The 57671-nt window shown below is 62.7% G+C and carries 52 protein-coding genes (1 of these 52 running past the window's edge); 22 read left to right on the top strand and 30 right to left on the bottom strand.

Annotated elements, in window-relative coordinates; translation table 11 throughout:
• Positions 1 to 715, top strand: partial view of an ATP-dependent chaperone ClpB gene (gene clpB / locus JST30_17080; protein MBS1716043.1) — the 3' end only. 1898 nt of this gene lie to the left of the window's left edge; 715 of the gene's 2613 nt are visible here — the last part of the coding sequence; its start codon lies off the left edge, out of view; it ends in the stop codon at positions 713 to 715.
• On the opposite strand, the gene JST30_17075 is transcribed toward clpB, so the two are convergent.
• Complete coding sequence (locus tag JST30_17075) at positions 712 to 2193, bottom strand: DUF4173 domain-containing protein (protein MBS1716042.1); 1482 nt, start codon at positions 2191 to 2193, stop codon at positions 712 to 714. The two genes, clpB and JST30_17075, sit on opposite strands and share 4 nt — an antisense overlap.
• A gap of 126 nt (positions 2194 to 2319) precedes the next feature.
• Between JST30_17075 and JST30_17070 the strand changes: the two genes are divergently transcribed.
• Both JST30_17070 and JST30_17065 read left to right on the top strand, forming a co-directional pair.
• Positions 2320 to 3345 (top strand): hypothetical protein, encoded by a 1026-nt coding sequence (locus tag JST30_17070; GenBank protein MBS1716041.1) that lies wholly within the window; start codon positions 2320 to 2322, stop codon positions 3343 to 3345.
• 418 nt (positions 3346 to 3763) lie between these two features.
• A complete protein-coding gene (locus JST30_17065; protein ID MBS1716040.1) occupies positions 3764 to 5971 on the top strand; it encodes a hypothetical protein in 2208 nt (735 codons plus the stop codon).
• Here the strand turns inward: JST30_17065 and JST30_17060 are convergent.
• Both JST30_17060 and JST30_17055 read right to left on the bottom strand, forming a co-directional pair.
• A complete protein-coding gene (locus JST30_17060; GenBank protein ID MBS1716039.1) occupies positions 5968 to 6663 on the bottom strand; it encodes a hypothetical protein in 696 nt (231 codons plus the stop codon). The genes JST30_17065 and JST30_17060 overlap by 4 nt on opposite strands.
• Before the next feature lie 123 nt (positions 6664 to 6786).
• On the bottom strand, positions 6787 to 7320 hold the full coding sequence (locus tag JST30_17055; protein ID MBS1716038.1) for a transposase: 534 nt from the start codon (positions 7318 to 7320) through the stop codon (positions 6787 to 6789).
• Here JST30_17055 and JST30_17050 point away from each other — a divergent pair.
• The gene (locus JST30_17050; GenBank protein MBS1716037.1) at positions 7289 to 7726 is read left to right on the top strand and encodes a hypothetical protein; all 438 of its coding nucleotides are present in this window, start codon (positions 7289 to 7291) and stop codon (positions 7724 to 7726) included. The two genes, JST30_17055 and JST30_17050, sit on opposite strands and share 32 nt — an antisense overlap.
• On the opposite strand, the gene JST30_17045 is transcribed toward JST30_17050, so the two are convergent.
• Positions 7723 to 8337: a hypothetical protein gene (locus JST30_17045; GenBank protein ID MBS1716036.1), complete on the bottom strand. Its 615-nt coding sequence runs from the start codon at positions 8335 to 8337 to the stop codon at positions 7723 to 7725. The genes JST30_17050 and JST30_17045 overlap by 4 nt on opposite strands.
• A 529-nt stretch (positions 8338 to 8866) precedes the next feature.
• Here JST30_17045 and JST30_17040 point away from each other — a divergent pair.
• A complete protein-coding gene (locus JST30_17040; GenBank protein MBS1716035.1) occupies positions 8867 to 9481 on the top strand; it encodes a PEP-CTERM sorting domain-containing protein in 615 nt (204 codons plus the stop codon).
• Positions 9482 to 9536: 55 nt separating this feature from the next.
• Here the strand turns inward: JST30_17040 and JST30_17035 are convergent, their stop codons facing one another.
• Both JST30_17035 and JST30_17030 read right to left on the bottom strand, forming a co-directional pair.
• On the bottom strand, positions 9537 to 10112 hold the full coding sequence (locus JST30_17035) for an ankyrin repeat domain-containing protein (GenBank protein MBS1716034.1): 576 nt from the start codon (positions 10110 to 10112) through the stop codon (positions 9537 to 9539).
• A gap of 218 nt (positions 10113 to 10330) precedes the next feature.
• A complete protein-coding gene (locus JST30_17030) occupies positions 10331 to 10849 on the bottom strand; it encodes a hypothetical protein (GenBank protein ID MBS1716033.1) in 519 nt (172 codons plus the stop codon).
• Between the two features lie 76 nt (positions 10850 to 10925).
• Between JST30_17030 and JST30_17025 the strand changes: the two genes are divergently transcribed.
• Positions 10926 to 11501, top strand: coding sequence for a hypothetical protein (locus JST30_17025; protein MBS1716032.1), 576 nt, complete (start codon positions 10926 to 10928; stop codon positions 11499 to 11501).
• Between the two features lie 44 nt (positions 11502 to 11545).
• On the top strand, positions 11546 to 12292 hold the full coding sequence (locus JST30_17020) for a TerC family protein (GenBank protein MBS1716031.1): 747 nt from the start codon (positions 11546 to 11548) through the stop codon (positions 12290 to 12292).
• Between the two features lie 37 nt (positions 12293 to 12329).
• Here the strand turns inward: JST30_17020 and JST30_17015 are convergent, their stop codons facing one another.
• Complete coding sequence (locus JST30_17015) at positions 12330 to 13235, bottom strand: hypothetical protein (protein MBS1716030.1); 906 nt, start codon at positions 13233 to 13235, stop codon at positions 12330 to 12332.
• Positions 13236 to 13325: 90 nt separating this feature from the next.
• Positions 13326 to 15224, bottom strand: a complete 1899-nt coding sequence (gene dnaK / locus JST30_17010) for a molecular chaperone DnaK (protein MBS1716029.1) — start codon at positions 15222 to 15224, stop codon at positions 13326 to 13328.
• Positions 15225 to 15392: 168 nt separating this feature from the next.
• Between dnaK and JST30_17005 the strand changes: the two genes are divergently transcribed.
• Complete coding sequence (locus JST30_17005; protein MBS1716028.1) at positions 15393 to 15887, top strand: zinc ribbon domain-containing protein; 495 nt, start codon at positions 15393 to 15395, stop codon at positions 15885 to 15887.
• Positions 15888 to 15938: 51 nt separating this feature from the next.
• Here the strand turns inward: JST30_17005 and JST30_17000 are convergent, their stop codons facing one another.
• Positions 15939 to 16745, bottom strand: coding sequence for a prepilin-type N-terminal cleavage/methylation domain-containing protein (locus JST30_17000; protein ID MBS1716027.1), 807 nt, complete (start codon positions 16743 to 16745; stop codon positions 15939 to 15941).
• A 177-nt stretch (positions 16746 to 16922) separates the two neighbouring features.
• Here JST30_17000 and JST30_16995 point away from each other — a divergent pair, with 177 nt between their 5' ends.
• The gene (locus tag JST30_16995) at positions 16923 to 17555 is read left to right on the top strand and encodes a hypothetical protein (GenBank protein MBS1716026.1); all 633 of its coding nucleotides are present in this window, start codon (positions 16923 to 16925) and stop codon (positions 17553 to 17555) included.
• Positions 17556 to 17558: 3 nt separating this feature from the next.
• Here JST30_16995 and JST30_16990 read toward each other — a convergent pair whose 3' ends face one another.
• Positions 17559 to 18530 (bottom strand): carbohydrate-binding family 9-like protein, encoded by a 972-nt coding sequence (locus JST30_16990; GenBank protein ID MBS1716025.1) that lies wholly within the window; start codon positions 18528 to 18530, stop codon positions 17559 to 17561.
• A gap of 26 nt (positions 18531 to 18556) precedes the next feature.
• Here JST30_16990 and JST30_16985 point away from each other — a divergent pair, with 26 nt between their 5' ends.
• The 3 genes from JST30_16985 to JST30_16975 are packed head-to-tail and all read left to right on the top strand — an operon-like array spanning position 18557 to position 20672.
• Positions 18557 to 18874, top strand: coding sequence for a VOC family protein (locus JST30_16985; protein MBS1716024.1), 318 nt, complete (start codon positions 18557 to 18559; stop codon positions 18872 to 18874).
• Positions 18874 to 19602, top strand: coding sequence for a polysaccharide deacetylase family protein (locus JST30_16980; protein MBS1716023.1), 729 nt, complete (start codon positions 18874 to 18876; stop codon positions 19600 to 19602). The genes JST30_16985 and JST30_16980 overlap by 1 nt, the downstream gene beginning before the upstream one ends.
• Positions 19557 to 20672, top strand: a complete 1116-nt coding sequence (locus JST30_16975) for a glycosyltransferase family 4 protein (protein ID MBS1716022.1) — start codon at positions 19557 to 19559, stop codon at positions 20670 to 20672. Before JST30_16980 ends, JST30_16975 begins: the two co-directional genes overlap by 46 nt.
• Before the next feature lie 7 nt (positions 20673 to 20679).
• Here JST30_16975 and JST30_16970 read toward each other — a convergent pair whose 3' ends face one another.
• Positions 20680 to 21078 carry a hypothetical protein gene (locus JST30_16970; GenBank protein MBS1716021.1) on the bottom strand — a complete coding sequence of 133 codons (399 nt, stop codon included), beginning with the start codon at positions 21076 to 21078 and terminating at the stop codon, positions 20680 to 20682.
• 111 nt (positions 21079 to 21189) lie between these two features.
• On the opposite strand from JST30_16970, the gene JST30_16965 reads away from it, so the two are divergent.
• The 3 genes from JST30_16965 to JST30_16955 all read left to right on the top strand — a co-directional run bounded on the left by JST30_16965 (position 21190) and on the right by JST30_16955 (position 27410).
• A complete protein-coding gene (locus JST30_16965; GenBank protein ID MBS1716020.1) occupies positions 21190 to 23712 on the top strand; it encodes a hypothetical protein in 2523 nt (840 codons plus the stop codon).
• 84 nt (positions 23713 to 23796) lie between these two features.
• On the top strand, positions 23797 to 26742 hold the full coding sequence (locus tag JST30_16960) for a leucine--tRNA ligase (protein ID MBS1716019.1): 2946 nt from the start codon (positions 23797 to 23799) through the stop codon (positions 26740 to 26742).
• A gap of 38 nt (positions 26743 to 26780) precedes the next feature.
• Complete coding sequence (locus tag JST30_16955; GenBank protein ID MBS1716018.1) at positions 26781 to 27410, top strand: tetratricopeptide repeat protein; 630 nt, start codon at positions 26781 to 26783, stop codon at positions 27408 to 27410.
• Here the strand turns inward: JST30_16955 and rsmG are convergent, their stop codons facing one another.
• The 6 genes from rsmG to JST30_16925 all read right to left on the bottom strand — a co-directional run bounded on the left by rsmG (position 27411) and on the right by JST30_16925 (position 32534).
• A complete protein-coding gene (gene rsmG, locus JST30_16950; protein ID MBS1716017.1) occupies positions 27411 to 28088 on the bottom strand; it encodes a 16S rRNA (guanine(527)-N(7))-methyltransferase RsmG in 678 nt (225 codons plus the stop codon).
• Positions 28088 to 28960 (bottom strand): tetratricopeptide repeat protein, encoded by an 873-nt coding sequence (locus tag JST30_16945; protein MBS1716016.1) that lies wholly within the window; start codon positions 28958 to 28960, stop codon positions 28088 to 28090. Before JST30_16945 ends, rsmG begins: the two co-directional genes overlap by 1 nt.
• Before the next feature lie 10 nt (positions 28961 to 28970).
• Positions 28971 to 30815, bottom strand: coding sequence for a hypothetical protein (locus JST30_16940; GenBank protein MBS1716015.1), 1845 nt, complete (start codon positions 30813 to 30815; stop codon positions 28971 to 28973).
• 35 nt (positions 30816 to 30850) lie between these two features.
• Positions 30851 to 31207, bottom strand: a complete 357-nt coding sequence (locus JST30_16935) for a VOC family protein (protein MBS1716014.1) — start codon at positions 31205 to 31207, stop codon at positions 30851 to 30853.
• 26 nt (positions 31208 to 31233) lie between these two features.
• Positions 31234 to 31668 carry a helix-turn-helix domain-containing protein gene (locus tag JST30_16930; protein ID MBS1716013.1) on the bottom strand — a complete coding sequence of 145 codons (435 nt, stop codon included), beginning with the start codon at positions 31666 to 31668 and terminating at the stop codon, positions 31234 to 31236.
• A gap of 68 nt (positions 31669 to 31736) precedes the next feature.
• Positions 31737 to 32534 carry a PEP-CTERM sorting domain-containing protein gene (locus tag JST30_16925; GenBank protein ID MBS1716012.1) on the bottom strand — a complete coding sequence of 266 codons (798 nt, stop codon included), beginning with the start codon at positions 32532 to 32534 and terminating at the stop codon, positions 31737 to 31739.
• Positions 32535 to 32716: 182 nt separating this feature from the next.
• Between JST30_16925 and JST30_16920 the strand changes: the two genes are divergently transcribed.
• Both JST30_16920 and groL read left to right on the top strand, forming a co-directional pair.
• A complete protein-coding gene (locus JST30_16920) occupies positions 32717 to 33061 on the top strand; it encodes a co-chaperone GroES (protein ID MBS1716011.1) in 345 nt (114 codons plus the stop codon).
• A gap of 9 nt (positions 33062 to 33070) precedes the next feature.
• Entirely contained in the window at positions 33071 to 34702 is a 1632-nt protein-coding gene (groL, locus tag JST30_16915) for a chaperonin GroEL (protein ID MBS1716010.1), read from the top strand.
• 72 nt (positions 34703 to 34774) lie between these two features.
• Here the strand turns inward: groL and JST30_16910 are convergent, their stop codons facing one another.
• Entirely contained in the window at positions 34775 to 35371 is a 597-nt protein-coding gene (locus tag JST30_16910; GenBank protein ID MBS1716009.1) for a hypothetical protein, read from the bottom strand.
• 52 nt (positions 35372 to 35423) lie between these two features.
• On the opposite strand from JST30_16910, the gene JST30_16905 reads away from it, so the two are divergent.
• From JST30_16905 to JST30_16895, 3 genes are all read left to right on the top strand, one after another.
• Positions 35424 to 35927, top strand: a complete 504-nt coding sequence (locus tag JST30_16905; protein ID MBS1716008.1) for a hypothetical protein — start codon at positions 35424 to 35426, stop codon at positions 35925 to 35927.
• A 231-nt stretch (positions 35928 to 36158) separates the two neighbouring features.
• A complete protein-coding gene (locus JST30_16900; protein ID MBS1716007.1) occupies positions 36159 to 37301 on the top strand; it encodes a hypothetical protein in 1143 nt (380 codons plus the stop codon).
• Positions 37294 to 39447, top strand: a complete 2154-nt coding sequence (locus JST30_16895) for a hypothetical protein (GenBank protein MBS1716006.1) — start codon at positions 37294 to 37296, stop codon at positions 39445 to 39447. Before JST30_16900 ends, JST30_16895 begins: the two co-directional genes overlap by 8 nt.
• 29 nt (positions 39448 to 39476) lie before the next feature.
• Here the strand turns inward: JST30_16895 and JST30_16890 are convergent, their stop codons facing one another.
• From JST30_16890 to JST30_16875, 4 genes are all read right to left on the bottom strand, one after another.
• Entirely contained in the window at positions 39477 to 40253 is a 777-nt protein-coding gene (locus JST30_16890) for a hypothetical protein (GenBank protein MBS1716005.1), read from the bottom strand.
• Between the two features lie 79 nt (positions 40254 to 40332).
• Positions 40333 to 41835, bottom strand: coding sequence for a PH domain-containing protein (locus tag JST30_16885; GenBank protein MBS1716004.1), 1503 nt, complete (start codon positions 41833 to 41835; stop codon positions 40333 to 40335).
• A gap of 3 nt (positions 41836 to 41838) precedes the next feature.
• Positions 41839 to 42345, bottom strand: coding sequence for a PH domain-containing protein (locus tag JST30_16880; protein MBS1716003.1), 507 nt, complete (start codon positions 42343 to 42345; stop codon positions 41839 to 41841).
• A gap of 36 nt (positions 42346 to 42381) precedes the next feature.
• The gene (locus JST30_16875) at positions 42382 to 43563 is read right to left on the bottom strand and encodes a right-handed parallel beta-helix repeat-containing protein (protein ID MBS1716002.1); all 1182 of its coding nucleotides are present in this window, start codon (positions 43561 to 43563) and stop codon (positions 42382 to 42384) included.
• Between the two features lie 70 nt (positions 43564 to 43633).
• Between JST30_16875 and JST30_16870 the strand changes: the two genes are divergently transcribed.
• Positions 43634 to 44641 carry a DUF3500 domain-containing protein gene (locus JST30_16870; GenBank protein ID MBS1716001.1) on the top strand — a complete coding sequence of 336 codons (1008 nt, stop codon included), beginning with the start codon at positions 43634 to 43636 and terminating at the stop codon, positions 44639 to 44641.
• A 38-nt stretch (positions 44642 to 44679) separates the two neighbouring features.
• Here JST30_16870 and JST30_16865 read toward each other — a convergent pair whose 3' ends face one another.
• The 7 genes from JST30_16865 to JST30_16835 all read right to left on the bottom strand — a co-directional run bounded on the left by JST30_16865 (position 44680) and on the right by JST30_16835 (position 52285).
• On the bottom strand, positions 44680 to 46314 hold the full coding sequence (locus tag JST30_16865) for a hypothetical protein (protein ID MBS1716000.1): 1635 nt from the start codon (positions 46312 to 46314) through the stop codon (positions 44680 to 44682).
• A gap of 81 nt (positions 46315 to 46395) precedes the next feature.
• Positions 46396 to 46860 carry a hypothetical protein gene (locus JST30_16860; GenBank protein MBS1715999.1) on the bottom strand — a complete coding sequence of 155 codons (465 nt, stop codon included), beginning with the start codon at positions 46858 to 46860 and terminating at the stop codon, positions 46396 to 46398.
• Between the two features lie 2 nt (positions 46861 to 46862).
• The gene (locus JST30_16855; GenBank protein ID MBS1715998.1) at positions 46863 to 47087 is read right to left on the bottom strand and encodes a hypothetical protein; all 225 of its coding nucleotides are present in this window, start codon (positions 47085 to 47087) and stop codon (positions 46863 to 46865) included.
• 54 nt (positions 47088 to 47141) lie between these two features.
• Entirely contained in the window at positions 47142 to 48074 is a 933-nt protein-coding gene (locus JST30_16850; GenBank protein MBS1715997.1) for a hypothetical protein, read from the bottom strand.
• A gap of 48 nt (positions 48075 to 48122) precedes the next feature.
• Complete coding sequence (locus JST30_16845; protein ID MBS1715996.1) at positions 48123 to 48572, bottom strand: hypothetical protein; 450 nt, start codon at positions 48570 to 48572, stop codon at positions 48123 to 48125.
• A gap of 122 nt (positions 48573 to 48694) precedes the next feature.
• The gene (locus JST30_16840) at positions 48695 to 49297 is read right to left on the bottom strand and encodes a hypothetical protein (GenBank protein MBS1715995.1); all 603 of its coding nucleotides are present in this window, start codon (positions 49295 to 49297) and stop codon (positions 48695 to 48697) included.
• 120 nt (positions 49298 to 49417) lie between these two features.
• Complete coding sequence (locus JST30_16835; GenBank protein ID MBS1715994.1) at positions 49418 to 52285, bottom strand: hypothetical protein; 2868 nt, start codon at positions 52283 to 52285, stop codon at positions 49418 to 49420.
• 332 nt (positions 52286 to 52617) lie between these two features.
• Between JST30_16835 and JST30_16830 the strand changes: the two genes are divergently transcribed.
• Positions 52618 to 53157: a helix-turn-helix transcriptional regulator gene (locus JST30_16830; GenBank protein MBS1715993.1), complete on the top strand. Its 540-nt coding sequence runs from the start codon at positions 52618 to 52620 to the stop codon at positions 53155 to 53157.
• 92 nt (positions 53158 to 53249) lie between these two features.
• Here JST30_16830 and rpoC read toward each other — a convergent pair.
• The coding region (gene rpoC / locus JST30_16825; GenBank protein ID MBS1715992.1) for a DNA-directed RNA polymerase subunit beta' at positions 53250 to 57671 on the bottom strand (4422 nt) is incomplete at its 5' end.

Here is a 57671-nt window from a genome sequence, read left to right as displayed (position 1 = left end):
GGTCCGCATCGACATGAGCGAGTACGGCGAGAAGCACGCCGTCGCCCGTTTGATCGGTGCGCCCCCGGGGTATGTCGGTTACGAAGAAGGAGGGCAACTCACCGAAGCCGTCCGTCGTCGGCCGTATTCGGTCGTTCTCCTAGACGAGGTCGAAAAGGCGCACCCCGAGATCTTCAACGTCCTGCTCCAAGTCTTGGACGACGGTCGGCTCACCGACGGTCAGGGCCGGACGGTGGACTTCAAGAACACGGTGGTGATCATGACGAGCAACATCGGCTCGCACCACTACGGCGAAGGGTTTTTAAGCGGCGACGAGTTCGACGCCGTCCGTGCGCGAGTGATGGAGGAGCTCCGGGCGCATTTCCGGCCGGAGTTCATCAACCGTTTGGACGACATCGTGGTCTTCCGGTCCTTGGGCGTGAACGAGATCCGGAAGATCGTCCGGATCCAGGTCGCCGCCTTAGCCGGCCGCTTGGCCGACAGGCAAGTGCAGCTCGAATTGACGGACGAGGCGCTCACGCACCTCGCGACGGCCGGGTACGACCCGGTTTACGGAGCGCGGCCGTTGAAGCGCGCGATCCAGAAAGAGGTCATGAACCCGCTCGCCGTCCGATTACTGTCGGGAGAAGTCCGGGACGGCCAGCGCGTCGTCGTCGACTTTAAGGACGGGGGGTTCGTCTTCCAAGCCGAGTCCCCGGCGCCTGCGGTCGGTTAACGGTCGAGCCGGCTCAAGGTTCCGTCCCGGGCCGGATCGACGATGTCCTGGTGGTCCGCGACGGCGGCGACCGTGCTGGTCCGGCTCAGGTTCGCGCCCCGCCAGTCCGTGCGACCGCTGTCCGCGGTGTTCCGGAGCCAGACCGCGACCTGGTGCCTTCTGTCCCCGGTCAGACGAGGAAGCGTCCGGACAAGTGTAGGCCCAGCATCGGCGCCGAGCGTCATCAGGTAGTCCGTATCGACCTGTTCCGGCGACTTGGCGAGACGGTAGTTCGTTTCGGCGATGAACACGCCGGGCCGTAAGACGTTCAACCCGATCCCGATCACGAGCGCGGCCGCAACGGAAGTAAGGACGGGACGCCCTTCCTTTCCCGTGACCGACTTCAGCGTCACGGCGATGATGACCACGGCAAGCCACACCATGAAGGCGCTCGGATAAAGCCGTAACTCGGACAAGCCCGCGTACGACACGTAGAGCCCCATGCGCAAGAACGCCGACGCCATGACGACACCGAGTTGGACGACCATCGCCAGCGACAGCCATCGGGACAGGGGTCTCCCGCTCGAGACGCGGTCGGCCAGGGCCAAGAGCGGGACGGAAAGGGCGACAACCGTCACCAACTGGAAGAACCCTTCCCTAGCGTATTCGCTGTAGCTGAGGCCGGCGTGCGTCCCCACCGTCCCTCTGCCGCCGAACAGGTGCCCAAACTGGACGATGACAAAGCCCGCGAACAGGAGGTTCAAGGCTCCAAGGACCACCGAGGCCTCGGTCGAGTACTTCGACCAGTCCTGGTCCGAGGGTTTGATCGTGCAGTCCGCGACGGGCTCGCCAAGGACGGCCCTCCGGACGACGCCGGCACCGATGACGAAGAACGTCACGAACAGGCCGAAGTGCATGGCTCCGGTGATGCCGTCAAATGAAAACGGCCGAGCGACGTAACTCCGGAACACCGCGTCGGCCGACGCGAACAGTCCACCGAACACGAGGATCAACGGCACCGCGACGAGAAGGCCCCTGACATAAGGGGCAGCCTGCTTGGTGTTCACCTTCCGGGCCATTTCCGTCCAACCCAGTTCCGAGAAGAAGAGGACGAACGCGTCGACCACGTAGCCGAGCCACGTCGTCATGACCCCGACGGAAGCGTCCAGGACGTTCATGTCCCGGATCCGCCGTCCCCAAGAATGGGTGGTCAAGAGGGCCAGACACGTGCCAAGACCCAACACGTTGACGACGGACATCCCCCAGGAATCGTTGACGGCGAAGCCTGCGCCGAAGACCAGTGCGGCCAAGGAGAGCGCGACCGCCGACACCGTCGGGACGCCTCCGGACGTGACGGCCGTCAGCAGGCTCGCTCCGACAAGGAACACGGTCCAAAGGAGCACGTTCAGACCCCAAGGCGCGTCGTAGAAGAGCGTTTCGCCCACGAGTCCCAAGAACACGGCGACGGTCAAGGTCCTCCAGGCGACGGCTCTGGCCATGCTCCAGGAAACACCCGGCCCTCGTCCCCGCGTTCCCGAGGCCCTCCAGGCGCTTCAAAGATTCTGACAAAGGACGCCACCTCGCGCCCTGCGATAACGTAAGATGTACCAGGAGGCAAATCGAGGGTGTCTTGGAAACAACGCCAGACCCTGGGCGAGGAGTTCGTAGCGGACGTTTACGACCTCCTGAAGATCGACGACACGTATCTGCTCGACACGGGCGACGGATTCGTTTATTGGGGCGGTGACTTCGCGACGACGGTCCGGACGGACATGGGGGTGTTCCGGCAATCGTACAGCGTCTACCGCGTCACGGCCGAGACGGACTTTCTCAAAGGCCGGGGCCACTTGAAAGAACTGGCGGTCGCGCTGGAACACGAAATGGACCAGTGCACGTTCAGCGGGCCCGTCTACGACCAACCGTCCGACACGTTCCGCCTCTTCTGCGGCGTCTATGCGACGAACGACCAAGAGTGGCTGAAGCGCACGTTCGCGTCGGCGGTCGCGCTGCAAATGTCGCAGGCGCACGAAATGGCCCGTCGGCTCAGTGCGCTGTTCCACGCCACGCTCGCGACCTCGGCCCATCCGCACGTCGGTTTCCGCGTCGAACCCGATCCGTTGATCGCCGATCCCGGCCGGGGCACTCTCACAAGCGGCGATCCGCAGTCCGTCTGGACGACCGACCCCAGTTGGCAACAAGCCGGTTGGGTGATGGAACGGGAGGCGCGGCGCTTCGAACTGCTGCCAGGCTCAGGGTTGCGCGCCGAGTTCGATTGGGTCTGCGGCGGTCAAGACTCCATGGTCCTTGAGATCCGGACAGACGAGCCTCACCCGGTCCTCGGTCACGGTCTCCACGTGACCCTGAGCGTTCCCATGCACCTGTCCGTCGATGCGATCGGGCACCTCGTCCTTGACCTCAACACGTACGAGAAGACCGAGTATAAGCGCTGCCATACGCTCGGCTCGTGGTGCGGCCATCAAGGCAAGCTCGCCTTCCGCGAGTTCGTCCCGAACGGCCTCTATGCACCGGAATACCTCGAGGAGGTGTGCGTGAACATGTGCACCCGCGCGATCTGGACGAACGAGTGGTTCTGGGACATGAAGTGCAAGGCTCAACAGGCGGCCCAGTCCGCGGCGCAAGCGCAATCCTGAGCCCTGTCCTTCGGCGGCTCGGTGCGGCCCGACCGCCGGGCGGCCCGACCATTGATCTTTCACACGTCACGGTGGGGCCACCCGTCGACAAAGTGGTGCTCCAGAAAGGGAAAATCGTGCTCTAGAAGACGAAAGTCGTGGTCCAGAAGACGAAAGTCGTGGTCCAGAAGACGAAAGTCGTGGTCCAGAAGACGAAAGTCGTGGTCCAGAAGACGAAAGTCGTGCTCCAGAAGACGAAAGTCGCCTCTCAAATCGCGCCGCTCAGGTTCAACCTGAAGGCGGGCCGCCGGAGGAAGCTTTTGTCGGTGAAATCCTGGCGGTCGACACGGACTATCCGGACGACCCCAAATACCCGACGTTCGTGCACTGCTTCCCTGATTGCGGGATCATCAGTTTCAGGCGTAGTGCGGGCGTCCGCATGAGGGTCGAGAACCTGACCCTGAAAGGCAACCCCCACAACACGCGTATCGTCGACGACGTCGCAGTCGACGACACAAGGCGTTTCGCTTCGTTCGGCATCGTCTTCGTGTCAAGCCAGTTCGTGGGCCACATCGTCGAACGGCTTTACCTGAACTTCGTCGATACCGCGGTAGGGTTGCTCAAGGGCTCGGGCGACAACGGGGAACAGACCCGCCTCTCCCGAATCTACGGCACGGAATGTCGCCGGGGCTACTACTCGAACGCGCCACAGGCCTTCGAACAGGAACTGGACGGCTGGAACATGGCGCTCGACGAGACCGGCGTCTATCTTCAGTTCGATAGAATGGGAGACCGTGGCGTCGGGCTGAATGCCTATAACCTGCACGGCACGTTCAAGAACGTTCCGATCGATCAGATCGTCGGCCGAGGGACCTTGATCAAGCTACGGCGGGGGACGGGGGCGCTGCAGATCGTCGGCGGCAGGATCGAGCACCTGGGACGGCTCTTCGACTATGACTGCTTGAACGGCCAGAGCTTCAACAACAACATGGACGTGATCGTCCGTGGCATGGAGTTCACGGTCGCCACCGGCGACGACCGGGTACTGGTCAAGGGCTTCGACAACAACGACGATGGGCCGACGACCGAGGCGAGCGGGACGCAGTACGGCCTCTTTGTCGACACCTGCACCTTCGCGACCGGGCCGACATACGGGGCTTCCGGCGCGGGAAACCTCGTCTTCGAATCGCTGCCGGGCGACCGGCTGCGGTGCGTCTTCGAAAAGTGCAGGTTCCTAGCGGTGGGCGCGCTCGTTCGACAGAGTTTCGATTGCGAGTTCGTGCGCTGCTACAAGAGCGACTTCATCGCGGCTTACACGAACGACAGCTACATGCGTCAGTTCTCGATGGAGCCGAGCGTGCCGGGCAATAGGATGCAGTCGCTCCGCAACGCCTGGCAGGACACGCCGTGGATCCAGACCGGGCCGCGGGTGAACATCTTGCGGAACGCCGACTTCGTGGGTCTCGACTATGGTCCCTCGGCGTTGAACCTCGGTGGCTACGGCGTGACCATGCCCTCACCTTGGGTGCTAGAGCAGGCCGACGACAAGCTCTTCGGGTTCGCCAAGTGGGGCGCTTACGCGGGCGCTTCAAACCTTCCGGACCTCTCGCCCAGTCCCGAGGCGTTCTTCATGGCCCTTCTCGACGACACGAAGCTCTGGCAGCCGTTTGACGAGGACGGATTCCAGATCGACCTGTCTGCGCCCGGTCTGAAGCTCGTGACCTACCAGTGCCTTTGCCGGGTCAGCGGTACGGTCAAGTTCTCGCTCGTTCGGGAGGTGGACGGGACGATCGACACTTCGACGGTCTTCGACCAGATCGTCCTGACGAGCGTGAACTCCTTCTCTGAGACGACGCTCATGACGCTGCGTGCGCAGGTCGAAGCCGTCGAGGTTCTTTCGGATCCGGGCGACCCGCACCCATATTTGGCCCTTCTGATCGAGGCAGACGAAGGGGCGGCGCAGTGGCAGGTGTTTTGGCAACAGGCGTGGGGAAGCACGCCGACCATCGCAGGAGACCCCCCAGTCGTCACTGGCTACATCGCCGAAGACGGGCTCAGGAACACGGGGTTCGTCAGGACTGACACGAACACAGCGGTCAGAGGCGACTTCGCCTGGGGCGTGAACAGCCTTTCGATAAAGGCGGTCGGGAGGTTGCAGATACCGAACCTGAATCCGGATCAGACAGCCGACCAGGAGGTCAACGTCGGTTGGAAGAACCCCTACGACGAAAATGGCGATTACGACTTAGCTGACGGAGAGTTGTGTTGGGACGAGGTCCAGCAAGGTGTGGTTTGCCGGATGGCCAACGGTTGGTACATGCTTCATCAGCCCGAACGCGTGCTTCCAAGCTTAGGGGCCTCGCCGCACACATGGGCGGTGGGCGATGAGAAGAACATCATTTGTACGGCCACATCGCTGCCTTACACGATCAACCTTCCTACGTCACTGACGGACATCGTGCCGGGAACCGTCGTACGGGTCTTCTGGAAGCCTAGTTCGAACACGATCGGCACCGTGACGGTGGACTTCGGTGGAACGAACGACGTGCTCCTAACGCAACACCAAGGAGCTGAGTTCGTTTTCTACAACGATAGCGGCACCGGAAGGTGGCTGGTCACACAGGCGAACGTCGGGACGAGGAGCTAGCGTCCGTCTCCATGTTTTCGCCGGTGTAGGATCACGGTGGAAAATCCTAGCAGTGCCAGAACCGCCGTATGCGGTTCTGGCACTGCGTAGATCCTTGTCACTTTGTAGCTCTCTGGATAGCCGGGCGGGTCGAAGTCAGTGGTGAAGCTGAGGTATCTGACCGCGGACCAGTCCAAGTGGCCAGTGAACCCGCTCAGCTTGAACCTAATGCCTCCAGGGCGCCAAAGCCAACCTCCATTGGATCCGCTCGTACCGTCCGCATTGATCGCCCGAACGGACCAAATGCTCGCGAACCGTCCGTCCGGGTTTTCGACCTTCAGGTCGACCCAGATCTCCGTCTCCTTGGAAAAGTCCATGTCCAGGGGGTGGTTCCCCAGCCCCCAGTCCAATCTGAGCCGTGTCGACATCCCACCAGTGCCCGGCGGAATGGTCGTCTTCATCTGGCCGCCGCCTACCGACAGCGTGATGGGTGTGTCCCGAGGGTTCGCCACAACGTCGAGCATCGTCTGCCTGTTCCCCCAAGCCGTGTGCGCTTTGTCCAGGCCGTCGACGAAATGGAAGTCGACCCCGTGCGTGATCGTGGTCGTATAGTCCCCGCCCGTCAGGTCGTCGATCATGATGAAGGCGTCCGACTCGGAGACGGCAACGACGCATAGTACTGCTACTAGTGATCCTCTCACCAAAAAATGCATACCCTGAGTATACGACGGGTGGCAAGACTCAGGGTGACCTCCTCCTGGGTGGCACGCTTGTGGGCTACGCAGGGAGACGGCACGCCCGGTGGAATCTCGGCCCACAGGCGTGTGCGCGAGCGCTTATAGCGTCGGGAAGTCCACCTGGAAGTCACAGTCGTCGCCCCGATAGGCCGCCGCGCTGGAGAACTCCCAGTCCCAAGGGTGCGCGCAAAGACCCGCGACGACGGGGTTGTCGTGGATGTAGCCGATGCTCTTCCGGCACGCCTTCGACGAGTGCATGTTCCGGTCGTAGCCGCCGCCGGGCTGCCAGAAGCGCGGTCTGCGGCCGTCGTGGAGCTGCTGAAGGCGAGGGTCGGCGAGCTCCCTCATCGTCGCCAGGCCGAACTTGGCTACGGGTTGCTTCACGGCTTGCCTGATCCCCGCCATCGAATCCTCCAGCCCGGTCGGGAAGAGGAGCAGGTGGACGTGGTCGGGCATGAGCACGTACGCCCAGACCTGGAAGGCGTGCTCCTTCCGGGCGGCGTCGAGGGCGGAGAGGAAGGCGCGGCAGACGGTCTCGTCTTCAAGCAGGCGCTTGCGGCGGTAGGTCGAAAAGGTGAGCTCGTGCGCGTGGCCGGGATCGTTGAAGACGCGCCTCCTCGCCCGTTCCGCCATCCGGGCTTTCTACCCCTTAGGCGCTTCGCACACGCCTGTGGTCGGGCCACCCGCCGTCATGGGTTTCGTCGACCCTGTTTGGTACAACGTCGTCCAGCCCGAGCGTTTCGAGGTGCAGAACGACGACTTCACTTGGATCGGCGGCAACGCAAGGAACATCCTCTGCACCGACTTCGACGAGCTCACGATCACGCTTTCGACCGATGTGACGAAAGTTCCTCGCGGATCCTCCGTCCGGGTGTTCAACTTCGACGGGGACACGATCCTCGTCAAGGTAGGCGGCTCGAACCTGTCTGTGATCGACGCGGCGGACCGGTACTCGGAGTTCCTGTTCTACGTCGACGAGTCTGACGATCCGCATTGGGTCGTTCTTGCAGACAACCAACCTTCTGGGCGACTCCCTTAAGGGCGCGAGGCGCTGCCCGTCCTCCTCCTGAGAAGTACGGGAAGCAGCGCCCCAAGGCATGCGAGGGAAGGCTCGGGCACTGCATAAATGTGGGTCACGGAGTACACTTGCGGATTCGTACTGTGGTTCATGTTTTCCGTGAACTCTATGCTTCGTACACGTGACCAGTCGATTTGCCTTGAGAACGAGTCGATGTCGAACCGAATGCCCCCGGGCCGGAGGAGCCAGCCGTCGTTGCTCGTGTCAACTCCGTTCACATCGGTGATAAGCATCGACCACTGATCGGCAAAGTGCTGAGGGGGATCAGTGTACAGGTCGACGAGGACGCTCGTCTCGCGGCTGAGATCGATGAGGACGTTGCCGCTGACCCCTAGGCCCAGCCTCATGTCGTATGTCAGCAGATCGGACGTCGTGCTGAGCTTCTGCTCATGGTCGCGAACGTCAAGCGTCAGTGTCGCGTTCTCAGGGTTTCCGATACCTCCGATGAACCACCCCCTCTTGCCGAAGACGGAGTGGTCGGTGTCCAGACCGGTCTGTCCCTTACTGTAGCCGTGAGTGGCGTCTACGGTGAAGGATCCCACCGTGAAGTCCTCGATGTTGACGTAGGCCAAGGCATGGCCACACGCTGCGGCCGCCGCGCAAGCCGCCGCTCCTCTCGATAAGCGAAACATGGGTCAAGTAAACGACGGTCCCCCGAAGAACCGTTACCGGGGCCGCTACGGCCGATTCAGCGCCGCTTCACCTGGAGATGTTCCTTGGTGCTGCCTCCAGACTCCAAAGTTCTCGCGCTGGCGACGAGAAGCCAACCTCGTCTGGAGGCTTGACGGACTGCTCCGGCGGTAACCTTCCCCCTGCTTGGCCAAGTGTCGGCACGACCAGAACCGGGGTGGCCCGGATGCCGGCGTTGTCTTCACGACGATGTGCCTAGACTTCGAGTGGGTACGGACGAAGCCTCCAGACTAAGTTCGGCGGCGTGCGGCATGAGGTGGTTTCCGGAGTCTGGAGGCAGCCAACTTGGTCATGCCACCCGCAAGGGCACTTGGAAAACGGCGGGCCGTGTCCGAACGTTTCCCCTTTTTTGCGTGTACATTAGAGGCGGCGCCAAACGCCAGGAGAGAAAACATGTTAACTCGAACAGCAATGCTGTCTGCCCTCGTGCTGGCGACCGTGTCCGCTCACGCCGTCATCAATCCTATCGGGCCGTTCGTCGGTTCGATGAACGACGACTTTGAGAGCTACCAGGACTACAACTCGACGGGCGGCCTCGGTTCGCTCGCCGTCATGGGCGGCGGCGCCACATTCGCCAGCAACGGCGGCGCCCAAGTCTGGATCTACGACGTCAACGTGGCGACATGGGGCCTCGGCGGCTATGGCTCTGCGCTGACCACATCGGGCGACCAAGGACTCGGACTTTACAACAATGGGAGCCCGATCGACGTCAACCTGAACTTCACGACCGCCGTGAAGAGGTTCGGAGGCTATATGGCGTCCGACTCCAACCTGAACGGCATCACGACCGTGGACTTCTACGACGCGGCCGGCGCCTTGATGGGGAGCGACACGTTCGGCACTGGCAGCAACGCGATGGTGTGGTTCGGTTGGGAGTCGACCGGAAACGGGATCGCGAGCATCAAGTTCGGCAACAACCTCGCGCCGGTCATGGACGACATTCAGGCCGACGTCGTGCCAGAACCCGCCACGCTTCTCGCCTTCGGTCTCGGCGCTCTTGCGCTCAGGCGAAGACGACGGTCCTGAACCAGGTTCGGCCCCTGCTTTCGGTGTGAAACCAGGGGCCGTTCCCTTCCGAGAGTCAGCCGCCGTCCTTCTTGACGAACGGGTTCGGCTTCAACTCCACCTTCTTGACGCTCTGGAGGTACTCCACCATCCGGTCGGCGTCCTTCCCTGCGAGTTGCGCGTGGAAGTGCAGCGAAAAGCCGTGCGGGCCGCGCGAATCGATCAACTTGGGCTCCAGAGTCAGCATCGCCTTGACGACGTCGAGCTGCCCCATCATCGTCGCGCAGAAGACGTCCATCCTTGCCCCGCGCGAAAGGAGGAACCTGACGATGTCGTGCCGTCCCATGTGGCACGCGCCGCCCAGACCTGACTCCCAGTCTCCAGACCCCCAGTCCATAAAGGCGTTGACGAGGCTCGCGTCCCGATCGAGGAGCTTCTTGGTCATGTCCAGGTCCGAGTGCGCGTAGATCACGAAGTCGGTCACAAGGGTCCTGTTCGTCTGAGGCGATTTCCAGGACGGTTTGAAGCCCGGTTCGGGATAGTCGCGGGTGAACTCCGCCTCTTTGGCCCGCTCTTGGGCCAAGACGCTAGGAGCGACGAGTGCCGTCGCCGAAGCGGCGAGCATGTTCCGGCGTGACATTTGACCGTCCACGTTCGAAGTCTACGCCAGGCCCTCTTGGGGAGTTCCTGGTGTCGCTGTCGGCACTCCGGCTCCCGGATCACGGTCTCACCGGATCTCGACCCTCCAAAGGTGCTCGTCGCCTTGCGGTCCCGCCCCTTGAACTTTCCTCGTCCCCCTCATTCTGTTCGGCCCGAAAACGGACGGGCCCGCCAAGAGGCGGGCCGTCGTGTCTCTGAGATGAAGGAGTCTTACTGGGGGTCGACGTCCCAGTTGAGCTTGTCGATACTGACCTTCCAGTTCGGGATCGTGACCGGCCCGATGTTGGAGACCCAATAGCGGAGCCTCATCTGTCCTGTCCCCGGCTTCGCGAACCGCCAGCACGTCGGGATGTTCAACTGAGTCGTCTGGTCGGTCGTGGAGACGGGCCGGACGTCGAGCGTGACCCATTGACCGGACTGCCACTCGAACATTTCGACGTATTGGACGAGACCGGCCGCGTTGGCTTTGGTCTCCAGGTCGAGCAGCAGGACGCTCGGCGTGTCAGTGCTGCACAAGGCGTCGAACTGGAGGTCGAGGGGAGCATCGTAGAACGACAGCTTCGGTCCCATCTGCACGACGAGACGGTCGTCGTCGCTGGAGACCAGACTGTTCACGTTCCCCGAAACCAGCTTGCCGCGGGTCACGGTGATCGTGTTCGGAAAGACGATGAAAGCGGCCGCGAACGCGGCGACGGCGAGAACGAGCAACAAGGAAGCGAGTCTTTTCATGGGTTCTTCTTTGGAATCCTCGCCTGCGGAACGCGTCCCGTGCCCGCAAGGTTCCTTGGCCCTGTAAACTGTCGCGATGCCCATGGGACCGTGGGAGGTCTCCGTTCCGGGCCTCAAAGTGACGGCGTTCGGAGCTTTCGGCGTGTTCGCGTCGAACCCGTCCCTCGAGCTGGCGCGGGCGGTCTTCGCGGACGTCGAGGAGATCGAAGTCTCCTACCGTGCGGTCGACGCCTGGATCTTGGACCAACGGGACACGGATTGGACCGCCCTGTTGGCGCTCGGCGTCGATGCGAAGGCCTCGGTGCCGCGGATCGAAACGTTGGGACGGAACGTCGTGGGTGCTGCCGCCGACGTCACCGGAACCGTCGCGACCGCTTCCGTGATCGATCCGGACGGACCGCGGACGGTCAGCGCGACGTTGTGGAACCCTGAGTGCTTCCGTGATCCCGAGGGCTGGACCGACGGAGACGACGCCGGAACCTACCTCTGCAACTACCTTCTCTACCGGTCGTTACGGGCGTTCCCCGACCGCAAGACCGGATTCCTCCATGTGCCTCCGTTCGACACTTTGAGCATCGAAGAGCAGTCGGAGACCCTTGTCCGACTGGTCGCCGTCCTGGCGCCGACGCTCTCGGTCCGGTCCCGCGACTAGGGCCGGCTTGTCACCCGTGCGCCCTCCGGGTCACACTTGCCGCTATGCCTTCTTTAGCCGATCCTCAGGTTTGGATCAGCCTGCTCACGTTGACGGTCTTAGAGATCGTCCTCGGCGTGGACAACGTCGTGTTCATCTCGATCATGGCGGGCAAATTAAAGGCCGAGGAGCGGAAGAAAGCCTGGAACGCGGGGCTTATGCTCGCGCTGGTCGCGCGGCTCGTCCTCCTTGGGGGCTTGTCGTTGATCCTGAAGCTCGAACAGGGGCTCTTCCCCATCGCAGGGCGGACGATCACGGGGCGCGACCTTGTCCTCCTCGCGGGCGGACTGTTCCTGATCTGGAAGGCGGTCAAGGAGATCCATGGAAAGCTGGAAGGCGAGGAGCACGGCGTCGACAAAGCCGTGTCCGCTTTCGGGGCGGTGGTCGTCCAGCTTGCCATCCTGAACCTGGTGTTCTCGTTGGACTCCGTTTTGACCGCGATCGGTATGACCAAGGTGTATGGCGTCATGGTCGCGGCGATCGTGCTGTCCACAGCGTTCATGCTCGGCTTCGCACGGCCCGTCGGCGAGTTCGTCGAGAAGCATCCGACGGTCAAGATGCTGGGACTGGCGTTCCTCATCCTGATCGGTGTCAACCTTGTCGCCGAAGGGACGCACTTCGAAATCCCGAAGGGCTACACGTACTTTGCGATGGCGTTCTCCGTCGGGGTCGAAATGCTGAACCTCAAGATGAAGAAGGCGGCAAAGCCCGTCGTGCTTCGGGAACCACACTTGAGCGAAAGCGAAACCTGATCCGGCCGACCGCGACGGACGTGCGCTTTCGCGCCTCTCAGTACAGGCGTTTGAGGAAGCCGTTCACGCACCAGGTCGCGTTGTAGCCGAAGAAGTCGCAGTAGTTCGCATCGACCTTGTACCGTCCGTCCTGCACTTTGAGGAACTCCTCGACGGCCCGACGCGGCCCTTCGGCCGTCAAGCCGTCTTCGACCACGACGTAGTCGCCCTTGACAAGGTGCGGATGGAAATGGTCCAGGACGGCCTTCGACGTCTCGTACGTGTGATCGGCGTCGTCGATGACGAGGAACGGATGCGGGAGCGTGGACAGCATGTCCGACGGATAGACCGTTTCTAGCTCCCGGCCCGAGCCTTCCGCGAATTCGACCATGGGGTCTTCGATGCCGGTCACCTTGACGATGTCGAGCGATCGGACGCGGGACGCGATCCCGAACGTGCGCATCAGATCGGCCATCCATAGGGCGCTCGCCCCGTTGAACGACCCGATCTCGAAGACCGTGGCCGGCTTCAAGTTCCAAAGTAGGACCGGGTACAGCGCCAGATCGAACGGGTTCTTGATCATCGCGTGGCCTCGGTACGTATAGCGGTGCGCGGCGGCTTCGATCGTTTGCAAGGCTTCCGGTCTGATGCTCGAGGCCCAGGGCCGGTCTTGCGGCGCGGCCAACTTCTGACGAACGGCCGCGTCATCGATGAGCGCCCTCAGGTCGGCAGCTTCTTTCGACGCCGGATCCAAACGCGATTCGGCTTCGATCCTGACTTTCGCTTCGGCGAACCGTCCGAGTCCGGTGAGGCAACGGGCAATATGGGCGTTGACACCTGGAAGGTCAGGGTCGAGAGCCGCGGCTTCTTCGGCCAGTCGAAGCGAGGAGAGGACGCTGACTCCCGTCGCCGCCCGGGCCTTTTCGAAGAGTTCCGCCGCCCTCTGCACCGCCGGACTGTCCATCCGACCGATTGTACGCCTAGCGGGAACAGACGAGGCCGCCCTTGCCTGTGAACAAGGGCGGCCTCTGGAGTCGGCCAAGGACGCTCCGGCTTACTTCTCTTCTTTGAACTCGGCGTCGATGACGTCCTCGTCCTTCTTCCCGGCACCGACGCCGGCACCGACAGGCTCCTCTTGGGAACCGCTGCCCGCCTGCTCGTACAGTTTCTGCGAGAGCGAGTGCGAGACCTGTTCGAGCTCTTGGAACGCGCTGCGCAGGCCTTCGACGTCGTCGCGCTCCTTCGCTTCCTTCACGGCCGCGACCTTGGCCTCGATCTCCGTCCGTTCGGCTTCTTCCACCTTGTCGCCAAGGTCCTTGATCGCCTTTTCGACGGTGAAGACCAGTCGGTCGGCGTCGTTACGAAGTTCGGCGACTTCACGGAGCCGCGCATCGAGGTCGGCGTTCGACTCGGCTTCCTTGACCATGCGGTCGATCTCGTCGTTGCCCAGGTTGCCCGAGCCCGTGATCGTGATCTTCTGCTGGTTGCCCGTCGCTTTGTCCTGAGCGCTGACGTTCAGAATGCCGTTCGCGTCGATGTCGAAGGTCACTTCGATCTGCGGCACCCGGGCCGGGGCGGGCGGGATCCCGCTGAGGTTGAACTGACCAAGGCTCTTATTGTCCTTGGCCATCGGTCGCTCGCCTTGAAGGATATGGATCGTGACCTCGGTCTGGTTGTCGACCGCGGTCGTATACGTGCGGCTCTTCTTGGTCGGAATCGTCGTGTTCCGTTCGATCAGCTTGTCCAGGACTCCGCCCTGCGTCTCGACGCCGAGGCTCAACGGCGTGACGTCCAATAAGAGGATGTCCCGGACGTCTCCACCGAGCACGCCCGCTTGGATCGCGGCTCCGACGGCGACGACTTCGTCCGGGTTCACGCTCTTGTTGGGCTCCTTGCCCGTCAACCTTTTCACGAGGTCTTGGACCATCGGCATCCGGGTCGAACCGCCGACAAGGATGACTTCGTTGATGTCCTTCAAGTCGAGCTTCGAATCGGTCAAGGCGCTCTTCATCGGAGACTCGATCCGCTTCAACAGATCGGCGCACAGGCCCTCGAACTGAGCCCTGCTCAGATTCATCTCGAGGTGGACGGGCTCGTTCTCGATCGCGGTGATGAACGGCAGGTTGATGTCCGTCGTCACCTGGCTGGACAGCTCGATCTTAGCCTTCTCGGCCGCCTCTCGCAAGCGTTGAAGCGCCTTGGTGTCCTTGCGCAGATCGATGCCGTGCTGCTTCATGAACTCGTTGGCGATATGATCGACGATCTTCTGGTCGAAGTCGTCGCCGCCGAGGTGGCTGTCACCGGCCGTCGATTTGACTTCGAACACGCCGTCGCCGACGTCGAGGATCGAGACGTCGAACGTTCCGCCGCCCAGGTCGAAGACCAAGATCGTCTCGTTCGACTTTTTGTCCAGACCGTAGGCAAGGGAGGCAGCGGTCGGTTCGTTGATGATCCGCAGCACCTTGAGGCCCGCGATTTCGCCCGCGTTCTTCGTCGCCGTGCGTTGACTGTCGTTGAAGTAGGCCGGAACCGTGATGACCGCCTGGTCGACCGTCTCGCCGAGATAGGCTTCGGCGTCGGCCTTCAACTTCTGGAGGATCATCGAACTGATCTCTTCCGGCGTGAACGTCTTGTCCACGGCGGGGATGTGGACGGCGGCGGCACCGTTCTTCCCTTCGACCACTTTGTAGCTGACGCGCTTGGTCTCTTCGCGGACTTCGCTGACGCTGTGGCCCATGAACCGTTTGATGCTGGCCACGGTGTTGCCGGGGTTCGTGACGGCTTGTCGCTTGGCCGTGACGCCGACGAGGCGCTCACCCGTCGCTTTGAACGCGACGACGCTCGGAAGGGTCCGCGTGCCTTCGGCCGTACTGATGACGTTCGGCTCGCCTCCTTCCATGATCGCGACGACGCTGTTCGTCGTCCCGAGGTCGATTCCTACGACTCTTCCCATTGTGCTCCTGATGACTCCGTTGCGACAGCGTTAACAGTGACTAGCACGTCACTTGAGCGCCCCGCACTCATGTCTAACGGAAAGGATACCTCTGAGGTTCCCGTGCATGGGCCGACCGGCCGTGCGACGGCCTTGAGAACGAGCCCTCCTCTCGTGCCAGAATCGCCCATGACCACGTGTCTTTCGTCCACGTGCCGGCAGATCATCGAGGACGATTACAGTTTTTGTCCGTTTTGCGGGACGGACAACCGCCCGCCGAGCCATCGGATGCCGGTCGGTCACCACACCCACCTTTATCCCGAGGGGGCCAAGTACTGCACGAGCTGCGGGGCCTTGGACGAACTACGGATCATCAAGGCGATCGACGCCGAGAAGGGGAAAAAGATCACGATGGTCGGCGCAGGGATCCTGGTGGCCGCGATCGTCCTGTTCCTGATCGTCGCGGCCGTCGACACGGCGAACTTCAACAGGATGATGGCCGAACGGAACCGGATCGAAGCCGAAGGCAAACTCGACGAGGGCGACCGTGGCCCCACGTTCCAGTTGTCCCCGCTCGGGCCCGTCCCGATCTTTATCGGCCTTATCGGTGCCGTCGTGACCGTTACCGGCGCGGTCATGTGGATCAATAACGCGAAGCAGCCCGACGTCACCGACCTGGCTTGACGGAAGGGGACGGCAAAGGCCCGAAGGCACGGGCCGTCCGCATCTCCATCGTCAGTAGCAGTCTTCGTTCCAGGGTGCCGGACTGCGGTACCACTGGTCGCCGTACTGGTAGCTCTCGGGTTGGAGCGTCCGCCCGAGTTTCGTGTGGCGCGCGTGACCGTCCGCATAGCAGTAGTTGGCCCCTTGAGCGTGCCTGTCCCACTTGACGCGGACGATGTCGAACTTGTCGTTCGTGTCGTTCCGTAAGTGGGACTCCGCTTCGGATTGCGTGACCTTCTTGTAACTCGTGCCGGGGCAAGGCTGACTCGGGTTGAACCCGCTCACCCCTTTGTGCGGGCCGATCGTGTTCCCTTTGTCCAACTTGTTGCGCCGTTCGGTCACGAGGATGACGTTCGCGACGTCCGAAAACTGCGTCATCGGGCCAGGGAGCCAGTCGTGGGCGGGCAGTGCGTTATAGTTCGGGATCACGGAATAGGCCGGTGCCTGCCAGTCGCAGACCATCGGGAGCTTGCCGAAATCTTCGACACCGTTGGGACAAGGTTTGGCGGGTTTGACCGCGTCGGCGTCCGACGGGCACGTGAAGATCCCCCAGTTCTTGACGTACGGCTGAAGCAGGTACGTCCAGTGCACTTGGTACGGGTGCGATCCGTCGCTCTCCCAGCTCGTCTGGCACAGCGTGTCTTCGTTGTCGCCGGCATAGAGGAACAGCGACGTCGCGAGTTGCTTCTCGTTACTGAGACAACCTGCCTTTTTGGCCGCCTCTTTGGCTTGGGCGAAGACCGGGAAGAGGATGGCGGCCAGAATGGCGATGATCGCGATGACGACCAGGAGTTCGATAAGCGTGAAGCCTCGCTTCATCCTACGATTCTGTGGACGCGGACGTTAAGTCCCGGTTAATCCCGGCGGGAACGCGGCCCGGGCGTGCGTCTCGCAACGTGCCCATGTCTGCGACGGATCGGGCCCTTGCGCCGTCATAATGGACAGGTCTTTGAGAGCGTCCTAAATTTGGCGGGCAAAGGCACACGGAAGTCGCACATGTCCGTAGTTCTGACAGTCTCCCTCGTCGCCCTAGCTTGTCTGGTCTTCGCCAGCGTGCTCGAGGGCCTGTTCCACCAGTACATCCTCCACACTCCGCAGAAGAAGCTGTTCGGTGGCGCACTGTTCATGAGCTATCACCTGCATTCCATCGAGCACCATCCGGCGTACCGTGCGGAGAACTACCACAGGCCTGCCCCCGACGAGGAAAAACCGATCAGCCTCGGGCCGCTGATGTGGCCCTCGACGATGATCGTGACCAGCCCGATCACGTTCCTCGTTTGGAAGACTCTGGGCTGGCAGGCCGGCCTGGCCGTCCCTGTGACGCTGACCCTCTACTACGCCGCGTACGAGTTCCTGCACTGGCACATGCACTTCCCCCGACCGGACGGTAAGCCGCGCTGGTACCACCGGTTCCCGCCGACGAAAGAGCTGTTCGAGTGGTTCGATAAGCGGCACTACGTCCACCACATCGCCGACGACAGGAACTACAACGTCGTCCTTCCCTTCTACGACTTGGCGTTCGGCCACTACACGACGAACGAATCCGTCGTCCCTTGGGCCGTGCGGCGGCGCAAAGCGAGGGCGCTCAGGAAGTCGGAAGAGATCCGCAAGCAGCGCCAGGCTTCCTAAAGGTCACGAACCCTTCGAGAGCAGCGAGTCTTCACGGACGAAGACCCAACCTTTCGCTCCCATCGCGCCGGCCCGATAGCCTGTTTCGGTAGGTGTCACGTGGACGTCCTTGTACTCCGTGCCCAGTTCTTCCGAAGTCGCCGCGTAACGTCCGTGCGCTTCCTTGAACGTCCGTTGGGCCCAGTACACGGACATCACTTTGCACGTGGCGTCCCAGTCCGAGTCCTTTCGGAACGGTTTCCGCTCGTCTTCGAACTGGACGTATCCCCAGGTTTCCGGCCTGTGCATGTCGACGACGCCCTGTGGTGACCAGACCCAGTTGTGCTCCGGATGATCCGGGACTTTCTCGTACCTGCCTTCGACGATCCTCAAGTCCCATTGCACCCGCGAAAAGTTGACGCGCCACTGGTGTCCGGGTCGCGGAGGTGCCGGACATCGGGCGAACTCGCCGAGGACTTTCCAAGGGAACGCCAGCTCCATACTCCACCCCTTGTCCGTGTCACCGGGATCGTTGATCGTCCCCGACACGTGGACGGCCTTCTTCAGGCCCGGGATCTCCCAATCGTTCAACGCTGGGCCGCCGTCCCGGTAGGGTTTCGGCAACCTGAGGTCCCAATCCGTCCCTAACGCGTTGATCTCGTACTCATAGTAGTCGTGGTTGTCGCCATCGGGATCGATGAAGACCTCGAAGTCGTTCTCATGGAAAATGACGCAATCGTGGACGGTCTGCGTCGCCCAGACGTGCGGCTCCTCCATTTCGGCACCGACATAGAAGTAGTCGTCGTCCCAAAGCATCTTGACCCGCGTCCTGAACCACGGCTTCGGACGGACCTCGCCTTCGATGTCGACGAACTCCAACGACCAAGGGGCGTCGAGCCATGCGGGGTCGTCGAGCCTGCCCGTCAACTGTGGAGCGTGCTTGGCACGGACACAGACGTAGCCTCTTGGGTGAGGCGGAATCAACACGGGTTCAATCTACCTATACCGGTATCCTGGCGGCCATGGGTCCGGAACTGACCCCGCACGTTTCGCTCACCGTCACCGACGTCGACGGAGCCGCCCGGTTCTACTCGGACGTCTTCGGCTGGCGTCTCGTCGATACGACCCCCGAATGGACCGAGATGGCGTCGGGGCCCTTCCGGCTCTACTTGGTCCGCGACGACGGCCCGAGCCCGATGTTCGCGGTCTCGGTGGACGACGTCGACGACGCGAAGTCGACGGCCGTCCAGAGGGGCTGCTCCGTCGTAGGCGAGAAAGACGGCGAAGTCTTCGTGACCGATCCTTTCGGGCATTCGTTCTGCCTGACGCGCAAAGCCTGATGGGCGTCCCGATCCTGATGTACCACCGGATCGCGGCAAGGCCCGCGAAAACGACGGTGCCTCACCACTACGTCCATCCGGAGCGTTTCGGGCGCCACGTCAAAGGGTTGGCCCGGACGGGGTACGCGACGGTCAGTCTCAGCCGCCTCACGGAAGCGTTCGCGACCGGCTCCGGCCTGCCGCCGAAGCCGATCGTTTTGACCTTTGACGACGGTTATGCCAATTTCGGGACCGAGGCCGCGCCGAGAATGGCGGCCCATGGCGCGAGCGGAACGGTCTTCGTGGTCAGTGGCCTCATCGGCGGACAGAACAAGTGGGATTCCGATCGTGGCGACGCCGTCGAACGGTTGCTCACGGCCGAGCAGATCGTCGAACTCGACAAGGCCGGATTCGAGGTGGGGTCCCATACGGTCGTCCACGCCCGGCTGACCGATTGCGACGACGACCGCCTCCGGGACGAACTGGTCAGGTCACGGGAAGACCTAAGTACCCTGTTGAACAAGGACGTCACGCAGTTCTGTTATCCTTATGGCGCCCACGACGGGAGGGTGAGGGCGGCCGTTAGGGACGCGGGATATGCCGCGGCGTGTTCGGTGGAGAAAGGATGCAACGACCCGGAGACGGACCGGTACCGCTGGAAGCGGATCAACGTCCGAAGCGACACGACGACCCCGATCCTCTTTTGGAAGATCTGGCGGGCGAGCCGTCGAAGCCCGGCGGTCGGTTAAAGGTCCTTCAAGTCTGCTCGGCCAGACGCGCCACCTACGGCGCGGTCGCAAGCATGATGACTTTGGCGACGGAGCTCCGTTCCCGAGGTCAGGACGTCGCTTTCGTCACGTTCAAAGGTCGCCATCTCGGCAGCCACGTCCGCTCCGAAGGTTTCGAGGACCACCAGGTCAAGGTCCGGTTCAAAGTCGACCCGTTCGCGATCGCTTCGATCGCGCGCATCGTCCGGAGGACTCGCGCCGACGTCGTCCACAGCCACCTCTCGACGTCGTCGATCAACGGTTCCTTTGCCGCGCGCCTGGCCAACGTCCCCGGAGTCGCGACGGTCCACGGACTCAGCGGCAAGCTGTCCTTCCTCCCCGCCGAGCACCTGATCGCGGTCTCCGCCGAAGTCCGGCGGCACATGATCCAGCAAGGCGTCAACGAGTCGAAGATCTCGATCGTGCCGAACGGGATCGTCTTGTCCCAGGCGACACCGCCCGACCGAACGGCGGCCCGCCTCGCGCTTGGCTTACCGCTCGATGCGCCCGTCGTCGGTACGACCGCCCGACTGACGCCCCTGAAAGGCGTTGACCACGCCCTGTACGCCTTCGCCAAGATCGTGCAAGACCTACCGAACGCGCGGTACGTCGTTTTCGGGAGCGGACCCCAGTCGGCCGGGCTCCAAGAACTCGTGGAGACCCTTGGGATCAGCGCGAACGTCCAGTTCGTCGGATACCGTGAAGACGTCCCTGCCCTTCTTCCGGCCTTAGACGTCTTTCTCTTCCCTTCGCTCCGCGAAGCGATGGGCATCGCGATCGTGGAAGCCATGGCGGCGGGGCTGCCCTCGGTCGCGACGCGCATCGGAGGCATTCCAGAGGTCTTGACTCCAGAAACGGGGCGCCTGGTCGCTCCTTCGGACCCTGTCGCGATGGCCGAGGCCACCTTGGACTACCTGCGCGATCCTGTCCTTCGGAAGACGGTCGGCTCTGCCGCCGCCGAACGGGCGCGCACCGAGTTCACGGCTCAAAGGATGGCTTCCAGGACGCTCGACGTCTACCGCGCCGTCCTCGACCGGAAGAGCCGGTCTTAGGGAGCCGTCACGGGTCCGCAGCATAGACCTCGAGCCGGGCTTCGGCCAGGGTCTGTCCGTTCCAGGAGAGGTCGAACCTGTACAGACCCGGGCGTTCCATGGGGTGCTCGACGAAGACTTGGCCGCAAAAGTACATGTAGCTGGGGACGAAGTCGGGGCGCTTGACGAACACCGCCTCGAACCCGTTCTCGTAGATCACGCGGCCGTCTTCGTCGATCAGCCTCAAGTGGAACGTGTGTCCACCGGCTTCGTGCGGATCGGCCTCGATCTCCGTCGCGACGTACATCGGCTCGAACCGGGCCGGAAACGACTGGACTTGGATCCCTCGGAAGACCCCGACGATCACGGGCGATCCGCCTTCGAGCTGCGACGCGAAGTTCGCGAGGACCATGAAGCTGGACCGCATAGCCCGATTATGGGCACGGAACCTTCAGACCTTCTTAGCGAACTCTAGCGGTTTTCGGACGTCTGAACCCGTTGGGCAAGGGGTGCGCCCCTTAGAGCGAACGATATGAACATGACACTGGCGACTCTCGCCTTCTTGGCCGTGACCGAACGGCCGGTCGACTTCACCATGGCGGCCTCACCGCTCGAAAAGGTGGTCGCCAAGCTGTCCGAAACGACGGGCAAGCGTCTCTCGGTCAGCCCGACCCTCGCCCAAGAGGTCGTGCTCGTGGACGTCCGACAGTCCGACCCGTCGGTCTTGACCGAGCGGATCGCTTTGGTCACGGGCGGAAAATGGGTCAAGACGTCGGAGGGTGACCGTCTTGAGCTCGATCTTGAATCGGACAAGAAGGAGCGGCAGACCGCATTGGAGCAGCGGACGAAGCTTTTGGCCGACGAGATCGCCAAGCTGGGAGCCGAAGCGGCCAAGCAGGGCGAGTTCGATCCCCAGCAGTTCCAGAAGTCCCTTGAGCAAGCCCGCCAAGCTATGGAGCAGGCCAGGAACCAAGGCGGTGCCCAAGGAGGACCGCCGCAGGGCCTTCAACAGATCGGCGGAATGATGAACGCCATGCCTGCGAACCGGGCGATTTTGAAGTTGCTCCAAGCGTTGAGGGCCGACGATCTGGCCAAGATCGCCCCCGGCCAGCGCGTCGTCTACACGACCGCCCCGACCCGGATGCAACGGATGCTGCCCAGCAACGGCGTCCAGGTCATGCGCCAGTTCGCGGCAGACCAGAACAAACTGACGGAGTCGATGAGGACGTTGCGACAGCAGTTCGGCCGGGCCGGACAAGGGGCCAACGGGGGCGCGCAACGGCAGGCCGGGACACGGACAATCCCCCAAACGCAACAGCAGAACGTTCAAGCTCCACCCGTTCCCTCGAAGGCTTTCTTGATCGTCAACCGGGTCGGTTCCAACGACGGTCTCATGCTCCAGTACCTCGTCTCCGACGCGACCGGGCAGATCATCGGCCAAGGGAACATGAACCTCCTTGGTTTCCGGCCCCCCGCCGCATTGCCTGCCGCTACTGGCGGGACGACCGCAGAGAAGCCGTTCGCCTTGTCCGACGTTTCGATGAGCTCGATCAGCGCCTTCGCGACAGGTGGACGGATGCAAGGAGGCCCGAGAGGCCTCGGGACGAACGTTCCGTCCGGTCGCTCTCAGATGCCGGAACTGAAAGAGGCCCTTGCCAAACCGGACACGTTCGACCCGCTTTCGATCCACGTCGAGGAGACGATCGGCGTGCTCGCCAAGGAGTCGAACATCGTCGCCTTGTTGCCCGACTCGTTGCTCGTCGACTCCGCGAGGACGCTTTCCCGCAATCCGGCCCCCTCTCAGGTCCAGGCTGCGTTCGAGCAGCAATGGGGCCTCGAGGTCGTCAATAAGGACGGTTGGCTGACCGTCTGGCCTGCGCGTAAGTTCGAAGCCCGGGAAGCCCGGGTCGACCGAAAGGCGTTGGCGAAAGCGATCGCTTCGGCCAAGGGGCCGGCCGGCCTCCGGCTCGATGACGTCGCGAACTACGCGCTCAAGGCCCCTGCAGGAACCAACGGTGCTCTGGACCTGGCCGTCATGAGGGCGGTCGACCCGACGGCCGGAGACGTGCTGCAGCAAGCCTATGGCGACAACCGCGACGTCTTGATGATGTACGCGGCTATGACCCCCCAGACGAAAGCGGCGCTGTTCGAAGGAAGACGGATGCCCGCGACGAGCGTCAGCAACAACGCGTCGGCTTTGCTTGCGGACCTCGTCTACAACTCGATGGACGGGCCACGGGTCGCGGCGACTCAAAGGGTCACGGCCGGGCCGAACCGTCAGAACGGGACGGCAGGATCGGGCCGCAACAACGGAACCAACGGCCAGGGTCGGGGCGGACGCCGGGGCGGAGGAACGGGCGGTGGCCAAGAAGTCATGGTCCACAGCGGTCTTTACGCGCAAGTCGGCCCACCTCAACAAGCGACAGGGCAGCCGGGGCAAGGTCGGCGCGGGGGCCGCGGAGGCTTTGCCGCAGGCGGACCGCAGGCTGGGCCTCGGGGCGGCGCGGCTGGATTCATTGTCCAACCTCAAGGCGGCGGCCGTGGCGGGTTCGGAACGTTCGGTGGCGGCAACGCGATGACCGAACGGACCGAAGTCTTGCCGACCGGCGTCCCGGGAGCGACGACCCTCGTCGTGACGGTGCGCACGGAACAGGTGGCCAAGGCGGTCCAATCCGATTCGAACGCGGCCCGTGTCTTCACGCCTCAGTCGCTCGCGATGGAGAAGGCGATGTTCGACAATCCGGTCCAGACCGACCGGCCTCTGACGAACGTCCAATGGAACGCGTACATGCCCGGTGAGCGACGGATGATGCTGTTCCAGTTCACGTTCGCCGACGGAGTGACGATGTCCCGGATGCTCCAAGACACGTCCTACCAAGGTTCGGCTGTCTCGTCCCTCGATAAACTGCCAGGCGACTTTTATTCGCAGTACCAGTCGTCGTACAAATCGGCCCAAAACCAGTTCGCCGAAATGCAGAGGCGCAGGCAGGAAGGCGGACAGAACGGGCGCGGCGGGCGTCCCGGCGGACAGCGCGGCCAACAGCGGCCTCCGGGACCGTAGTTCGGCGGAACGACCTTGTCGGGCCCGGCTTCTCCAAGCTGGGCCCGCTCTCTTTCGAACCTGGCGCGGAAGGTACAACGGGTCATGACCGACCGGTACGAGCCCCAGCTTTTTGAAGCGAAATGGCGGCAGCGCTGGAAAGACGCCGACCTCTTCCGCACGCGCGAAGACGAAAGCCGTCCCAAGTTCTACGGGCTCGATTTCTTTCCGTATCCGAGCGGTGCAGGCCTGAGCGTCGGGCATTGCCGGAACTACGTCCCGACGGACGTCCTGTGCCGTTTGAGGCACATGCAGGGCTACAACGTCCTCCATCCGATGGGCTTCGACGCCTTCGGGCTTCCGGCCGAGAACGAGGCGATCAAGACGAAGAGCCATCCTCGTCCCATGATCGACCGGTATGCGGAGACGTACCGTCGGCAAATGGACTTGGTCGGCATCAGCTACGACTGGTCGCGTTCCTTCAAGTCGTGCGACGAGGACTATTACCGCTGGACGCAGTGGATCTTCGGCCTGCTTTACAAGAGGGGGCTCGCGTACCGGAAGAACGCCGAAGTCAACTGGTGCCCGAAAGACAAGACGGCCCTCGCCAACGAAGAGGTCGTCGGCGGACTCTGCGAACGGTGCGGCACGCCCGTCGAGCGCAAGGCCATCCCCCAGTGGTACTTCAAGATCACGGCCTATGCTCAGCGCTTGATCGACGACCTCGACGATCTGGACTGGCCCGAAGGCATCAAGGCGATGCAGCGGAACTGGATCGGCCGGAGCGAAGGCGTCCAGTTCAGGATGGAGGTCGTCTTCGAAGCCGACTCAAACTTGCCGGAACCGGCCGGAACGGTGAAAGAGGCCCTGCCGGACGACGAATTCGCGGCCCTCAAGCTCGAAGTCGCAACCGAAGCGGCGTCGGCCGATCCTCGGTCCACTGAAAAGGCCGAAGAGATCCTGTCCCGTCTTGGATCGATCGGAGAGGATCTGACCTTTGGTCCAGACGTCTTTTCCCGAGCCAACGATATGTTCGCATCGGCCAAGGAAAAGGTGCAGAACGCGGCGACGCCTCTCGGAGACGATTTTGAAGTCGTCCGCGCAAGGCCGTTCACGTTCGAAGTCTTCACCACACGCATCGATACGGTCTACGGAGTGACGTTCTGCGTCCTCGCTCCGGAGCACCCGTTGGTCGCCCAGATCAAGGGGCTTGTCCCTGCTGACCGTCGGGCCGCCGTCGAGGACTACGTAGAGGCGGTCAAGTCCGAGAGCGAAGCGGTCCGCACGGCCGAAGACCGGGAGAAGACAGGTGTCTTCACAGGCGCCTACGCGGTCAACCCCGTCACGGGGCGGCGCGTTCCGATTTGGATCGCCGACTACGTCCTCATGGGTTATGGGACCGGCGCCATCATGGCCGTTCCGGCCGGAGACGAGCGCGACTTCGAGTTCGCGGTCAAATTCGGGCTTCCCGTCGTGCCGATCCAACGACCGACGGCGGCGTGGTTCGCGTCACAGGGCCGCAGCGACACCGAAGCATCCTTCGCCGTTTACCTCAAAGATCCCAAATCGTTTTCCGGCGCGTTCGTTTCGAAGGACGAGCCTCTGATCGGCGCGGGTGCCTGTACGGGCCTGTCCTTCCAGGCCGCGACCGAAAAGTTGGGCAAGTGGGTCGAAGACCAAGGTCTCGGTAAGCGCAAGGTCCAGTACCGTCTCCGGGACTGGCTGATCAGCCGCCAGCGTTATTGGGGCTGTCCGATCCCGGTCTGTTACGACAAGGACGGCGACACGATGCTGATCCCTGAAGACCAGTTGCCCGTCGAACTGCCCGACGTCGAGAGTTACGAACCGACCGACGACGGCTCTTCCCCGCTGTCCCGCATCCAAGACTTCGTCAACTGCACGACGCCGGAAGGACGCTTGGGGAGGCGCGAAACCGACACGATGGGCGGCTTCGCCTGCTCTTCTTGGTACTTCCTCAGGTTCTGCGACCCCTTCAACGCCGACCAAGCTTGGGACCCGAAGAAGGTCGCTTATTGGATGCCCGTCGACACCTACGTCGGTGGCGCGGAACACGCCGTCATGCACCTTCTTTATGCGCGGTTCTGGACGAAAGTGCTCTTTGACGAAGGGCTCGTGCCGGTCAAGGAACCGTTCCAGCGGTTGAAGAACCAAGGACAGGTCCTCGGCCGCACGCCTTACCGGAAGCCAAAAGGGGACGAGACGTTGGACGTCGGAGAAGACGGGATCCTGATCAGTTCCGCCGAAGCCGCGGCAATGCCCGAGGAGGAGGTCACGTGGAAATGGGTCCGGATGAGCAAGTCGAAGGGCAACGTCGTCACGCCTGACGAAGCGGTCGAGAAATACGGGGCTGACGCCTTGAGGTTGTTCGAGCTTTTCGTCGCTCCTTTCGACGCGGACGTCGAATGGAACAACGAAGGAATGACAGGGACGGCCCGTTTCTTGGGCAGGGTCTTCAAGTTCGTGGCCGAAGTCGGTCCAGAGTTCAGACCCGATTGGAAACAGGCCCTCAAAACGCTTCCGGACGTTGGCGTCAGCCGCGACGTCCGAAGGTCGACCCACAAGGCCCTCCGCAAGGCGACCGAAGAGATCGAGAGGTTCTCCTTCAACACGTACGTGTCGACGCTCATGGAGCACTTGAACACGTTGAACGATCTCCGTAAGAAGTCCACAGGGTCGGACACGGAACGTGCCGCCTTCAGCGAGGCGGCCGAGACGCTGGTACTGTCGATCGCACCGGGTGCGCCGCATTCCGCGGACGAATTGTGGGAGTCGCTCGGCAAGGACGGCTTCACGTTCGCGGCCGATTGGCCGGCATACGATCCCGCGCTGGCCAAGGACGACCTCGTCACGATCGCGGTCCAGGTCAACGGAAAGCTCCGGGATACGGTGGACATGCCGGCCGAGGCGTCTCAGACCGATGTGGAGTCTGCCGCGCTGGCATCGCCGAAAGTCGCGCAGCACCTCGAGGGCAAGACCGTCAGAAAAGTCGTCTATGTCGCCGGAAAACTGGTCAACGTCGTCGCGACCTAGTGTCAGGGACCTCGCCACACGACTGGTATGGTGAAACCATGAGGGCAAACGGGTTGATCTTCGGACTCTTGGCGGTCTTGTGCTGTTCGTGCGGCCCGAACGACGCCCCCGGAAACCTCATCCGGGACAATGACCAGTACGTCGCGACCCTCGGACAGGTCGCCGATTTGACGCGCGGCCCGTTCGCGGCGGTCCACGACGGTCATCCGATCAGTGACAACGAGCGGCGGGACCTGACCAAGGCCGAAAAGATGATCGAGTCCTTGATCGCGTACAAGCCGGACAATTACGGGCCCTACATCTTAAAAGGCCTGACCTTGCGTGCCCTCGATCGGCCGAAGGAAGCCGAACGGGCGTACAAACAGGGGCTTCTTTACACGCCCCAGACGATGAAGCCGGAAGACAAGATCGCCGTTTCGCAGATCTACGACGAGATCGCGACGCTCTACTTCGAACAGCAGAACTATGCTCAAGCCGAGGAACACGCGGACAAGGCCGTTTCCCTGAGCGCGGACAATCCGTCCGTCCTCGCCAACGCGGCCAGCGTCAAGATCCAATTGAACAAGCTCGATGAAGCGAGGAAGCTGCTCACGCAGGCCGCAAAACTGGATCCGAACGACGCGCGAACGAAGCAGCTCCAGCGCCTTATCGATCCCGCCGCGAAGTGATCAGGCCAACGGGCGCGACTTCATTTCGGCCCAGCGCCGCGGGTACTTACGGTCGGTCCGCGAGACTTTTCGGAAGACCGGGAACAACCGTTCACCTGCCCCGTCCGGCAACGACGACGCTTCGACCGTCTCAAGTTGGAGGCCAAGGCCTTCACCACGGAAGGACTCTGCCGTCCCCCGTTCGACCGGAGTACGGAACGGGACGAACGCACCTCCGACCTTCAGCCACGCCGCACTGCACTCGGCTTGGACGGCGAAAGGTGCGAAGGCACGTCCTGTGACGACGTCATACGATTCTTGCCTTCCCAGTTCTTCGGCCCGCCCCTCCATGACTTCCAGGTTCGGCAAGGGGTGCTCCCTCAGAAAATCGAGGCCTTTCCTCCAACTATCAAGGGCCGTGACGGAGAGGTCCGGCCGGACAAGTGCGAGAGGCCAGGACGGAAAGCCGGGTCCGCATCCGATATCCAGAACGCGCGCTCCTGAGGGAAGGAGCCTGAAGATCAACACAGAATCCAGGAAATGCCGTACGGCACACTGTTCGAACGGGACCCGCGTGAGGTTCACGACTTCGTTCCGTTCGTAAAGGGCCGTTCCGAACGCTTTCAGACTCTCGAGCCTGTCCTCCGTCAGGACCAGACCGAGACGTCGGGACGGCTCAAGGAACGGAGAAAGGTCCATCAGGCCGTGCGGAGCCCGATCCGTTCCAAAGCCCGACGAAGCACGTCCCGGTCGTAGGCGTCCATCGTTTTGGCCTTGCGGTCTTCCTGTGCCGCTTCGTCTTTGAGCCCCATAGCGGTCAGGAACAACCGGAGTAGGCCGTGGTACAGCGGCTTCGACGCGTCGATGTCGCTCGCGAGCCGGACCGCTCGGACGGCTTCCTCCTGCTTGCCCTGCCCCCAGAAGGCCTGGCTCACAAGGAAATAGAGCCCGTCGTCTCCCGGTGAGAGTTCGATCGCCGCATGGAGGGCATGGGCGGCCTCTTCGAACTGTCTGCATTCCAGAAGCAGTTCTCCCAGCCAGTAATGGTAGAACGCCTGGTCCGGGGCGCAGGCGACAGCGACTTGGGCGGCATCGACCGCTTCTTTCCGGTGACCGGCCTTGCGCAGCGCTTCGGCGAGCTTGTGGTGGGCGTAGGCGTCTTGCGGATCAAGGTCGACGGCTTCTTTCAGCTTCACGATCGCGTCGTTCATCCGGCCCATCTGACGGTAGAGGCCCGCCATTGAGACCATCAGTTCCCCGCTTTTCTGAATACGCTTGGCCTTCTCGTATTGGCGGAACGCCTGAGGGACTTGGTCCGATGCCGCATAGGCCGCTCCCAAGTCCATCAAGGGCCACGGCGAGGTTTCGTCGCTTTGCTCGACGGCGCGCTTGAAATGTTCGACGGCGGACTCGTAGTCGCCTTCCGTCATGGCCTGGCGACCGAGCGTGGCGCTTTCGGACGTCGTCTTTCCGACCTTGCCGCGGGTCGTGCTTTTGGCAGCCCTTTCGGCGGCTGCCCCTGGCAGGTCGAAGAGTTCCTTGATCAGCTCGAAGTCCGGTGCCTGCCCCATGACACTGGATTCAACGTTGGTGGCGCGAAGCGAGTTCGAACCCGGTGGGCCTCACGATCAGCGTGACGGGGTAGTTCGCACCGGACAACGGCAAGGTTTGGATCCGAAGGTCCTTGGTCGCCCCTGCCGGAACCTTGATGTTCATCAGAACGACTTCGCGCTTCGGAGAAATGAGACCGAGCCGGATCCATTCGCCGTTCACGACGAAAAGTCCGCTCCCGTAACCCGCGCTGGCCTCGAGCAGAAGTTCGACTTCAGCGGGTTCGGGAGTGGGGTTGTAGATCGAGCCTTGGATGTCGTAAATGACGCCGAAGTTGCCGTCGAGCGACCGGTGCTGGGCCGCGTCGGGGATCGCCTTTTCTCCGATCCGGACGACGCCGAACTTGCCTCCGATCTGATATTCGAACCGCTCGTCACGGAACGGATCGGGATAGACGTCTTTCGCTTCGCCCTCGATCCTCATGCTGAGTGTGCGGACCGGAAGCGCACGACAGTTGTGCCAAGCGCCGACGACCTCCCGCCCGGGGATCCAGGACGACGGGCTCCGCTGGTCGAAGACGGCGTCCCCGAACACGACGATCCTTGAGGCGCCACCCTTCCGAAGTCCAATCGAAGCCAGTCCGCTCGTCGTTTCGCCCTTGGCCAACCTGCGGACCGTGATCGGGACGGCGCTGCCCGCGGGCACGGAAACGACTTCGCCGCTCCGGCTGAGCCACTTCGCGAGATAGCTTTCACCGGCGACGTATCCGGCCCGGGTCGGGTTCTTATCGGGTCGGCTTTCACCCAAGTTCAAGGTCACGACCGCAGGCTGGTCGGTCGGGTTGACGATGACGTACTGGATGACTTGTGGCAGCGGATTGTCGTTCTGGTGGTGGTAAAGCAGGCGGGCCGATCGGCCCTCGGTCAGTTCGCCCCAATAGAGTCTTCCCGGCCGTTCCACGCTTTCCGGGTTGTTGCTGTACCAAAGTTCGTCCTCCCGGCCCGGACCCTTGCCGATGTTGAAGACCGTGACCGTCACTTCGCCTTCGAAGGGGAAGCAACCAGGGCCGGTCGCAAAGACCTTGGCCGTCACTTTGCGCTCCATCCCGGTGCTTACGGGCCCTGCGTTCGACACCTTCGCCCAGACCTTGGCACCCGGCGGGCATGGGGTATGGGCTTGGAGAAGAGCGGAGACAGCCCCGGACACGACGGTCTTGTCGGCCGGATCGCCCGTGACTTGAGTCCAGAGCGGGCCGCTCGGAGTGAACGCGTACGGCCGAACCGTGACCGCGACCGTCTCCTTCCATTCGCCGGAGACGACGGACACTTGGACCGTCCCCAGTCCGAGCGGGCTGACCTTGAATCCGCCTGGCGTCTTCTCCACCCGGACGACGTCGGGAGCAGAGACGGTCGCGAGCGCTTTCGAGGCAGCGAACCCGGTCACGGTCAGGGTCCCTGCCCGGTCGGTCGGGATGTCGAGCGTCTTCTGCACGACTTTCAGAGGCGGCTGGTTCGCGGCGTCGATCAACCGTTGCGTCACCGTCGCCGCAAGCGTCTGGGCCGAAACCCTCCGGGCCTTCGCTTCGGCGGGCGTCACGATCAAAACGGTCGCGGCACCCATCTTGACCAACCAGTTCTTGCCGCTCGCGACTTTGGTGAACGTCGAAGCCTGTGTCAGCTTTTGGAGGTTCGAGGAAGCAGCGGCGGCCCGTTGCGCAGGGGTCAGCCCCGCGTGCGGGGTCATGAACGTATGGATCTTCACTTCGTTCACGAACAGATCGGCCCCGACAGAACGAGCGTCCAGGGCGAACCCAAGACGCACGACCAGACAGCACAACAACGCGAACGTGACCCGCAACATCGAACCGGGGGACAAGGTACCCCAATTATCGGCCGGAGGCGTTCCGCCGTTCAGGAGCCGGAGAACTGGACGATGCCCACGCGGTTACCGTCAGGGTCCGTGAAGACGGCAGACCATCCGACGCCGGGCACGTCTCCCTTTCCTTTCACGACGGAGCCACCGACCGACGCGACCTTGGCCAGCGTCGCTTCGATCGAACCGACCTCGATCCAGACGCTCGGGGAGAACCCGGCGTGGACCGAGTCGACCTTCATGAACCCGCCGAGGTGCTTGTCGCCGGACCCGAACACGACCATGTCGCCTCCGAATGAACGGAACGTCCATTCGAAGACGGCTCCAAAAAAGGTCTGGGCGCGTTCCAGATCGGTGACGTCCCATTCGATGTGACACACGGTGTTTTCAGCCATGAGCAAGATCCTTGACGTCGACGATTCTAAGCGACCGGAGCGGCTTCAAGCTGTGCACGATCCGACATTTTCGGCCTTTCGGAGGACGGGGATCGTCCGAACCGACGGCGATAGGCGCGTGAGAAGCCGCTGGCGCTTTGATAGCCGCAGAGGAACGCGAGGTCCACGACCGGAACGTCTGATCCGCGCAGGAGCGTCCTCGCCCTTCCGAGGCGCGCCGTCTGGGCGAACCGCGAAGGGTCGACCCCTTCTGTCTCACGGAACACGCGCTGGAAGCGCTCGACGCTCATGCCGGCTTCCCGGGCCGCTTCCGATACCGGACTTCCATCGCCCCGAGCGAGCACGGCCTTTCCTGCTTCGAGCTGTGAATAGAGGTCGATCCGGGTCGCCCATCGCTTCGCCGGGACGCCGATGGCTCCCAGTGCGGCGGGACACGGAATCCTGGGTCGAGGCGCCTCCATGGTCGGATTTTGGCCCGGAGAAGGAACAGGGCGCCCCGGTCGGAGCGCCCTGTACCGTAAGAGCGACGTTACTTACGGCGCCGCCGTGCGAGGGCCGCGAGCCCAGCGGCGCAGGCGAGCATGGTCGCCGGCTCTGGTACGACGTTGAACTCGCCGCCCAAAGTGTTGAGTTGGGCGAGCGTCCCGTCCGAGAACCTGTCGACGATCACGCCGTTCCGGTCGTATCCCGTGAACAGGCCGCCGTTCCCTTGCTGTCCGATCCAGAGCAGCCCGGTCGAATAGTCCATGGCGAGACAGGTCTGGGCGAACCCTAGTCCCGAGTCGAACTTCGACACCAGGTTGCCGGTCATGTCGTACTCCTCCACCATGCCCGAGTCCCACCGTGACACCCAGAGACTCTTGTTCTGGACGTCGTACGTGATGCCGAGGTAGTTGCCGAACCCGCCCAGGTCGAACAGTTTGGTCGCGTTCGTCCAATCCCGGTCCGTCGCCCACACTCCGCCCAGGTTGCCGTAGTTCACGATATAGTTGCGGCTTCCGTCGGTCGTTCCGTCATAGGCGAGGATGTCGAAGTTGTTGGGAGCGAAATCGTAATAGTCGGTCCCCTGCCAGTTCCCGTTCAGATCGTAAAGGCCGCCGTGGTCGGCCGCGTCCATCTGCCCAGACGCCGCCGTCCGGACGTCCCCGGACACGGCGATCGGATAGTCCTGACCGCCGGACGTCTTGTACACGTTGGTCACGCCGGCGTCGTACCGCGTGATGTTCTGATTGTTGCCGGCCGACATCCAGTAGCCCATCGGGCCGCCTTGCGCCTGAGCCGTAGCGACGGCGATGACCGCCATCGCCGAAAAGAGTGTCCTTTTCATCGTTCGTACCTCTCCGGCCGTCGGGCAATCGGAATTGTCCGAGGCCGCCCTCATTGTACGCCGGCTTTTTTGTCGTCGCGCGAATCCGGTGACGCCCGAAGGGACCGGGCCCGGCGTTGGCACTCTCGACGGTATACTGCCAACATCCTCACCCTACTCTTGCGAGGAGAGACCTTACCGAAATGAAGCTACAACCCCTCCACGACCGCATCGTCGTCGAGCCGGCCGCGCACGAAGAAAAATCGGCCGGCGGCATCATCCTCCCCGACACGGCAAAGGAGAAGCCCATGCGCGGGACCGTCGTCGCGACAGGCCCCGGCAAGACCCTTGACAGCGGCAAGACCGCGCCCGTCGACGTCAAGGTCGGCGACACCGTCCTCTACGGCAAGTACAGCGGTACCGAAGTCACCGTGGGCGGCACCGATTACGTGATCCTGCGCAACGACGACGTCCTCGGCACCGTGACCGGGAGCACCGCCAAGACCGACAAGCCGGCCAAGAAGGAGAAGGTCGGCGCCAAGAAGTGATCGAAGACCATGGCTGCTAAAGACCTGAAGTTCAGCGGGGAGGCCCGCAAGTCCATCGAGACGGGCGTCGACAAGCTCGCCAACGCCGTCAAAGTCACGCTCGGCCCCCGGGGCCGCAACGTCGTCCTTGAGAAAAAGTACGGTTCCCCGACCGTCATCAACGACGGCGTCACGATCGCCAAGGAGATCGAGGTCGAAGACCGCTTCGAGAACATCGGCGCCGCCCTCGTCCGGGAAGTCAGCACGAAGACGAACGACATCGCCGGCGACGGAACGACGACCGCGACCGTCCTGGCACAGGCCATCTTCAAGGAAGGCGCCCGAAACGTCGCGGCCGGCAGCAACCCGATGCAGATCAAGCGAGGCATCGAAATCGCCGTCGACGCGGTCGTCAAAGAGCTCGAGAAGATGAGCACCCCGGTCAAAGGCCGTAAGGGCATGGCCGAGGTCGCGACGATCAGCGCCAAGGACGTTTCGATCGGCGAACTCGTGGCCGAGGTCATCGATACCGTCGGCAAAGACGGCGTCGTGACGGTCGAAGAGAGCCGGACCGCAGAGACGAACTTCGACATCGTCGAGGGCCTTCAGTTCGACAAAGGCTACATGTCGCCCTACTTCATCACCGATCCGCAGCGGATGGAGACGGTGTTCGAAGAACCGATGATCCTCTTCTACGAGAAGAAAATCAGTGCGGTGCAGGACATCATCCCGCTCCTCGAGAAGGTTCTCCGCATGGGCAAGCCGTTGCTCATCGTCGCCGAAGACATCGAGAACGAGTGCCTCGCGACGCTGGTCTTGAACCGGCTGCGCGCGAACCTTCCCGTCGCAAGCGTCAAGGCTCCTGGTTTCGGCGACCGCCGTAAAGCGATGCTCGAAGACATGGCGATCTTGACCGGCGGACAATTCGTCACGGAAGACCTGGGATTGAAGCTGGAGAACGTGACGCCGGACATGCTCGGTTCGTGCGCCAAGGTGGTCATCACCAAGGACAACACGACGATCATCGGCGGAAAGGGCAAGAAGGCCGACATCAACGGTAGGTTGAGCCAGATCAAAAAGCAGATCGAGTCGACCGACAGCAACTATGACAAAGAGAAGCTGCAGGAGCGACAGGCGAAGCTCTCTGGCGGCGTCGCCGTCATCAAGGTCGGCGCAGCCACCGAGACGGCACTGAAGGAGCGCAAGGCCCGCATCGAAGACGCCCTCGCCGCGACCCGCGCCGCTCTGGAAGAAGGCATCGTCCCCGGCGGCGGAAGCGCGATCCTCTGGTCGGCGAAGTCGCTCGAGTCCTTGGCGGCGCCCACCGGTAAGTCCAAGAGCGCTGCCTTGACGGGCGACGAACTGATCGGCGCCCAGATCGTCCGCAAGGCGTGCGAAGCGCCGCTTCGGACGATCGTCGAGAACGCAGGCGAAGAAGGGAGCGTCGTCGCGGAAAAGGTGCGGAACGGTAAGCACGGGTTCAACGCCTCGACCCTCGTCTATGAAGACCTCATGAAGGCCGGCGTCGTCGACCCGACCAAGGTCGTCCGCTGTTGTCTGCAGAACGCCGCGTCGATCTCGGCGCTGCTTCTGACGACCGAGGCGGCCGTCGCCGAGATCCCTAAGGAAGAAGACGAAGGCCACGGCCACCATCACCATTGAGGCCCGGCGGCCCTAGGCCGTCTTGCACCAAGGCCCCGTTCCCTCGGAACGGGGCTTTTTTCGTCGGTGCCTTCAGAGTCGCCCGGACAGCAAGGCTTCCAGCTCCGCTAGGGCGGACCGTCGGTCCGGCGAGTCGGCAGCCTGGAGCCTCAGGCACAAGTCTCGTTGCGACATGTCCCAGTCGTCCTGGAGGATCCCGCCGATCAAGCAAAGGCACTCGGCGGCATGATAGCTGATGCCGCAACGGTTGCGGACACGCTCCCAAAGCGCACCGATCACGGCAGGTGACGGATGAGCCTTGGCGCACCTCATCGTCACGGTCAGACCGCTGAACGGCTCGACGACGGTCAGCGCTTCGAGAATGACGGCGTCCCATTCCCTGTCCGTCGGCGGAGGCCCATACGTGTGGGCGACCATGCGGATCTCAGGCTCTCCTGTCCGCCTGACCTCGAGGATCGCACTCACGGCGCCCGGCGTTCCCAATCGGGCTAAGGCTTCAAGGTCGCGCCAATCGTTTCCAGCGCGAGGAACCAATAGCCCTTCGATCTCACGCCTTTCGGCTCCGACAAGCCCATCGAGGGATTCGAGGTCGTAGCCGATCCCGTCGTGCCACTTCTCGTAGTCGATCATCATGCTGTCGCGGAACCGTTTCCCATCGCTCGAAGGCATGTCTTGACCTCAAAGTTTGCCATTTCCCTGGACTCCGCATCAGAATCACGGCATGCAACCGCCTCCACCCGGATCCGGTTATGCCGCTTACCCCCGCGACGATGGCTTTGACGACCCCGAAAAGCTCCGCGCACTCATGACGGCGTACTTTCGTTCGTGGTGGATGGTCTTAGGTTTCTTCGTCTTCGGTATCGGCGTCAGAGGTCTTGGAGTCTTGTTGGCGGTTTCGGACGCTCAGGCGGACTTGGGGGCCGTCCTCGTCATGGGAGGTCTGTTCCTCATGTTCGCCGCCAACTTCTTCATCGCGTTCCAGTGTGCACGCATGATCGCGGAAGCGAAGGGCAAGTCGTCAGTGTACGTCGTGGGAACGGCCCTCGCCACGTCTCTGGTCTCCCCCTGCTTTTGCGGTCTCGGCGGAGTCGCCGTGATCCAGACGATCGTCCAGTCCGAAGCGAAGAAGTACGGTTTGAAAGGCGGGTTCCTTGGCATTTCCAAAAGGTCGTTCGAGCAGCGCATCTCCGAACTGGAAGCGCAAACCCGAACAAGGGGTCTGTAGAAAAAAGTGGCGCGGCACGGGCCGCGCCGATCGCGATCACTTTAGGAGGACACGGCCCGCGTCCGACCTCGGAACAGCGTCCGGGCGAACGTCGACGGCACGCGTCCGGCAAGCTCCCCTTGGGCCTGCCGGGCGGCGCCGCCCCGGACCTCCTCTCGCTGTGAACGCACGCGGACAGACCGATCTCACACGTTTTTGGTCCGAACGATCCGACATAATGCGGAACAACCGATGAACGAAGGGCGGCTCAGGGTCGAACGCGCGCTTGAGCACTTCGCCCGTCGGGACGGTCGCAATGACGAGGCTTTCGGACGTCTCTGCGATGCGACAAGACCCGTCCTTACCGGTTATCTTCGTCTCAAAGGTCTGGACCGAGACGATGTCGAAGACGTCGTCGAAGGCGCGTTGATGAAGATCTGGGAACGAAGAGACGTGCTTTCGTTCCCAGACGTCGCTCATTGGTTCGGATACATGAAACGGGTCGTCGACCGCGCGGTCATCGACCTTCACCGGGGCGGTCGCGCCAAACTCGAGGCCGATTCGGTCCCGTTGCAAGACGTGTCCGACGACCGTGCCCGTTCGTTCGTCCACGACATCGCCGACGCCCTGGAGCGTTGCGAACTGGACAGGGCCGCCGACCGTCTGTGGCTCGGAGAAGAGCCGCCCGAGTTCACCACAAAGCTGCTCGCGGCCAAGATGGTCGTGCTCGATGGCCAAGATCCGAGGTCGGTCGCCCAGATCGTCCGCCGGATCCGTGACGCCGGTCCTGTCGACGAAACCGGTCGCTCTGTCTTGGAGTGGGCCGCCGAAGTCCGTGTCGTCCGGTCTCTGGCGGGCGACGCACTGTCCTACAGCGGCCCCGACCTGGCGAGGATCGTCCTCGGTTGTGCCTCGGACACGCTGGCGGACGCCGTCGGAAAGGTCGGCTCCGGCCGAGCGCCGGACCTCGGCGGGTTCACGTCCGAGGAAGTCGCGATCGTGGTCTGGAAGTTCTACTGTTTCGAACCGACGACCCAAGTCGCCCGAAGGGCCGAAGATGCAGGACTCTCGGTGCAGGTCGACAGAACGATTGAGAGATGCGGCCCCCGACTCCCGTTCTTACCGGTGATGCGGCTGGTTTGGGACTCGCTGAGGGAGACGCCGACCCGAGAGCCTGCACTGACAACGCCCGGGCTTTGGAAGCGCCTGGCCTTTCACTATGCGGCGCAGGGCCTGCCGCACCTCGACCTCGTCGCTTGGCTCGGCCCGGCCGCCGAGGTCGCCGGTTTCCGTCTTGAAACGATGACCGTCCATGCCTGGATCAGCAACCGACGATTGGCCAAAGAACTGATCGCGTTCCTGCGGCGAGCGTCCCCGGAGGTGGCCCGTGCCTGACCGGATCTGGGACGAGGACGAAGCCGCCTTCCTGCTGGCACTTTGCACGCACAGGTCGGCATGGGACGGCCGCACGGTAACGGACGACGAGATGTCCGCACTGCTCGACGGCTCGCTCGATCCGTTGCGCGCCCAAAGGATCGTCGAGTCGCTCTTATCCGACCGAGAGGGCCGGATCCGACTGGCCGAGCGGGCGGCCCCGTCTCCATCGTTCGTGGGTCGGTCGGCCGAGCTTGCCGCACTGCGAGAATCCATTGGTTCTGGGGCGCGTTGGACCACCGTCACCGGCCGAGGAGGAGTCGGAAAGTCCAGGCTCGTCCGAGAGGCGGCTACCGCTTTCCCGTCCGTCTGGATCACATGCTCCCATTGCGAGACTCCCGGCGACTTGGCCCGGTCCGTGGCCCGCGCCCTGGGATGGACGTCCGTCCCAGGGCCAGAGGAACTACCCGAGCGGTGCGAACAGGCGGGCAAGGTCTTCGTCTTCGACGACCTGCCGCCCGCCTTCCGGTGGACGGAAGCCTTGAGTGCCCTGTGCGGCCCCGAAAGGTCGACCCAGGTGATCGTCACGTCGCGAAAGCGTCGCGGCGTATCAGGAGAAACGGTCTTGAAGGTCGCGCCACTGGGCTCTCGGGTCGGAACCGAAGCGTTCCGAAACCTCGTCGAAGCGTGGCGCGGTGTCGGTCGAACGCTGTCCTTCCCGACCGCAAGCGAATCCTCGGCCCTTTGTCGGCGCTTGGCCGGCCTTCCCCTTGCGCTCGGCATGGCAGCGGGATGTCTGGCCGATCAGACACCTGACCAGATCCTTGACGCACTGGACTCGGTCCGCAACGACCACGTGTCACGTGGAGCCGCGACAAGCCCGTTGGACGAGATGCTCGTCCTTGCGCTGGAATCGTTGGGAAAAGAGGACCGGGCGGCCTTGTTCGCGATCACCGCGTTCGCCGGAGACTTCGACGTCGAGGACTTTTCGATCGTCGCGTCAAGCCGTCCGGACACCCTCCGTTCGCTGGTCTTAAAGGGTCTCGTCGCCCCAGACCCCTCTTTCCGAACGGGACGCTACAGGCTCCACGATTCGATCAAAGACGCTCTTGCCGGCCGCGGCATCGACGATGCCGTCACCCTTGCCCATGCCAGGAAGAGGCATGCGGCGCACTTCGCCGAGCGGGCCTCTCAAGTCGGAAACCTGATGTCGGCAGGCGACTGGCAACACGGTTGGGAAACCCTGCACGATTCGAACGCGGAGTTTCGCCGCGCGACGGCCTGGGCGGTCCAAACTCAGGACCACGAGTTGACGAGGAGGCTCTCGGACGGACTTTCACGGTCGTACTTCGAAGCCGGCTATCTCACCGACTTCGACCGATTGGCGCGCGCGACCGACCGATCGAGCCGTCGCCACGGCGACGACAGCCTCCGGGTGCGCCTCCTCGGCCTTATGGGCGCCCTGGCCTCCCGTTCGGGGGACGAAGAGCGCTGCACGAAACTATGGAACGAGCGGCTCCGACTGAGTCGGATCACGGGCGACGCGTTCGCCGAAACGGACACCCTCACGGACCTCGCCTGGCAAGCTTTCGAACACGGCGATCTGGACCGGGCCCTGTCCGTTCTCGACGAGGCCCGTCTCGCCGGACGCCGGGCGGGAGTCGTCGAACTCGTCGCCACGGCCGAAGTCATCGAAGCGAAGGTCATGGAGGAAGCCGGCCGTACGGACGAGGCCCGTGCGGCAGCCGACCGGACGGAGCAACTGTTGCACGACTGCCACGACCGGGATTTGACGTTGTTCGTCTACCAGACACTGGTCAGAGTTCTGGCGGGACTGGGCGAGTCGGATCGCTCGCTAACCCATCTGACGACCCTCCTAAAGGAATCTTGGGAAGGTCGGCGCGCTGTCATGACAGGCTGGGCGTTGCGTCACCTGGCGCCCGTCTTCGAAGCAAAGGGAGACGCCAGGACGACGGCCGAGTGCCTCGTCGCCTCGGTCGCCGTCCACAACCAATACGCGACCAAACACAAAGCGCTGGCCGAAGACGCTCTTCGCGCGTTCGTCGAGCGTGCCGGGCCCCAGGGTCAGGACCTCGTCGCCGCTGCCCGGGCGAGAGCATGGGAACGGGTGATCGACGAGATCCTGGAACGGTCGTCCAGCCCCTAAGTCGCAAGCCTTACGGGCGGACGTTCCGGTCAACGTAGAGGATAGGGCTTCGTGAACATGAAGTCGGGTTCGCAGACGTACTTGCCGCCTTGTCGGCCGACGATACGCCCGTGCGTCCCGTTACAGGCCTTCTCCCTGATCTGTCCCTTAGAACCGCCGGGAGAGAGAGACTGGTACAGCATCCGGATGTCCCTGACGTTCCGTTCGTGCGTTCCTCTTGGCTGAAAGACCACTTCGTCCATGGACAAGACGCTCGATTGATCTTCCGGCTCTTTTCTGTGGCAGATCCGAGGCAACTTGACGCCGTCCACTTCACCCTTCAACCACTTCAAATACCCCGGTTGGTCCAATGTGGCCGCGCACATCATTTCGGCATGAAAGAGCCGGTCGGTGCCGCTTTCATAGTGGACGAAGACCCGTCCGCTGGAAGGCATGACGAAGACTTCGATTCCGGACGCTCCGGTGGCCGCCTCCAACCGGTCGTCGAGACCTGTCCAAAAGTCATTGGGCGCCACAAGGGCCCGGGGGCCGGACAGCAACTGGAACACGTGCTCGTGGCCCGTGACATAGATCACGGAAGTCCCACAAGTCCCGAAAAAGCTGAGATCCATATCGCCTTCTCCGGACTGAGAGGAGAACTCGACGATGTAGACGCCCGAAGGCGGTGAACTACAAGCCTTGACGTGCGTCTTGACCCACTCGTCAGGGCCTTCCAACAGGCTTTGTAGGTCACTGATTCCGCCCTTGAACATCCATAGGGTTTCGTCAGGGGCAAGCGTATAGATAGCGGGGTTTGGATCGGACATAGGCCACTCTTCTCGGCGACCGGTCACGGGTGCACCGAGTTGCCCATCTTATCCGTTCCCTCAAGCTTTAGGCACGTCGTTACAGTCCCTTTCGTCCGTATCGGAACGTCGAACTCTGGAGGTCTTCTTGGACGCTCTCAGCCACTGACCGCGCCAAGCACGGGACGACGGCGACAGAGACGGGAGTCATGACTCTGAGGTCGACAAGCCCGCGACGTCTTTGGAACCAGTCCGATGTCAACTCGACGACTTGGACGTTCGTGACAGGGATGATCGTCACGTTCTGCCCCAGCGTTCCTTGGCACACCATGAACACCTCAGGCGTCACCGCATAGCCTTGACGCCGGTACGACATGACCGAAAGAAAGACAAGGAGCACGACGAAGGTCGACCCTAGGACGATGGGCCAGACCCAGTCGACCTTGTGGAACATCATCCTTGCCTCGACCGAGACTGCCAAGATGGTCAACGTCGTCCAGAAGACCGAGCGGAACACCCGACGCCGCAAGAGGAACCTGTCGGAGGCGAGAAACGTCGCCTTGTCCACGTCGAGGGCCGGATCGATCAAACGGAGCAACGTGCGAAGGACCTGCGGACGGCACACGGGGGCCAACAACGTCTGACCGACGGCGACGTGGCGCTGTTCGCCGGAAGCCACGTGGCCCCCGATCGATTGGACGTAAAGTTGGTTGAGCCCGAGCGCCTTGAAGAGCCAAGACGCGCGGGTCTGGACGCTTTGGACCCTCTTGACCGGAATGACGGTCTGAACGGTGTTGACGAGGCCGTACGAGACCTGCAGTCCTTTCTCCGTCCGGACGACCTTAAACCCGTAATAGACGAAGACGGCATAGAGGATCGACAGGAACCAGCCGAACACGACGAACAGAAGGCCACCGATCACGAAGAACGTGCCGAACAAGACCGGGTTCTTCGACGCCGACTGGGTCACGGGCGACCGTTCGATCCAGCGGACTCCTGAGACGGCGAGATCGTCGAGGCCTTGGCCGAACACGCCCAGGATCGCGGCCATCACGATCAACGCCCGGTTTTGCAGCGCGCCGGCAAGGACGATGTCCTTGAATCCCGGTCGGTAGACCGCAGCCGGCTCCGAAGCCTCGGGAGAGACGACCGGGCCCGTTCGGAGCAGTTCGTCCTTAATGTGCCGGGCGTCGCTCAGCGAAAGGGACTTTAGGTTGGCCTCGACGCCCGGGCCGGACGCGGTTTCGACGCGGACGGTCGCGATTCCTAAGATCCGCTCCAACAAACCCTGGGTGATGTGGACGTTCTGCACGCGTTCGAGCGGGATCGTCCGTTCTTGACGCCAAATTCCGCGCTTTGACACGATCAAGGATCCTGCCACGATGCCAAAGCTCGTGACGACGTAGCTCACGATCCCACCGATGATCGCAAGGGCTCCGAAGAGGACAGGGACCGCCAAGACCAGAAGCAAGGTCTTGCCCTCGATCCCCTTCCGCATCATTGGGCCGCTATTCGCGAAGACGGCAATGACCATCGGGTACACGGCTTTTCGCAGCCACTCGATGGACAGGACGAGGACCGATCGTGGATCGAGCCTGCGCATGTGTCAGGCGTCCTCGGCCCGGGTGGCCAGGAGCTGTTCCTTGAGCCATTCCCCTTCTTCCGGGGTCAGACCGGGAATCAGTCCGACGGAGCCCGTCACGCCGGCCGCGTACACCACGACTTGGACAAGGCCGAACTTGCGGTCGAGCGGACCCGTGTTGATGTCGATGTGCTGGACGCGGTCCCGGGCGATGTACCGCTCGGATCGCCAGACGAGCCCCTTGCGGATGACCACGTCGAACTCCCGGAGTTGGTACCGCCATTGCTCGAACTGCTTGTCGACGAGCAACATCGCCACGCCGCCGAACATCAAGAAGGAAACGACGAACACGAGAGGAGCGATCCAGACCGGGCCTTCGAAGACCTTGATGAACAGGAACGAAAAGGCCGTGATCGACGTTGCGGCGACGAGTCCAGAAATCAGGCCCCCTAGCCGCCAGACGCTACGGATCATGGGATGGAGGCTTTTGAGCGCCGTCGTTTGCCGGGCGGTTTGGCGTCCTTCGTCCACTCCGCGAGATCATACCGGGCGGCCGAGCCGCAGGTTTCAGCCGCCTTCGCGCCGTCGGAAAGCATGGGCCCCTGCCGGCACGGGATCACGACCCGCTTTGACTCCGAAGTCGCCCCGAGCGGGATCGACCAGACCCGGATCCTTGCCGATGACACCGCCGGATTCGGCGACCGGCAACCGGGGCGGACTCTGGGACGGATCGTCAAAGCAGTACCAATGGTTTCTCCGGAACGCGAACGAGAGAGCGTCCGTGCCGGGTCCGACATTGAAGCCGCCCGCGCTCCAGGCCGAAGACGAGAAAACCACGAGATTGTCTTCGAACACGCCGTTGCGACAGGGGACGAAGTCGGGAGTCGAGGTCTCCTGCAGGATGCGGACGACCCACCTCCCAGGCCGATAGAACGTGTTGAACTTCACGACCGCACCGTCGGCTCCGACAAAGGCGATTGGCGATAGGCTCCCTGAAAACGTGCATCCTTCGACCGTCACGTCTTTGGACTCGTACCTCCGTCCTTCGGGCACTAGCGACAAAGGTGGCCTGAAGTAGTCGAGGCCTGTACTGCCTCCGATGTTGACGGCGCGCTGACCTGCGTCCACAAAACGGCACGTCCGTACAACGATGTCCGACGAACCGCCCTTCGCTTGGACTCCCGAATCCCCGCCGTCCGAGAACGTTCCGCCCTCGATCACTCCTCGGTGGCACCCGACCATGTCGATTCCCGACCCGCCCCATCGGGCGACCGAGCACCCGGTCACCAGGAAGTCGTCGACACCGGACAGCTTGATCCCGTCGTGGTTTCCTTTCGGAAGGTCGCTGACCCGGACGTTACGGATCACGACGTGGTGCGACGGTCGTCCAATGTCGCCGCCGTCGTCGATGTTGATCCCGTTGTGCGACGCTCCTTCGACGACGAGGTCCCGCACTTCGATGTAGGAGACTTTCGACAAGTGGATCCCTCCTGTTCCGCCTGAGATCCTGGGCGGGTCCGCCGGGTCGGCCGCCCGTACGGTCACCGCGCGCCCTTCTGCCCCGTGGACGTTTTCAGCGTACACGCCCCCCTCATAACGGCCAGGTTCGAGCAAGACCGTCGTCCCTGGCTTCGCTTTGCGAAGTGCAGAAGAGAACTGGGCGCTGTCCTTCACCCGGACCGTCTCCTGTCCCTGATGCGGCACGCTGAGGGGGCCCGGCCAGACTGCGATCGCGAAGAGGATCATCACGTTCTTGGCCCGCCAGCGTACCTTGACGCCTGATAAAGGCGACCCTTGTCGGACGATCTACAATGTCGACATGCGGCTCTTCTCCGCGTTCCTTGTCCTGGCCACGTTGGTCGTCCCGAAACCGGCCTCCGAGTCCTCCATGAGCCAGGCGGCGCGGCGCTTCGTCGCGAGCTTGAGCGAGCCGCTCCGAGAAAAGGCCGTCTTACCCGCCGCTTCGGCCGATCGCGACACTTGGACTTACGTGCCTGGGGGACGGAGGGGCGTGAGCTGGTCCGAGATGGACGGAACCCAACGCAAAGCGGCCGTCGAATTGCTCAGGGCCTCCTTGAGTCCAGAGGGGTTTGAGAAGGTCGAGAAGATCCGGTCCCTCGAGTCCGTCCTGGCCGAAATGGAAAAGAACCCGTCGCGTGATCCTGAGAAGTACTGGTTCGTCTTCTTCGGTGAACCGAGTGCGACCGGGCCGTGGCTGTGGAGGTACGAGGGCCATCACGTTTCACTGACCTTCGGCCACACCGGAGGGATCGTCGTGTCCAGCACACCGCAGTTTCTGGGAAGTAACCCGGCCGAAGTCCGGTCCGGGCCTCTCAAGGGACAACGCGTCCTTGCCAAAGAGCAAGACCTGGCCTTTCGACTGGTCGACTCGTTCCGTCCCGAACAACGCCGGAAGGCGGTCCTCTCTGAAGAGGCGCCGACGGACATCGTCACGGGGAGTTCTCGCCAAGCGGGAATCGATGGTCGGTCGGGGTTGCCATACGACGACATGGACAAGGGTCAGAAGGCGTTGCTACGACAGCTGTTGGACGTTCATTCCTCGGTCCAACAGGCCTCCGAACGATCGCGAAGGATGAAGGCCGTCCAAGCCGATGGCTACGGCCACGTCGTGTTCGCATGGCTCGGCCCGGTCCGGCGTGACGCCCGGCACTACTATCGCATCCAGAGCGACACCTTTGTCGTCGAATACGACAACACCCAAGCGGACGGTAACCATATCCACACCGTCTGGCGCGACTTCAAAGGCGACTTTGGTCGGGACGCTTTGGCCGATCATTACGAACACGGACACCACCACCACGACTAAGTTCAGGCCCTGGCCGATCGGCCAGGGCCTGAACTTCCCTATCGTCGCGGATGCTCTTGTGCGAGCCTGCTCTTCGGCAACGGTTTCGGTTTGATCCACGGCTTCCCGGTGTCCGGGACGACCACCGTGTAGTCCTTCGATTCTCCGAGCGCCAGAACGTCGCTGACGGTCGTGCCGCCGTCGAGGAACGTGAACCCGTTCGCCAAGCTCAAACCGAGCGTTCCGGCGTCGTTCCCGTTGGCTCCGTCGTCGAGGCACGTCACGGTCAACGTGTGCTGTCCAGGCCGTAACGACGTCACCCGAAAGGCCCCCGTCCCGCCTTTGTCGGTCTGTCCGAGCAACGTTCCGTCGAGGCTCACGGAGAAGATGTCGTCCGGGGCCGGCCCGTTGTCGCCGACCGAGATGCTGGACGTGCCCGTGAACGGGAAGAACTTCCGGAACAACTCCGTCTTCGTGACCTCGAACGTGAAATCGAACGGCTTCCACGTCCCGCCGAACATCGTTTCCAACCCTGCGGGCAGTTCCGCGACGAGTCCGATCAAGCCGTTAAGACCCTTGTTCACGACGGCCTCGATGCCTTCTTCCCCGTTCTGAACGGTGTGGGTGCCGACGGCCTCCGCATACGATTCCAGCGAGGCGTAAGGACCGGCGACGCCGTACAGTTCGTAGGCGAGCGTGACGACCAGTGGCCGCAGTCTCAGACTGAACTCCGCGTCGACGTCGGCTTCGGACGCCTGATAGGACGGCGTCAGTGACTTTGCGGTGCTCCACCCCGTGTTGCGGACGTACGTTTCCGACACGTCGGCCGTCAGGCCGAGAGACTCTGTGTGGGTCACCCCGCCCGATGCCGTACCCTCGATCCCGGCCTCGACCTTGAGGCGCGTCCGGAAGACGAGCCAACCGTAGACCTGCGGGGGCCCGACATATTCGTCGAACACCGTCTTGGTCGCGGCGACGCTCCCGCCGTATTTGGAGGTCACGGACAGAGAACCGCCCAGCCGGGCCGACATCCCGGCCTTCATGTACGAGACCGAGGGAAGGAGCTTGCCAGGCTCACGGTCCATGTTCAAGTCGAACTGCGGTTCTGCCTGGAAGGTCGCCGTACCATCGATATCGATGCCCTTCGACAACCCGAGCGAGAAGTCCTTGAAATTGATCTCAAGGACGTTGTAAGACACGTCCCGCGACTTGATCGGATCTCCCTTGACCCAGGTGAACGACACCGCCGGATCCTTGCTCTTGATCTCACCGATGGCTTCGCGGCTGAAGGGCAGAGCCGTCTTCGTCTTGAGGGTTTCGACGGCGTCGACAAGCCCCCCGTCCTCGGTCACAGCGACCGTGTTGCCGCCGGAAAACGACACGGCTTTGACCTTTCGGATCGAACCCGTACCGTTCGTGTTGAAGACGACAGAACCTGGCTTGATGTCGTTCCGCTGTCCACGGAACGTGATCGACGAGCCGTTCTGGCTGACGACCTGCGACGCCCCGGACTTATCGACCAACAACGTGTTCTTGGCCAATTGCCCTTGGTTGCTCGTGCCGCCGCCACCGCCTCCTCCGGTGCCCGTCCCTCCTCCCCCGCCGCCGCAACCGGTTGCGGCGACGACCGTCGCCAACGCGAGCGCCTTCGCGCCCCAGTTCCAGGGCGCCCTACTGATCGGTCTCTCTTCCATTTTCCTTCTCCGTTCGAACGGGACCACCGTGAGGGCCCGTAACCTGGATGAACGGAGAGGGTTTTTGCGACTTAACAGGCGTCAGGCGAATCGACCGGTCCGGCACTGGTCCCCGTATTCGAGAGCCTCGACCAGCCATTGCCGGACCTCGTCGTCCACGTCTGCGGCGCAAGTCAACCGTGTGCGGTGAACGAACCACTTCGCGGAATAGTCCTCGATCTTGTAGAACCGGGGAGACGGGTGTCGGCGGAAGAAGACGAACCCCGCGTCAAAGTGGTCCCTCTTCGGCACACCACCACTGAAGCGGGTCCGCGTTTGGAACGCGATCCGCGTCTTTTGAGGCGTGACGATGATGTCGGCCAGTTCCCTGGCCATGGCTTCCAAGGCGTCGTAGGCTCCACGGACCTCTCGCGACGACTGAAGGAAGAGACCGTCCAGCGCAAACGTCCCGCACGAATGCCACATCTTCGCCGTCACGAACCGGTTGCCGCATTCCGGGCAGGTCCAAAGAGGGTTGTCTTCAGGCGCGTTCCTGTCGGACCCCAAGTTCAGCCTTCCCAAGCTTGACGCTCGGCAAGGAACATGTCCTCGACCTCTTCCCGGCTCAGACCGAAACGAAGAAAGGAATCGCTCTCGAGGTAGGCGTTCCAGTCTCCTTCGATCTTGCAGACGGTGACCTCGACGGCCTCCCCCGGAAGAAGACCCGGCACGTGCAGGTCGAGCCGTCCCCGCTGGTCGGCCCACGTCAGGATCCGGTGCGTCATGGGTGACATGCTCCCATTATCTGCCGAGTTCCGTCAAAACGGACGAAAGTCGAAGAAAAACCTCTAGCGCGCGTGGCCGGCCGTAAAGTCCAGCGTCCCGTCCGACGTGTTCCAGATCTTGACGTCGCCGGCCGAATCGCAAGTCGCAGCACGGAGACCCTTGTGGTCGGTGGACAAGCCCATGAGGAACGTCCCTTCTGGTGCGGCTTCGATCCGCTGCTTCACTTCGCCAGAAGCCGCTTGGACAAGGTACAGCTCTCTCCGGTACGACGCTGCGACGATGTCCGACGGGCTCTTCCATGCGACCCCGATCAAGCCGTTCGGGCCTGTGTCGACGGACGACACCCTCGCTTTAGCGACAACGTCCCACACCTCGAGACGGCCCCCGAGAGCGACGATGGCGACGCGGCCGCTTGTCGGATCGAAAGCTGCCGCACAAAAGTCCGAAGATCGCTCGGACCCCTTCAGCACCACCTTTCCGGTCCTGGCCTGCCACACGACGAACCCGCCGCTCGGACCGACCGCGGCGACGTGCCGACCGTCCCGGGAGACGGCCAGACCGTAGGCGTCCGAAGGCAGTCCTGTGTAGGTCCTCAAGAGCTTTCCGCGAAGCGACCACTCCTTCGCCCGGTTGTCGTATCCACAGGAATAGACCTTTGTCCCGTCAAAGGAGAACGCTGCTCCGGAGACGTAAGACGTTCCGCCAGACCAGCTTCTGATCCGTTTGAGATCCGCGTCCCAGAGCCGGATTTTCCCGTCGTAACCGGCAGTCACGATCAGCCGCCCGTCCGGACTCTGGGAAACGGCCGTGAGGTGGCCGTTCGAAGTGGCCCGGACCGATTTTACGAGGCGGCCGTCGGCCAGCCGCCACACTCGGACCATCCCGTCGTCACCGACCGTCGTGACCGTACGTCCGTCTTGGCGGATGCACGCGCTGCGCGCCCCGCCGGGATGGGCTTGAGGAAGCAAGGCTGCGCAGAGGAGCAGTGAGGTCATGTCAAGCGAGTGTACATGACGCTCGAAGGAACCGACGGACAGGTCGTTTCAGAACCCTTTGCGGGCCGACATGTGGTTCCGAAGTTCGACCGTCTCCCAGTTGCTCGTCGCCCGTCCGAGCCAGACCTTCGTCGTGTCGCCCCGCTCGGGCGTTTCGACGAAAACGGCCCTGATCCTGAACTTGCCGACTTTGTCCGTACCAAGTGGCAAAGGCTCCCAAGTCCCGTCACCCAGCGCGATGGGCCGCGTCATGTGCCGGCCGGGCGGGAGCGAAAAGACCTCGGGCCAGTTCTTGTCCCATGCACGGGGCAACCGCGTCACGGTGCGGCTGACTCCTTTCGGCAAGGGCTGGAGTTCGAACGAGAGGAGTTCGTATCCCTTCGAATACCGCGGGCTCCAGAAGTCGATCCGACGGTTTCCTTCGTTCGCAAAGGTCACATAGAGGTTGACTTGGGCGTCCTTGACTCCGAGCGCCATCGTCGACTCGGCGATGGACAACGTGAGTGCGATCTTGTCTTCCGCAACCGGGGATACCACCCAGGATACGAGTGAGAGGCCGAACATCATACATCCCGCCCAGCGGGTCGTCCCGAGGGCACCCTTACGTTATCACATGCCGCTCAATCGTGAGGCCCGACCGGAGCAGGACGGATCAGGATCTCGACGCCCGTCAGCGAACCCGTCACGTTCTGGTTCACGAAGTCCCCACCGAAAACGGCGGTCGAGAAACCCATATAGACTGGTGGCAGGTCGACCCGCGTGAGGCGGCCGATGCTTCCCTTTCTGAGGGCGTTGAACCGCAACGTGGTCACGATCGTGCCCTGGTCCGTTGCGACATACGGTAGCAGGAACTGGGCAAGCCCGCTCCAGACCGCGTCCCCGTCCGACCGGCTGCTGTTCAAAGGCGTAGGGTTGATGAATCCTGACGTGAACCACGAGTACGGCCCGTTCGCGTCCTGGCTTCTCGAGTTCGTCGACGTGAGCGGGTTGAGGCTCGTCGGGTTCCACTTGACGATCACGTCCAGAGCGCTGACGGTCTCGAACGGAAGGTCGCTGACCGCGACGACGTCGATGCTGACTTGCTCGCCGACGCGATAGTCGGTCCGCAACGGCCGCAACTCCAGATTGACGTTTGCAAGGCCCGTCATCGGGGCGAGGGCCCATAGGGCCACAGCCATCGGGCGGACCGGGTCCGCCCTCTTTAAAAACTTGTGCGTCCTCATCAGAAAAACACTCCTGTCCGGAACCTGTCGGGCCGCTCCCCACGGTCTCCCGTCGGAAGCGGCCGAAAGAGTGCCCGGAACCCCGCTCTGCAACGGGGCCCGGGCAAAGTGTCTGCGATCCTAGCGACCCCCGTTCTTGAAGATCTTTTGCTTAGCCGAGAGCCACTGTGAAACCTCGTTCACTGTGATCCAACCGTCCTTGTCGGCGTCCATGTCCTGAGCCACTCGCTCGGGGACACCGGCACCGAACATGTCTTTGATCGTGCACTTGTCCTTCGGATTCGGGACCGGGCTGAAGTTGCCGGGCAACGGCTCGTCCCCGCTCAGGAACCCGAGCTGGATATAGCTGTAGTCCCCGATCTCCACGGTGCCGTTGCAGTTGAAGTCCGCGTTGCCGGGATCCGTGTACAAGCTGTTCACGGACTGGCTGGAACCCCACTGGAAGGCGAACTTGCCGTAGTCGAGAATGTCGATGACCGTGTCCTTGTTGGCGTTGCCGCCCTTGAGGACGATCGTCGGGCAGATGTACTGCGCGTTGACGTCCTTCGTCAGGTTTTCACGCTTGCCGAGCGTATGGACTTCGTCCTTCGCCCAAATGACGGTCATGGTCTTAGAGCAGTCCGGAAGTCCGTCGAGAGCGGTCAAGGTGACCATCGCGGAGCCGGCCGTAAAGGCCAGCGACTTGTGGACCGTGATCGGGCCGTTCGAACCGCCCGTCCCGCCAAGGACGAACGTGACCTCCCGGTTCGGGTTCGTCGAAACGCCCGCGAGTTGAACGGTAGCGGTCACTTGCGACTTGTTCACGCTGAACGTGCCCGAAGCCGTATTGACGTTGCCCGCGTCGTCGGTCGCCGTGACGAGGATCGTGGCCGTGCCGCACGGAACGGAGGCACCGATGTTCGTCGTCGCAATGTAGTCGTTGCCGGCCCATGGCGCGGCGCTGAGCGTCGTGACGCTGGCGTCCGACCACGTGATCTGGACTGTCGGGTAGCCGGTCAGGCCAGACGGGGTCGAGCCCAGGTCTTTCGCGTCAATGTGGATCGTCAGGAGTCCCTGGATCGCGGTCGAGCTCAGCACGTTTCCGTGCGACTGGGTCGCGCTGGTGATCACGACGCTCGGGGCCGTGTTGTCGACGACGACGGTGTTGGACCCTTGCCTGAGGCCAGGCAGGAGCTCAAGGCCGCCGTTCACACTGAAGCGGGTCGGAAAGTTGACGTTACCGTTGTTCGCGGCGATTCCGAGCGTCGCCGTGTCCTCGATGGTCGTGTTGTAAGGCAAGACCGCCAAGGGCGAACCGGCCTGGGTGCCTTCGGCACCGAGCGGCGCCGCTCCCGACGAGAGGCCTTGCGTCCTCGGGTCGAGGAACACGTTGGCGAACGGGGCGGGAGTGTAGTAAGGGAAGGGCGAACCGAGATTCACGAGAGTCGGCGAACCCGTGGTCGATCCGAACGCTTGGAACCCTTCGATCAGGTCGGTCATATTCGCCATACCGACGCGGTATCCGGCCTGCTCGCCAGGTTTCACATAGGGGTCGTCCGAGAACGCATAGATGGCGTTGTCGACGGCCGTCGTCGTGAACTCGGAGATCTTGACCGTCGCGGTACCGCCCAGGTGCTGGCTGTAGTAGCGGTCGAAGCCCGTGTAGAAGTGGGAGTTCGCAAGACTCGCTCCCGCAGCCAAAGCGTTCGACGTGTACGTCTTGCCCGGCTCGTTGCCGTCGACCGTCGAAACGGTCATCGTGCAGGCACCGGCCCCGTCGACGTCCACGCGGACGAGGAACTTCGTCGCTCCCGTCGTGTCCGAGATCAGCTCGTCCCCGACGTTCGTCGAGAGGTCGAACCGGTATCCGGTGTTGTCCGGTCTGTCGATGACGACTTCGCCATAGGCTCCGCTGTACCCGGCCGCATCGTGCGCGCCGGCAATGAACGACGAGCCCGGTCGCACGTTCGGACCCACGATGCCGTTCGTGAGCGTCCATGTGCCGCCCAGCTCGGCTTTGAACTGGAAGCTTCGGCCCAGCAGATCGGCTTCGAGAGCCTTCGGCGGCTTCAAGCCGGTCGAGAACGGGGTGAAGCTGCCCTGGACCGCAGCGGCGCCGTTGCTGCTTTCGATGACGGTGAAGCCTTCCACGTTGCTGGTCGATGCGGCCGTACCGTCGCTGAAGACGTTACCGACCGAAGCTTCGTAATACTTGCCGTTCAAGTCGACGGGCAGTCCCCACGGGTTACCCGACGGCTGCGCCGCGACGTTGTCCCAGTAGACGTCATAGTCCTGGTTGTAATTCTTCGAGTTCAAGATCATCTCGTCGAACTTGTCCGCGCCATAGACGCAGTTGTCCACGAACACGAGCGTGCCGTCGACGTAGACTTCGTACGCATAGGGCGTCAGGCGGATCTCGAACTTGTGCCACTTGTCGTAGTCCGAGGCCGTGAGCTGCTTCAGCTCCACGAAGCCTGCCGTCGCATTGGCGTCGTCGGCCGGTTTCTGGCGCGTGTCCTGCGTGTAATAACGGAAGACGCACCCGTTGGTCGTCTGACCGGCGGTCGACGAGTCGTTGGCGACGTCCAAGATGGGATAGCCTACGATGGTGTTCGAACCGTCCACCGCAACGCCCCAGATCCCCGAGCGGCGCTCGTTCGTGTCGAAGTCGCTACTGACGTAGACTTCGCCACTGATCGACGTGTACCGTCCGTTGCCGAGATCGAGCTTCCGGCCTTGGGTGTTGTAAAACCCGGATCCCTGGAAGTCGGCGTTATCGATCCGAACGTGGAGCCGGTTGTCGCCGCCCCAGTTCAGACTCTCGAACGCGTTGGGGGCATAGCGGTCGACGCCCCAGACGGTCGTCGATTCTGTCGGACCGATCAGGACCGGATTGTCGAACGGGTTGACAAAGTAGTTCGAAGCGTACGCGCCGACTCCAAGCAGCCCGATGGCCGCCAGAGCGGCCGCCGCTCTCCCTCCTGTGCACCAAGCATTGCGATTGCTCATCAAGTTTCGTCCCAGGTCATCCCTCCGGACTCACGTCTGCAGGTGGCAAGACCCCTTAATCTGCAAGCCGTCGCCGGAATCCCCGACCGCCAGCAAGTGTCCCTCAGGCATTCCCGACAAAAGAATCCGACTTTTGGTGTCCTCCTTTTGGGAGACAAGCGAGTCAAGGCCGTACTCCGGTTGCGTTCCAACTGTTAGAATGCCTACTTGAGAAACCTTAATAGTTCTTGAAAGGGCCCCAACTGGCGACAAGAACACTTGCGTAAGCAACGACATAGGTTTTACAAATGAAGGAGAGGACTTTAGGGGAGCTGTCTGACAGGGAGACTTGCGTGCTCGAATGGGCCGCGCAGGGCTATACCGATAAGGAGATCGCCGTCAAGATGCAGATCGCACCTGGAACGGTGAAAACCTATTGGGGCCGCATCCGAGGAAAGCTCAACGTCGCGAACCGCGCGGCGGCCGTAGCAGTCGTCCGGCCCTATGTCTCGGACCATGCCCTTGGAATCGAGAACCGGCCGATCGACCGTACCGAGTGGTGGCAGGCCGTCTTGAAGGTGTCCCCCGTCTGCATGGCCGTCCTGGACTCCAAGGCCCATGTGATCGCCGCGAGCCTTCCTGGCCCCTACTGCCGGATCGCGATCCAACCCGGATCAGCCCTCACGGAGCAGCTGCCTCCTCCCCTCGACGAAGCCGTCGACACGGCGGTCAAGAATGCCGTGACGTCCTTGGAACAGCATGCCTTCGACGTCCCCTACGACAGGAAGCGGCTCCACCCCGACGCGTTTTGCGGAACGGTCTCGCCTGTCGTCTCGTCCGGTACGGCCGTCGCGCTCCTCGTGACGTTCCAATATCCCGGCCGGAGACGTTGACCCGATCGCAGTACCGAAGGCTTGGCCCATGAAAAGTCCGGCCCGTTCCCAGACAAGGGGACGGGCCGGACCGCACGCGGAGGACGGTCAGGTCACTCGGCGTGTTCGTCGATTTCTGCTGCGGCTAGGTCGGCCAAGGACATTCCGTCGAAGGCGCCGCTCGCGCCCATCGATTCGACCTCTTCGGCTTCGATCAAGGCCGTCAGCGGCTGCTGGGCCCAGATCGGCTGGCTGCGGTCGACTTCGATCGCCAAGTCGCGGTACGCCTTGACGCCCGTTCCTGCGGGGATCAGACGGCCGATGATGACGTTCTCCTTGAGGCCGAGCAACACGTCGTGCTTGCCACGGACGGCGGCTTCCGTCAGGACGCGCGTCGTCTTTTGGAACGAAGCGGCCGACAGGAACGAGTCCGTCGCGAGCGAAGCTTCGGTGATGCCGAGGAGGATCCAGTTCGCGGTCGCTTCCTTCGGATCGCGCTCCTTCTCTTCCCCGTCGATCGGGTCGATGTACTTGATCTTCGTCCCGGCGGCGATGGCCTGCCGGACGCGCTCGTTCTCCCGTTTGAAGCGGAAGCGGTCGACGACTTGGCCCGGGAGGAAGGGCGCGTCACCCGGCTCCTTGACCTGCCTCTTCCGAAGCATTTGCCGGACGATGACCTCCAGGTGCTTGTCGTTGATGTCGACGCCCTGGTCTTTGTAAACGCTCTGCAAGTTCTCGATGAAGTACTCGTGCACCGCGGTCGAGCCGGCGAGGTCGAGGACTTCGTGCGGATCGAGAGGGCCTTCGGTCAACGGGTCGCCCTTGATGACGCGGCTACCTTTCTGGACCGGCAGGTTGCCGAGCGGCGGGACCAGGATCGTGTAAAAGACCCGGACGCGTTCGACGTTGTTCTTCCGTAAGGTCTGCAGGACCTGGGTGGTCAGCTTCTGGCCGACGACGCGGTCGAGACCACTGTCGAACTGTCCGTCCTTGCCCTTCGGCCAGTTTTGCTCGCTCGCGATGTAAGCGTGCTTCTGGGCCGAGAGATCGGTGCCGACTTCGGCTTCCACGACGACCCAGCGACCGTAGTTCGAGCGTTGAATGTCGACCACGATGCCCGTGACCGGACAAATGATCGCCTTGCCCCGCGGCTGGCGTCGCGCCTCGAAGATCTCCTCGACACGGACGATACCGCTGGACTCACCGGTCCAGGAGTAGAAGAACGTCTTACGGCTGCGCTCCCAGAGCTTGCGGCTTTCCGAGTCCTTCTTCTCGACCAGCTTCTCCGCAGCTTTGGTCGTCCGGGCCGTCGTCTTCTTCTTCCCGTCCTCCTCCGGCACCTCTGCGCTCGGGCGCATCAGGCCTTTGACGACGGACTCTTGGGACTCGAGCAGCTTGCCCGGATCGAACGTGGCGAGGTCGGTGCTGGTCGCCTGCTGGAAGTCTTCCTGGAACTGGCGGACGAACTTACCGGTCTTGTACTGGTTCGTACGGGCGATGGTCTTGGAGCCTGCGACGCCGCCCGTATGGAACGTGCGCATCGTGAGCTGCGTGCCGGGTTCGCCGATGGACTGGGCGGCAATGATGCCGACCGCGACCCCCTGCTCGACCATCTTGTGCGAAGCGAGGTCGAGCCCGTAGCACTTCGCGCAGATGCCCTGTTCGAGTTCGCACGAGATCGGCGACCGCACGATCGCGCCAAGGCGTCCGTGTTCGTCCACCTTGTAGCCGTGCGCTTCGTACTTGTCGATGATCTTGCGCTGGGCATCGTCGCCCTCGGCCGTCTCCATCTCCGCGTAATACGCGTTCTCGACCTTGTCGAGTCGCTTGGCGTGTTCTTGGGTCAAGAGCGTGTCGGCTTCATAGACGACAGACTTGTCCGCAGGATCGGTGACCTCCAGGAGCGAGACGCGGCCTTGAGCGCGGTCGCCCATCGTTTCGAGGGTCTTCCCTTCGAACGTCAGACGACAAGCGCTGATGCCTTCGGCCGTCCCGCAGTCCTTCGACCGGACGATGACGTCCTGCGAGACGTCGACGAGACGCCTCGTGAGGTATCCCGCGTCGGCCGTTCGAAGGGCGGTGTCGGCGAGACCTTTACGGGCGCCGTGCGTCGTGACGAAGAATTCGAGCATCGACAGGCCGCGTTGGAACGACGACTTGACGGGGAGCTCGTAGATGACCTCGTTGAACTGGTTGAACATGAGGCCGCGCATGCCCGAAAGCTGCGCGAGCTGCTTGATCGAACCGCGTGCGCCCGAGACCGTGATGATCGACAGGGGGTTCTCCTGCGTCATGGCGTCGACGATGGCGTTACCGATCTCGTCGTACGTGCTCGTCCAGAGACGGACGAGGGACTCCTGCATTTCGCGGAACGAAATGAGGCCGCGGCGGAACTGTTCCAGGACGCGGTTCGCCTTGGCGTCCGCTTCGCCGAGCATCTCTTCCCTTCGGCGCGGCGGGTCCATGTCGGTGAGCGCGATACTGATCCCGTACCGGCTGGCCCAGGTGAACCCGAGCTGCTTCATGTCGTCGAGGAGCTTGATCGTGCCGTTCGTGCCGACTTGTTTGTGGCAGGTGATGATCGTGTCGGCGATCGCCTTCTTCGTCAGCTCGACCTGAAGGAACTTATCGCTGTACTTCATCGGGTGCGGGAGCACTTCGTTGAAGATCAAGCGGCCCGGGGTCGTGGTCGCGATGAAGCTCTCGAACTCCTGGTCGAGGGCCTTGAGCTCCTGTACGTCTTCGCCGAACTCGTTCTGGTTCGTCTCGTACAAGTACTCGACGCCCGTGACCGGGTCACGGAAATCGATCTCCTCGTTGCTTCGGAACACAGGCCGTTGGATCCTGACCTTGACCGGGTCGTTGAGCCCGATTTTTTCCGAATTCGGAGTGTCGAAGTGGAAGAGAACTTCCTCGGGGCTTGCGTAGACGTACGGGGCCGGATTTTTCTCGGGGTCGGCTTTGTAGGCTTCCTCGAGCTTCGCGAGCTTGTTGGCCGCTTCCTTGAACGTGTACGTCAGTGCATAGCAGCCGAGGACGATGTCCTGGATCGGCGACACGACGGGCTTACCGTCCGCAGGCGAGAACAGGTTCTGCGTCGACAGCATCAGGACACGGGCCTCGGACTGGGCCTGCATGCTGAGCGGGACGTGGACGGCCATCTGGTCTCCGTCGAAGTCCGCGTTGTACGCGTGGCAGACCAGCGGGTGGAGCTGGATGGCCTTGCCTTCGACCAGGATCGGTTCGAACGCCTGGATACCGAGACGGTGGAGCGTCGGGGCGCGGTTGAGAAGCACCGGGTGCTCCTTGATGACGTCCTCGAGACCGTCCCACACGACCGGGTGCATCCGCTCGATCATCCGTTTGGCGGTCTTGATGTTCTGCGTGATCTTCCGCTCGACAAGGGTCTTCATGACGAACGGCTTGAAGAGCTCGAGCGCCATCTCCTTCGGGAGTCCGCACTGGTGAAGCTTCAGGTTCGGGCCGACGACGATGACCGAGCGCCCCGAGTAGTCGACGCGCTTACCGAGCAGGTTCTTTCGGAAGCGGCCTTCCTTGCCCTTGAGCATGTCGCTGAGGGACTTGAGCGGTCGCTGGTTGCTGCCGACGACGGGCCGGGCCCTTCGTCCGTTGTCGATCAGTGCGTCGACGGCCTCTTGCAAGAGCCGCTTTTCGTGGTTGATGATCGATTCCGGAGCTTGGATCTCGATGATCTTCTTCAACCGGTTGTTCCGGTTGATGATGCGCCGATAAAGGTCGTTGAGGTCGGACGTCGCGAAGCGGCCACCGTCGAGCTGGACCATCGGCCTCAATTCGGGCGAAATGACCGGGACGATGTCCTGGATCATCCACTCCGGCCGGCTCTTCGACTGCTGGAAGGCTTCGACCAGTTCGAGGCGCTTGATCGCGCGGGCCCGGCGCTGGCTCGTCGTGACGACGATCTCTTGCCGGAGTTCGCGGACCATCCGGTCGAGGTCGACGCGCCGAAGGAGCTCCTTCATGGCGTCCGCGCCGATGTTGGCGTGGACGAGGTATCCAAGGTCGGTCTTCCAGCGTCGGCTGACCGCGTCCAGCATCTTGCTGATCGCGCGCCACTTGTCTTCCTCGATGAGCTGGTTGACTTCCAGCTTCCCGAGAAGTTCGGCGGCGATGTCAAGGTCGCGGACGCGCTCGTCGGCGTCACGGTATTCGGCCCGGATCCGGTCGAAGTTCGCCTTCATGCGGTCCCGGACGAAGCTCTCGTCGAAGTACTCGTCCGGGTTGTCGATCATCTCCTTCGAGAGCCGTTGAAGCGACTCGAACTCGAGTTCGCGCATCTGCTCTTGGATGTTGATCTTCTCCTCCTCCACCGTTTCGAGGATTTTCGGGAGCAACTCCTGGATCTTCTCCGACTCGAGGTCGATGATGATGAAGCTGGCGAAATAGATCACCTTCTCGAGCTGACGCGGACTGATGTCGAGGATCAGCGAGAGAGGCGACGGGACGCCCTTGAGGTACCAGATGTGGCTGATCGGCGCGGCCAGTTCGATGTGGCC

This window comes from Armatimonadota bacterium (genome assembly GCA_018268395.1).
Taxonomy (GTDB): Bacteria; Armatimonadota; Fimbriimonadia; order Fimbriimonadales; family Fimbriimonadaceae; genus JAEURO01.
Note: the sequence above shows the minus strand (reverse complement) of the source record. Positions and strands in the feature narration are given on the sequence as shown.

What these genes read in the sequence shown, in the direction of transcription:
- JST30_17075 (MBS1716042.1), bottom strand. Translation starts at nt 2,193, where the DNA reads ATGGCCAGAGCCGTCGCCTGGAGGACCTTGACCGTCGCCGTGTTCTTG.
- JST30_17065 (MBS1716040.1), top strand. Translation starts at nt 3,764, where the DNA reads ATGAGGGTCGAGAACCTGACCCTGAAAGGCAACCCCCACAACACGCGT.
- JST30_17060 (MBS1716039.1), bottom strand. Translation starts at nt 6,663, where the DNA reads ATGCATTTTTTGGTGAGAGGATCACTAGTAGCAGTACTATGCGTCGTT.
- JST30_17055 (MBS1716038.1), bottom strand. Translation starts at nt 7,320, where the DNA reads ATGGCGGAACGGGCGAGGAGGCGCGTCTTCAACGATCCCGGCCACGCG.
- JST30_17040 (MBS1716035.1), top strand. Translation starts at nt 8,867, where the DNA reads ATGCTGTCTGCCCTCGTGCTGGCGACCGTGTCCGCTCACGCCGTCATC.
- JST30_17030 (MBS1716033.1), bottom strand. Translation starts at nt 10,849, where the DNA reads ATGAAAAGACTCGCTTCCTTGTTGCTCGTTCTCGCCGTCGCCGCGTTC.
- JST30_17025 (MBS1716032.1), top strand. Translation starts at nt 10,926, where the DNA reads ATGCCCATGGGACCGTGGGAGGTCTCCGTTCCGGGCCTCAAAGTGACG.
- JST30_17020 (MBS1716031.1), top strand. Translation starts at nt 11,546, where the DNA reads ATGCCTTCTTTAGCCGATCCTCAGGTTTGGATCAGCCTGCTCACGTTG.
- JST30_17015 (MBS1716030.1), bottom strand. Translation starts at nt 13,235, where the DNA reads ATGGACAGTCCGGCGGTGCAGAGGGCGGCGGAACTCTTCGAAAAGGCC.
- dnaK (MBS1716029.1), bottom strand. Translation starts at nt 15,224, where the DNA reads ATGGGAAGAGTCGTAGGAATCGACCTCGGGACGACGAACAGCGTCGTC.
- JST30_17005 (MBS1716028.1), top strand. Translation starts at nt 15,393, where the DNA reads ATGACCACGTGTCTTTCGTCCACGTGCCGGCAGATCATCGAGGACGAT.
- JST30_17000 (MBS1716027.1), bottom strand. Translation starts at nt 16,745, where the DNA reads ATGAAGCGAGGCTTCACGCTTATCGAACTCCTGGTCGTCATCGCGATC.
- JST30_16995 (MBS1716026.1), top strand. Translation starts at nt 16,923, where the DNA reads ATGTCCGTAGTTCTGACAGTCTCCCTCGTCGCCCTAGCTTGTCTGGTC.
- JST30_16985 (MBS1716024.1), top strand. Translation starts at nt 18,557, where the DNA reads ATGGGTCCGGAACTGACCCCGCACGTTTCGCTCACCGTCACCGACGTC.
- JST30_16980 (MBS1716023.1), top strand. Translation starts at nt 18,874, where the DNA reads ATGGGCGTCCCGATCCTGATGTACCACCGGATCGCGGCAAGGCCCGCG.
- JST30_16970 (MBS1716021.1), bottom strand. Translation starts at nt 21,078, where the DNA reads ATGCGGTCCAGCTTCATGGTCCTCGCGAACTTCGCGTCGCAGCTCGAA.
- JST30_16965 (MBS1716020.1), top strand. Translation starts at nt 21,190, where the DNA reads ATGACACTGGCGACTCTCGCCTTCTTGGCCGTGACCGAACGGCCGGTC.
- JST30_16960 (MBS1716019.1), top strand. Translation starts at nt 23,797, where the DNA reads ATGACCGACCGGTACGAGCCCCAGCTTTTTGAAGCGAAATGGCGGCAG.
- JST30_16955 (MBS1716018.1), top strand. Translation starts at nt 26,781, where the DNA reads ATGAGGGCAAACGGGTTGATCTTCGGACTCTTGGCGGTCTTGTGCTGT.
- rsmG (MBS1716017.1), bottom strand. Translation starts at nt 28,088, where the DNA reads ATGGACCTTTCTCCGTTCCTTGAGCCGTCCCGACGTCTCGGTCTGGTC.
- JST30_16945 (MBS1716016.1), bottom strand. Translation starts at nt 28,960, where the DNA reads ATGGGGCAGGCACCGGACTTCGAGCTGATCAAGGAACTCTTCGACCTG.
- JST30_16935 (MBS1716014.1), bottom strand. Translation starts at nt 31,207, where the DNA reads ATGGCTGAAAACACCGTGTGTCACATCGAATGGGACGTCACCGATCTG.
- JST30_16930 (MBS1716013.1), bottom strand. Translation starts at nt 31,668, where the DNA reads ATGGAGGCGCCTCGACCCAGGATTCCGTGTCCCGCCGCACTGGGAGCC.
- JST30_16925 (MBS1716012.1), bottom strand. Translation starts at nt 32,534, where the DNA reads ATGAAAAGGACACTCTTTTCGGCGATGGCGGTCATCGCCGTCGCTACG.
- JST30_16920 (MBS1716011.1), top strand. Translation starts at nt 32,717, where the DNA reads ATGAAGCTACAACCCCTCCACGACCGCATCGTCGTCGAGCCGGCCGCG.
- groL (MBS1716010.1), top strand. Translation starts at nt 33,071, where the DNA reads ATGGCTGCTAAAGACCTGAAGTTCAGCGGGGAGGCCCGCAAGTCCATC.
- JST30_16910 (MBS1716009.1), bottom strand. Translation starts at nt 35,371, where the DNA reads ATGCCTTCGAGCGATGGGAAACGGTTCCGCGACAGCATGATGATCGAC.
- JST30_16905 (MBS1716008.1), top strand. Translation starts at nt 35,424, where the DNA reads ATGCAACCGCCTCCACCCGGATCCGGTTATGCCGCTTACCCCCGCGAC.
- JST30_16900 (MBS1716007.1), top strand. Translation starts at nt 36,159, where the DNA reads ATGAACGAAGGGCGGCTCAGGGTCGAACGCGCGCTTGAGCACTTCGCC.
- JST30_16890 (MBS1716005.1), bottom strand. Translation starts at nt 40,253, where the DNA reads ATGTCCGATCCAAACCCCGCTATCTATACGCTTGCCCCTGACGAAACC.
- JST30_16885 (MBS1716004.1), bottom strand. Translation starts at nt 41,835, where the DNA reads ATGCGCAGGCTCGATCCACGATCGGTCCTCGTCCTGTCCATCGAGTGG.
- JST30_16870 (MBS1716001.1), top strand. Translation starts at nt 43,634, where the DNA reads ATGCGGCTCTTCTCCGCGTTCCTTGTCCTGGCCACGTTGGTCGTCCCG.
- JST30_16865 (MBS1716000.1), bottom strand. Translation starts at nt 46,314, where the DNA reads ATGGAAGAGAGACCGATCAGTAGGGCGCCCTGGAACTGGGGCGCGAAG.
- JST30_16855 (MBS1715998.1), bottom strand. Translation starts at nt 47,087, where the DNA reads ATGTCACCCATGACGCACCGGATCCTGACGTGGGCCGACCAGCGGGGA.
- JST30_16850 (MBS1715997.1), bottom strand. Translation starts at nt 48,074, where the DNA reads ATGACCTCACTGCTCCTCTGCGCAGCCTTGCTTCCTCAAGCCCATCCC.
- JST30_16840 (MBS1715995.1), bottom strand. Translation starts at nt 49,297, where the DNA reads ATGAGGACGCACAAGTTTTTAAAGAGGGCGGACCCGGTCCGCCCGATG.
- JST30_16835 (MBS1715994.1), bottom strand. Translation starts at nt 52,285, where the DNA reads ATGAGCAATCGCAATGCTTGGTGCACAGGAGGGAGAGCGGCGGCCGCT.